This is a genomic window from Sphaerisporangium album (assembly GCF_003323745.1).
GTDB classification, from domain to species: domain Bacteria; phylum Actinomycetota; class Actinomycetes; order Streptosporangiales; family Streptosporangiaceae; genus Sphaerisporangium; species Sphaerisporangium album.
In genome coordinates this window covers 286,308-333,403 of record NZ_QOIL01000008.1, presented here as the reverse complement: position 1 = coordinate 333,403, position 47,096 = coordinate 286,308, and the positions used below count along the sequence as shown (strand labels likewise).

Genomic DNA, 47,096 nt, shown 5'->3' with positions numbered 1-47,096 from the left:
CACGGACAGGATCAGGAGATCAACCTGGCCATTGACCAGGACTTTTGATGGCCGCCGACCAGGAACCGCTGTCCGTCAGCCTCGACTTTTCTGTCCGCTGATCAAGAGTTCCACGTGACCGCTCTCAAGTTAGGGAGAGTGGAGGCGGAGCCCTGCCTTGGGGTTGGGGTGGGAGCCCTAATAGGCGCTGTCCGAGTGGAGCAAGGGCCTTTCCAGCGGAGCCCGCCTTTCAGAGCGAGTTCCAAGGATCATGCTCACCGTTCCGGGCGGAGCCCGCCGGGTGAGGCGGGCTCAGGGGTCAGGCCTCGCCGGTGGTGAGACCGATGGGGCAGGTCACGCCGGTGCCGCCGATGCCGCAATACCCATTTGGCACCTTAAAGAGGTACTGCTGGTGGTACTCCTCGGCGTGGTAGTAGTCGGGGGCGGGCTTGATCTCTGTGGTGATCTCGCCGTAGCCGGCCTCGTTCAGGACCTTCTGGTAGGCGTCGCGGGAGGTTTCGGCGGACTTCTGCTGCTGGGGGCCGTGGGTGAAGATGGCCGAGCGGTACTGGGTGCCGACGTCGTTGCCCTGGCGCATGCCCTGGGTCGGGTCGTGGGCCTCCCAGAAGACCTTGAGGAGCTCCTCGTATGAGACCCGGGCCGGGTCGTAGACGACGCGGACGACCTCGGTGTGACCGGTGCGGCCGGTGCACACCTCCTCGTAGGTGGGGTTCTGCGTGTAGCCGCCCTGGTAGCCCACCGAGGTGGAGACGACGCCGGGGGTCTGCCAGAACTTGCGCTCGGCGCCCCAGAAGCAGCCGAGGCCGAAGTCGGCGAGCTCGGTACCCTCGGGGTAGGGCGGGGCGAGGGGGGCGTCCAGGACGGCGTGGCGTGCGGGGACGGGCATCGTCACGCTGCGCCCGGGAAGCGCTTCCTCCGGGGAGACCATCGAGGTCTTGTTGTTACCGAAGAGCCAGCCCATCGTGCACCTCCGTCGAGTGTTCGTGCAGACACGGCAACCATGGCGGTGGCCGTCTTGTTCCCTCTGGTTAGCATCTCTTAAGAGACGGTAAAGGCCTACTTATTTGTGGTAAAGGCTGTCAGTAGCGAAGATGGGTTACATGCCTGATTCGCGCCGTGGGGTCCTGTACGGCATCGCCGCCTACACCATGTGGGGGCTCTTTCCCCTCTACTGGCCGCTGCTCAAGCCCTCCGGGGCGGTCGAGATTCTCGCCCACCGGATGGTCTGGTCGCTGGTGGCGGTGATCGCCGTCCTGGCCGTACGGCGGCACTGGTCCTGGTTCCGTGGACTCGTGCGGCAGCCGAGGAAGCTGGCCCTGCTGACGCTCGCCGCCGTGGTGGTCTCCGTGAACTGGGGCGTCTACATCTACGCGGTGAACGCCGGGCACGTGGTCGAGAGCGCGCTCGGGTACTTCATCAATCCCCTGGTCAGCGTGCTGTTCGGCGTGATGGTCTTCCGGGAGCGGCTGCGTCCCTGGCAGTGGGCGGCCGTGGGGCTCGGCGCGCTCGCCGTGATCGTGCTGACCGTCGACTACGGGCGCCCGCCGTGGATCGCCCTCGTGCTCGCGGTGAGCTTCGGCACGTACGGCCTGATCAAGAAGTCGGCGAACGTGGGCGCGGCTGAGAGCCTGACGATCGAGACGCTGGTCCTGTTGCTGCCCGCGCTCGCGTACCTCATCTTCCTGCAGGCGCAGGGGACGGCGACGTTCGCGCACGAGGGGCTCGGGCACGCCGCGCTGCTCGCGGGCGCGGGCCTGGTGACGGCGGTGCCGCTCATGGCGTTCACCGCCGCCGCGATCCGGGTGCCGCTCACGGTGATCGGACTGCTGCAGTACATCGCGCCCATCCTGCAGTTCCTGTGCGGAGTGCTGGTCGCCCACGAGACGATGCCGCCCAGCCGGTGGGTCGGATTCGTCATCATCTGGCTGGCACTGGCCGTGTTCAGCTGGGAGGGCCTGCGCAACGCCCACGCGACCCGGCGACGGGCCGCGAGCGGGAAGCCCGCCCTGGAGACCGTCTGAGCATCTGTTCGGGCACCGTTCAGGGCCCTGTTCAGAGCACCACCTGAGTGCCCTACACCGCCGGACGTACGCCGTCCGCCCCGGCTACCCCTTGGGCGGTACGGAGGGCGACCCCCGTCAGGGGACGACCCGGCCATGCCGGAGGCGAAAGCATCGACGGGAACCTAGGGGGTTTCCATGGCTGATCGTCTCTTTCGCTTCGGTGTGGTGGCCGCGGCCGCTGCGGACGCCGGGCAGTGGGCCGGGCTGGCGCGGCGTGCCGAAGAGCTGGGCTATTCGACGTTCCTCACACCGGACACGCTGAACACTCTTCCGCCGTTGCTGGCGCTGAGCGCCGCCGCGTCGGCGACGACCTCGATAGGGCTGGGCACGTTCGTGCTGGCGGTTCCGTACCGGCGTCCCGAGCAGGTGGCGTGGGAAGTCGCCGGGCTGGGGTTCCTGTCGGGCGGGCGTTTCGAGCTCGGCCTCGGGGTCGGACGTCCGGACGCCCGGGAGGACTCGGCGCGGCTCGGCGTGCCCTTCGGGACGCACGACCAGCGGATCCGGCAGTTGGAGGAGATGATCCGCCAGGTAAGGAAGTGGCCACCGATGACCGGTACGCCCGGCCAGGCGACCGGCGGCGGGCCGCGTCCGGCGATCGGCAGAACGGACGGTCGGGTAACGGACGGTCACGCAACGGACGCGCAGGCGGCCGGCGGGCAGGCACCCGAGGCGCACGCGACCCGCAGCCAGGCGACGGACGGGCAGGTCGCGGGGAGCGGGCCGCGGGTGCTGGTCGCCGCCTCCGGGGCGCGGACGCTGGGGTTCGCCGCGCGCAACGCCGACACCGTCGCCATCGCCCTGCCCGCCTCGACGCCCGAGGACGGGCTGGCCGAGCCCGTCAAGCTGCTCCGGCAGGCCGGCGACGACTTCGACCGGCTGGAGATCAGCGCCGGCCTGCACGCGGTAGGCGACGACATCCCTCCGTGGCTGGCCCGGCAGCTCGGCCCGGACGTGCCGGACGACTCGGTCGCCGTGCTGAGGGGCACGCCCCGGCAGATGGCCGACCGGCTGCTGCGCCGCAGGGACCTCCACGAGGTCTCCTACATCACGGTGAACGCGATGTACGCCGACCGGCTCGCCCCCGTGGTGGAACTGCTCGCCGGGACCTGAGCCGCGCTCCGGTCCGCACGGAACTCCTCGCCGGCACCTGAGCGGTAGGGGGAATCACACGCCGGGCTCGCGGAACAACGCGAGCCCGGCCCCGGAAAGCCGTCGAACGAAAACGCCCTGGACGGAACGAAGGCCCTCGAACGAACGCGAGGGCTGCCGAACGGACGAAGGTCCTCAAATAGAAGAAGGCCTTGAGGGGACGCGAAGGCCACCGAACGGCCGTCGAACGGACGCGAACCGATCAGCCCGAACGGTCCGCCACGTACGTGCACAGGGCCAGCAGGGCCTCGCGGGCGGGGATGTCCGGCAGGGCCGCCAGGTCGGTGCGGGCGCGTTCGACCCACGACATGAGCTCGGCCCGTGCCCGCACCATCGCCGGGTTGGCGCGCAGCAGCGCCACCGCCTCGTCGATGTCCTCCTCGGCCACCGGGCCGGAGAGCAGCTCGCGCAGCCGCGCGTCCTCGGGCGCCGTGGATTCCAGCACGTAGAGGACGGGAAGCGTGCGGATGCCTTCCTTGAGGTCGGTGCCCGGCGTCTTGCCGCTCTCACCGGCGGAGGAGGCGACGTCCAGCAGGTCGTCGCCGAGCTGCCAGGCCACGCCGATGGCCTCGCAGGCGCTGGTGAGGCGCGCCGCGACGTCCTCGGGGGCCCCGGACAGCATCGCGCCGAACCGCCCGGAGGTGGCGATCAGCGAGCCCGTCTTGTCGGCGAGCACCTCGATGTAGTGGGTGACGGCGTCGACGCCGGGACGCGGTCCGATGGTCTCGCGGATCTGCCCGCGCACCAGCCGCGAGAACGTCTGGGCCTGGATGCGGACCAGCTCGGGCCCGAGGTCGGCGAGGATCTCCGACGCCTGGGCGAACAGGTAGTCACCGGTGAGGATGGCCACCGTGTTGTCCCACCGGGCGTTGGCGGACGGCGAGCCCCGGCGCACCCGGGCCTCGTCCATGACGTCGTCGTGGTAGAGCGTCGCCAGGTGGGTGAGCTCGATGACGACGGCCCCCGGCACTACGCCGGGGGCGCTCGCGTCACCGAAATGGGACGCCAGGAGCACGATCATCGCGCGGAACCGCTTGCCTCCGGCCAGGATGAGATGCCTGGACGCCTCCGCGACGAAGGCGTCCTCGCTGTCGGCGGCCGAGCGGAGCAGTTTCTCGACGGAGTCGAGACCGCTCGCGATATCCGCGGCCAGTCCTTCGTCGATGAAAGGCAGGTCGACTACGGGCGGCGCGGCCATGAAGCATGTACTCCTAACGAACGAACAACGACTGCGCGGCCGAATGCGCGAGGTCGAGCACCGGCTGCGGGAACACCCCGAGGACTACGGTAGCCGCAGCCGCGAGCGTGACCACAGCCGCGGTCCCCATGCTGGGCAGGGCGATGGTCGGGCCCTCGGGCGCCGGGTCGCTGAAGAACATCAGGACGATGACGCGGACGTAGAAGAACGCCGCCATGGCGGAGGTCACGACACCGACGATGACCAGCCCGACGCCACCGGCGGCGACCGCCGGGGCGAACACGGCGTACTTGCCGAAGAAGCCGGAGGTCAGCGGGATGCCGGCGAAGGCGAGCAGGAACAGCGCGAAGATGCCCGCGAGGGCGGGCGACCGCTTGCCGAGCCCCGCCCAGCGGGACAGGTGGCCCGCCTCGCCCCCGGCGTCACGGATCATCGTGACGACCGCGAACGCGCCCACCGTGGCGAACCCGTAGGTCACCAGGTAGAACAGGATGCCGGACAGCGCGTTGACGTTCTGCGCCTCCTTGCCGGTGGCGACCACGGCGGTGAGCAGGAAGCCGGTGTGCGCGATCGACGAGTAGGCGAGCATGCGCTTGATGTCGGTCTGCGTGATCGCCAGCACCGCACCCACGATCATGGTGAGGATCGCCACCCCCCACAGCACCGGAGTCCACTGGGTGTCCAGGTTGCCGAGGGCGACCCAGAAGACGCGCAGCAGCGCGCCGAAGGCGGCGATCAGCGTGCCGGAGGCCATGAGCGCGGTGATGGGCGTCGGCGAGCCCTGGTACACGTCCGGCTTCCACGCCTGGAACGGAGCCGCGCCGATCTTGAAGAGCAGGCCGACGCCGAGCGTCGCGGCGCCCATGTACAGCAGCGTGTCCTGGCCGCCGACCGTGGCGAGGGCCTTGTCGATGGCCGACAGGTCCACCGAACCGGCGAAGCCGTACAGCAGGGCCGTGCCGTAGAGGAAGAACGCCGACGAGAAGGCGCCGAGCAGGAAGTACTTCATCGCCGCCTCCTGCGAGAGCAGGCGGCGACGGCGGGCCAGGCCGCACAGCAGGTACAGCGGCAGCGACATGACCTCGAGGGCCACGAACATGATCAGCAGGTCGTTCGAGGCGGGGAAGAGCATCATGCCGCCGACGGCGAACAGCACCAGCGGGTAGATCTCGGTGTGGGCACCGCCCTCGGAGATCGCCTGATCCTCCTCGGCGCTGCCGGGGACGGCGGCGGCCTGCGCGACGAACTGGTCGTCGTCGTTGATGAGCAGGACGCTGACGATCGCCAGCAGCAGGATGGCGCCCCAGATGAACAGCGAGGGACCGTCCACGGCCACGGCGCCCATGGCGGCCGCGTTGCGCACGCCCTGGGCGCCCTGCCAGATGGTGAGGGCCAGGGCGCCGACCATCGACAGGATCGTGATCGGCATCTGGATGGACTTGCGCAGGTAACGCGGCGTGAACGCCTCGACGAGCACGCCGATGATCGCCGCCCCGAAGACGAGGAGCATCGGCGCGAGCTCCCCGTACTCGATCTTCGGCGCCTCGATGGCGGCGGCGGTGAGCGTGCTCACTGGCCTGCCCCCTTCTTTTCCGCGGTGACTGGTATGGCGGGGGTGAACTGCGGCGCGTGCACGGTGGTCAGGGTCTGGTGCACCGCGGGGTTGACGACGTCCAGCAGCGGCTTGGGGAAGAACCCGAACACCACGAGCAGGGCGATCAGCGGGGCCACGACGAACTTCTCACGGAGGTTCAGGTCGGGCAGCGCCTTGACGCTCTCCTGGACGGGGCCGCCCATCATGCGCTGGTACATCCACAGGATGTACACCGCGGCGAGCACCATGCCGGACAGGGCGATGACGGCCGGCACGACGTAGTTCTCGAAGGTGCCGATCAGGACGAGGAACTCGCTGACGAAGGTCGAAAGGCCCGGCAGGGACAGCGAGGACAGGCCGGCGACCAGGAAGGTGCCCGCCAGCACGGGAGCGACCTTCTGGACGCCTCCGTAGTCGGCGATGTACTGCGAGCCTCTGCGGTTGATCAGGAACCCGGCGAGCAGGAACAGCGCGCCCGTCGAGAAGCCGTGGTTGACCATGTACAGCGTCGCGCCCGCGCCGGCGTCGGCGCTCATGGCGAACACGCCCATCGTGATGAAGCCGAAGTGCGAGATGGAGGTGTACGCGATGAGCCGCTTCATGTCGGTCTGGCCGATGGCGACGATCGCGCCGTACACGATGCCGATGACGCTGAGCGTGAGGATCAGCGGCGTGAAGAACTTGGCGGCGTCGGGGAACAGCTCCAGGCAGAAGCGGAGCATTCCGTACGTGCCGACCTTGTCCAGGACGCCGACGAGCAGGACGGCGGCCCCGGCGGGCGCCTGGGCGGCGGCGTCGGGCAGCCAGGTGTGGAACGGCCACACCGGCGCCTTGACCGCGAAGGCGATGAAGAAGCCGAGGAACAGCCACTTCTGCGTGGTCGGGTCCTTGATCGCGCCGAGCAGCTCGGGCTGCAGGAACGTGCCCTTGGCGGCGATGGCGTAGAGCGCGATCACGGCCACCAGCATGAGCAGGCCGCCGAACAGCGAGTACAGCAGGAACTTGACGGCCGCGTACGACCGCTGGGCTCCGCCGTAGGACCCGATCATGAAGTACATCGGGATCAGCATCGCCTCGAAGAAGACGTAGAAGAGGAAGACGTCGGTCGCCGCGAAGACGCCGATCATCATCGCTTCCAGCACCAGGATCAGCGCGAAGTACGTCTTAACCGACCGCTTGGCCTCGGGCCGGTCGGCGTCGTGCCAGGAGGCCAGGACCACGATCGGCACCAGCACCACCGCGAGCGCGATCAGCACCAGCGCGATGCCGTCGACCGCCACCGCGTAGTGGACGCCGAACGACGGGATCCAGTCGTGGACCTCGCTGAACTGGTAGCGCGCCCCGGACCGGTCGAACTGGGCGGCCATGGCCAGCGTGAGCACCAGCACGACGAGCGAGACACCGAGCGTGAGCTGCTTGGCGAGCTTGTCGCTGCCCTTGGGCACCGCCGCGACCGCCAGCGCGCCCACCACGGGCACGCCCATCAATATCGAGAGCCAGGGCATCACAGGTTCCCTACGACGAACCATGCGCCGACCAGGAGGGCGGCGCCGAAGAATATCGACAAGGCGTACGACCGGACGTAGCCGGTCTGGATGCGGCGCAGCCGGCCCGACGTGCCGCCCACCAGCGCCGCCAGGCCGTTGACCAGGCCGTCGACGCCGCGGTTGTCGAAGAAGACGGCGAGGCGGGTCAGCCACTGGCCGGGACGCATGAACAGCGCCTCGTTCAGCGCGTCGCCGTACAGGTCACGGCGGGCGAAGGTGGTGAGGAACGAGCCGCGCGGGGCGACCGCCGGAACCTCGGACCTGCCGTACCGCATCCAGGCGTAGGCGACGCCGACGGCGACCAGCGCCAGCGTCACCAGGCCGGTGAGGCTGAACGGGTGGAAGCTCGGCATCTCCTCGGGCCGCCCGACGGCGGGGGCGAGGAACTCCATGAACCGGTTGCCCACGATGAGGAACCCGCCGCCGAAGACCGACCCGATGGACAGGATGATCAGCGGCCAGGTCATCACGGCCGGCGACTCGTGCGGGTGGGCGTCGGCATCCCAGCGGCGCCGCCCGTGGAAGGTCATGAAGAACAGGCGCGACATGTAGAAGCCGGTGATGCCCGCGCCGATCACGGCCAGCCAGCCGAGGATCGGGTTGTGCTCCATCGCGGTCTCGATGATGCCGTCCTTGGTCCAGTACCCGGACAGCAGCGGGAAGCCGATGATCGCGAGGTAGCCGAGCCCGAACGTGATCCAGGTGATCTTCATCACGGACGCGAGGCCGCCGAACTTGCGCATGTCGACCTCGTCGTTCATGGCGTGCATGACCGACCCGGCGCCGAGGAACATCGAGGCCTTGAAGAAGCCGTGCGCGATGAGGTGGGCGATGGCGAACGCGTACCCGACCGGGCCGAGGCCCGCGGCGAGCATCATGTAGCCGATCTGCGACATCGTCGACCCGGCGAGGGCCTTCTTGATGTCGTCCTTGGCGGTACCGATGATCGCACCGGCGAGCAGCGTGGCGACGCCGACGATGGTGACGACGAGCTGCGCGGTCGGCGCGGCCTCGAAGATCGGGCCGGAGCGCACGACCAGGTAGACGCCGGCGGTGACCATCGTGGCCGCGTGGATGAGGGCGGAGACCGGGGTCGGGCCCTCCATCGCGTCCAGGAGCCAGGACTGCAGCGGGAGCTGGGCCGACTTGCCGCACGCGCCGAGCAGCAGCGCGAGGCCGATGAGCGTGAGCGTGCCCTCGGAGGCGCCGTGGGCGGCGGGCAGGACCTGGTTGAAGGCGATCGTGCCGAACGTCGTGAAGACGACGAAGATGCCGAGCGCGAGGCCCATGTCGCCGACGCGGTTGACGATGAACGCTTTCTTGGCCGCGGCGGCCGCCGACGGCTTGTGCTGCCAGAAGCCGATGAGCAGGTAGGACGCCAGGCCCACGCCCTCCCAGCCGATGTACAGGCCGAGGTAGTTGTCGGCCAGCACCAGCAGGAGCATCGCGGCGACGAAGAGGTTCAGGTAGGCGAAGAACCGCCGCCGGCCCGGGTCGTGCGCCATGTAGCCGATCGAGTAGATGTGGATCAGCGACCCGACACCGGTGATCAGCAGGACGAACGAGATCGACAGCGGGTCCAGCAGCAGGCCCATCTCCACGTGGAGCGAGCCGGACGGCAGGAAGTCGTACAGCTCCACCACGCGGCGGCGCTGGTCGGCCCCGAACCCGAGCAGCTCGAAGAAGACGAGCACGGCCACCACGAACGACGCCAGGGACATGGCGACGCCGAGGAGGTGGCCCCAGCGGTCGGTGCGCCGGCCGCCCAGCAGGAGGATCGCCGCGCCGAGCAGCGGCAAGGCGATCGTCAGCCAGGATGCACCGATCACTCCACCGGAGTGCTGGACGAAGTCAGCAGCGGTTTCCACGGCGCCCTCTTAGTACTTCAGCAGGTTGGCGTCGTCCACCGACGCGGACCTGCGGGTTCGGAAGATCGTCACGATGATCGCGAGACCCACGACGACCTCGGCGGCGGCCACGATCATCACGAAGAAGGCGATGATCTGGCCCTGGAGGTTGCCGTGCTGCCGGGCGAAGGTGACGAAAGCCAGGTTGCAGGCGTTGAGCATGAGCTCCACGCACATGAACACCACGATGGCGTTGCGGCGCACCAGCACGCCGACCGCTCCGATGGCGAACAGCAGCGCGGAGAGCACGAGGTAGTGGGTGGTCACTTGCCTTCCTCCTCGACGGGGCCCTCGGTGCGGCCCTCGGCGGGCAGGCCGGCGGCCTGCGAGACCGGCGGCCGGTCGTCGGCCGGGACGCGCGCCTCGGGCTCCTCGGCGACGGCCCGGACGACCTTCGGCTGCTCGGTGGCCGGGCCCTTGGCGACGTTCCTGAGGGCCTGGGCGAGCCGCGGGTTCTCCGGGAGCCGCCCCCGCTCGACGTCGTAGCGGGCGATGTACCGGTTGACCGACAGCTCCGAGACCGAGCCGTCGGGCAGCAGCGCGGGCATGTCGATCGCGTTGTGCCGGGCGTAGGTGCCGGGGCCGGGCAGCGGGGTCGGGTGGTCGCCGAGGAAGCGGGCGCGCGCCAGGTCCTTCTGCGTGGGCTTGGGCGCGGTGCGCTCGCGGTGCGCCAGCACCATCGCGCCGAGCGCGGCGGTGATGAGCAGCGCCGAGGTGACCTCGAACGCGAAGACGTACCGCGTGAAGATCAGCCTCGCCAGCGCGGGGACGTTGCCGCCGTCCGCCTTCACGGCCTCCGCCAGCCCGGCGGGCTCGCCGACGACCGCGTTGCCGATGCCCGCCGCGAGCAGGACGGCGAAGCCGAGGCCCGCGATGATCGCCCAGAACCGCTGGCCCTTGATCGTCTCGACCAGCGAGTCGGAGGAGTCGACGCCGACCAGCATGAGGACGAACAGGAAGAGCATCATGACCGCGCCGGTGTAGACGATGATCTGCACCACGGCGAGGAACGGCGCGTCCTGCACGGCGTAGAGCACCGCCAGCGAGAGCATCACCACGCCCAGCATCAGCGCGGAGTACACCGCCTTGCGGCTGAAGACGAGCCCGAACGCCGCGGCCACGGAGACGACCGCGAGCACCCAGAACGTGATCGTTTCACCCATTGCTACGGCCCAACCGGTAGTAGTCCTCTTCGGTGTCGCCGAGGCGCATCGGGTGGGGCGGCGTCTCCATGCCGGGCCCCAGCGGCGCGAGCAGCATCTCCTTGGTGTAGATGAGGCTCTCACGGCTGGAGTCGGCGAGCTCGTACTCGTTGGTCATCGTGAGCGCGCGTGTCGGGCACGCCTCGATGCACAGGCCGCACAGGATGCACCGCAGGTAGTTGATCTGGTACGTCCTGCCGTACCGCTCACCCGGGGAGTACCGCTCCTCGTCGGTGTTGTCGGCGCCTTCCACGTAGATCGCGTCCGCGGGGCAGGCCCAGGCGCACAGCTCGCACCCGACGCACTTCTCCAGCCCGTCCGGCCAGCGGTTCAGCTGGTGACGCCCGTGGAAGCGCGGCGCGGTCGGCCGCTTCTCCTCGGGGTAGTTCGTCGTCACCGGCTTCTTGAACATGTGGTGGAAGGTGACGCCGAACCCCTTCACGGGGTTCAGGAAATCAGTTAGTCCCACTGGGGACCTCCTTGCGTCCGTTGACGCCGTGGTAGTGCGGCAGGTCCAGCGCCGGAACCGGGAACCCGCCCGCGGTGGGCTCGGCACGGAGCCGCTCGAACTCCGCCTCGACCTCGGCGGCCCTGGCCTCTCTGCGGCGCTGGTTGACCGTGTCGAAGCGGAAGTAGATCGCGAGGCATCCGACGACGACCACCGCCGCGATCACCATCACGAGCGTCTTGTCGGCGCCCTCGACCCGGGTCGCGCGCACGGTCGCGACCACGAGGATCCACGCCAGGTTGAGCGGAATGAGGATCTTCCAGCCGAAGGCCATGAGCTGGTCGTACCGGATGCGCGGCAGCGAGGCGCGCACCCAGATGAAGAACGCGAAGACCAGCGCGAGCTTGACGAAGAACCAGAGCATCGGCCACCAGCCGACGTTGGCACCGTCCCACAGCGAGATCGGCCACGGGGCGCGCCATCCGCCGAGGAAGAGCGTGATGCACAGGCCCGACACGGTGAACACGTTGGCGTACTCGGCCAGCATGAACATCGCGAACTTCAGCGACGAGGAGTACTCGGTGTGGAACCCGCCGACCAGCTCGCCCTCGCCCTCGGGGAGGTCGAACGGCACGCGGTTGGTCTCGCCCAGCATCGTGATCACGTAGATCAGGAACGACGGGATCAGCAGGATCGCGTACCAGGACGGGAGGGGGATGCTGATCGAGCCGAGGTCCCACGTGCCGCCGGACGCCTGCTTGGCCACGATCTCGGACGTGGACAGCGTGCCGGCGAACAGGAACACCGCCACGAACGACAGGCCCATCGCGATCTCGTAGGAGATCACCTGCGCGGTGGAGCGCAGGCCGCCCAGCACGGCGTACGGCGAGCGCGAGCCCCAGCCCGCGAGCACGATGCCGTAGACGCCGATCGAGGCCATGGCCAGCACCACCAGCACCGCGACCGGCAGGTCGGTGAGCTGGAGCGGCGTGCGCACGCCGAACATGGACACCATCGGCCCGAACGGGATGATCGAGTACGACAGGAAGGCCGGCACCGCGATGATGATCGGGGCGAGGATGTAGACGACCTTGTCGACGGTGCGCGGGAGGATGTCCTCCTTCAGCCCCATCTTCAGGCCGTCGGCCACCGACTGCAGCAGGCCGAACTTGCCCGCGCGGTTGGGGCCGTAGCGGTGCTGCATGCGCGAGATGAGCTTGCGCTCGGTCCACACGCCGAACAGCACGCCCAGCATCAGGAAGACGAAGATGAACAACGCCTTGATGATGGAGATCCACAAGGGATCCTTGCCGAAGTCGGCGAGGGTTGGCGCCCCTGCCGGGTCGGCGAGAAGAGCTCTCATGACTCGCTCCCGATCTTGACGACGTCGCCGGCCACGGCCCGCAGGTCGCGGGTGACCGAGCAGCCCGCCGAGTGCGCCGGCACCCACACCACGCGGTCGGGAAGGTCGGCCACCCGGACGGGCAGCGTGACCGAGCCGCCCTCCGTGGTGATGGTGACCTTACCGCCGTCGAGGGCGCCGATCTCGGCCGCCGTGGACTCCGACACCAGCGCTTCCACCGCGCGTCCCGTACCGGCCAGGAACGGTTCGCCGTCCTGGAGCCGGCCGGAGTCCAGCAGCAGGTGCCAGGTCGCCAGCAGGGCCTCTCCGGCGCGCGGGACGCGGTGGGCGCCGCCCGTCACGCCGGGGCCGTTCGGACGGGCGCCGCGCCAGGCGCCGAGCGCGGCGAGCTCGCGCCGCGCGGCGGCCGGGTCGGGCAGGCCGAGGTGCACGTCCATGTGGTCGGCGATGGCGGCGATGGCGCGCAGGTCGCTCATCACGCCCGGCACCTCGATGGCCCGCTCGAAGGAGCGGCCGCGGCCCTCCCAGTTCACGAAGGTGCCGCTCTTCTCGGACACCGCCGCGATGGGCAGGACGACGTCGGCGCGGTCGGTGACGGCGCTCGCGCGCATCTCCAGCGAGACGATGAACGGGGTGTTCTCCAGGGCCGCGAGGGCGGCCTCCGGGTCGGGCAGGTCGTAGGGGTCGACGCCGCCGACCACCAGGGCCTCCACCTCGCCGTCCAGGGCGGCGGCGAGGATCGCGGAGGTGTCGCGTCCCTCGGCCTCCGGCAGGGCCGAGACGTCCCAGGCGCGGGCGACCTCGGCGCGGGCGGCCGCGTCGGTGACCGGGCGGCCGATCGGCAGCAGGTTCGGCAGGGCGCCGGCCTCGATCGCGCCGCGCTCGCCGGCCCGGCGGGGCACCCAGGCGAGCCGGGCGCCGGAGCTGGCGGCCAGCCGGACGACGGCCGACAGGGCGCCGCGCGAGGTGGCGAGCCGCTCGCCGACCAGGATGATCGCGCCCGGCTGCCGCAGCGCCTCTGCCGAGGCCGTGGAGCCGGAGACCAGCTCGCCGAGCGCCTCGGCCTCCTCGCCGGGGAGCGCGCGGATCAGCGTGCCGCCCATCTTGGCGAGGCTCGCCGTGGCGAACGGCGCGAGCGTGAAGACCTTCAGGCCGCGCTTGCGCCACGCCTTGCGCAGGCGCAGGAAGACGATCGGCGACTCCTCCTCGGGCTCGAACCCGGCCAGGAGCACGGCGGGCGCCTTCTCCAGGTCGGTGTAGGAGACCTCGATGCCCTTCCCGGCCACGGCGTGGGCCAGGAAGACGGCCTCCTCGCCCGACAGCGGGCGGGAGCGGAAGTCGATGTCGTTGGTGCCGAGGGCGATGCGGGCGAACTTGGAGTAGGCGTAGGCGTCCTCGACGGTCACGCGGCCGCCGACCAGCACGCCGGCCCTGCCGCGGGCCCGCGCGAGGCCCTCGGCCGCGGCCGTCAGGGCCTCCGGCCAGGAGGCGGGGCGCAGGTAGCCGTCCTCGTCGCGGATCAGCGGGGTCTGCAGGCGGTCCGGCTGGGTGGCGTAGGTGAAGGCCCAGCGGCCCTTGTCGCAGTTCCACTCCTCGTTGACCTGCGGGTCGTCCCCGGCGAGGCGGCGGGTGACCTTGCCGCGCCGGTGGTCGGTGCGCAGCTCGCAGCCGCTCGCGCAGTGCTCGCAGGCGCTCGGCGTGGACACCAGGTCGAACGGCCGGGCGCGGAAGCGGTAGGCGGCGCCGGTGAGCGCGCCCACCGGGCAGATCTGCACGGTGTTGCCCGAGTAGTACGACTCGAGCGGCTCGCCGTTCGCCACGCCGACCTGCTCGGCGGCGCCGCGCTCGAAGAAGTCGATCAGCGGGTCGCCGGCGATCTCATCGGAGAAGCGGATGCAGCGGGCGCACTGGACGCAGCGCTCGCGGTCGAGCAGCACCTCGCTGGACAGCGGGATGGGCTTCTCGAAGGTGCGCTTGGTCTCCTGGAACCGGGACTCGCCCTGCCCGTTGGACATGGCCTGGTTCTGCAGGGGGCATTCGCCGCCCTTGTCGCAGACCGGGCAGTCGAGCGGGTGGTTCAGCAGCAGCATCTCCATGACACCGCGCTGGGCCTTCTCGGCGACCGGCGAGGTGAGCTGCGTCTGCACGACCATGCCCTCGGCGACCTCGATGGCGCAGGACGGCTGCGGCTTCGGGAAGCCCCGGCCGTTGCCGGCGTCGGTGATGTCCACCAGGCACTGACGGCAGTTGGCCGCGGGCGCGAGCAGCGGGTGGTCGCAGAACCTCGGGATCTGGACGCCGAGCATCTCGGCCGCCCGGATGATCAGGGTCCCCTTCGGCACGCTGATCTGGAAGCCGTCAATGGTGAGGGTCACCAGGTCGACCGGCTGTTCGACCGATCCCGCCGAGGGTGTCTGTACTGTCATGCCTTACCCCACACAGTTGACGCGGCGTGATCGAACGGGCAGCCGCCGATCTCGAAGTGCTTGAGGTACTCGTCACGGAAGTGCTTCACCGACGAATGGATCGGGCTGGTGGCGCCGTCGCCGAGGGCGCAGAACGACCGGCCGAGGATGTTGTCCGCGATGTCGGTGATCGTGGTGAGGTCGTCCTCGGTGCCCTGGCCCTTCTCCAGCCGCCTGAGCACCTGCTTGAGCCAGTAGGTGCCCTCCCGGCAGGGGGTGCACTTGCCGCAGGACTCGTGGGCGTAGAACTCGGTCCAGCGCAGCACGGCCCGGACGACGCAGGTCGTCTCGTCGAAGATCTGCAGGGCGCGGGTGCCGAGCATCGAGCCCTTGGCGCCGACCGACTCGAAGTCGAGCGGCACGTCCAGGTGCTCGTCGGTGAAGATCGGCGTGGACGAGCCGCCGGGCGTCCAGAACTTGAGCCGGTGCCCGGCGCGGATGCCGCCCGCCATGTCGAGCAGCTCGCGCAGCGTGATGCCGAGCGGCGCCTCGTACTGGCCCGGACGGGTGACGTGGCCGCTCAGCGAGAAGATGCCGAAGCCCTTGGACTTCTCGGTGCCCATCGAGGCGAACCAGTCGGCGCCGTTGGCGATGATGCTGGGAACGCTGGCGATCGACTCGACGTTGTTCACCACAGTGGGACACGCGTACAGGCCCGCCACGGCCGGGAAGGGAGGCTTGAGCCGAGGTTGACCTCTGAAGCCTTCCAGCGAGTCCAGCAGCGCCGTCTCCTCGCCGCAGATGTACGCGCCGGCGCCGCTGTGCACGACGACCTCGAGGTCGAAGCCGGAGCCGAAGATGTCGGTGCCGAGGTAGCCCTTCTCGTAGGCCTCGCGCACGGCCGCCTGGACGCGGCGGATGACGTGCAGCACCTCGCCGCGCACGTAGATGAAGGCGTGGTTGGCGCGGATCGCGTAGGCCGTGATGATGACGCCCTCGACCAGCGCGTGGGGGTTGGCCATCATGAGCGGGATGTCCTTGCAGGTCCCCGGCTCGGACTCGTCGGCGTTGACGACCAGGTAGTGCGCCTTGCCGTCGCCCTGGGGGATGAACCCCCACTTCATGCCGGTCGGGAAGCCCGCGCCGCCGCGGCCGCGCAGACCGGAGTCCTTGACGGCCTTGATGATGGCGTCGGGGTCCATGCCGAGTGCCCTCTTGGCCGACTCGTACTCGCCGTAGCCGTCGAGGGTGAAGGCGTCCGCGCGGTCCCAGTTCGCGGTGAGGACCGGCGTCAGCGTGGTGGTCATTCCGAGGCCCCCTTCGAAGGCGCCGGGGCGGTCCAGCCGTTGGCCTTGGCTAGCTTGAGCCCTTCCAGCGAGGGGCCGGCCGCCGCCGGGCCGTCGCCCGCCTGCCCGTCAGGCAGGCCCGCGAGCACGCGCGAGGCCTCCTTGAACGTGCACAGCCGGCCGGGGCCGCGCGTGGGCTTGACGTCCTTGCCGGAGCGCAGGTCGTCGACGAGGCGCTTGGCCGAGTCGGGGGTCTGGTTGTCGAAGAACTCCCAGTTGACCATCATGACGGGCGCGAAGTCGCAGGCGGCGTTGCATTCGATCCGCTCCAGCGAGATCTTGCCGTCGCCCGTGGTCTCGCCGTTGCCGGCGCCGACGTGCTCGCTGAGCTCGTCCCAGATCTGGTCGCCGCCCATGATCGCGCACAGGGAGTTGATGCAGACGCCGACGTGGAACTCGCCCGCGGGGCTGCGCTTGTACATCGTGTAGAACGTCGACACGCCCACGACCTCGGCCTTGCTCAGGCCCAGCATCTCGGCGCAGAACTCGTGCCCCGCGTCGGAGACGTAGCCCTCCTCCGACTGCACGAGGTGCAGCAGCGGCAGCAGCGCCGAGCGGCTCTTCGGGTAACGGCCGATGATCTCTTTCGCGTCGCGTTCGAGACGCTCGCGGACTTCCGGCGAGTAGCTGGTCACCGGTCCACACCTCCCATGACCGGGTCGATCGATGCGACCGCGGCGATCACGTCGGCGACCATGCCGCCTTCGCAGGTGGCCGGCACCGCCTGCAGGTTCGTGAAGGACGGGTCGCGGAAGTGCACGCGGTAGGGGCGCGTGCCTCCGTCGCTCACGACGTGCGCGCCGAGCTCGCCGCGCGGCGACTCGACCGCGACGTACGCTTGCCCCGCCGGCACCCGGAAGCCCTCGGTCACCAGCTTGAAGTGGTGGATGAGCGCTTCCATCGAGGTGCTCATGATGTGGGCGATGTGGTCGGGCGAGTTGCCGAGCCCGTCGGGGCCGAGCGCGAGCTGCGACGGCCAGCCGATCTTCTTGTCCTCGATCATGACCGGCTTGCCCTTGAGCTCGGATCCGGAGAGCCGGTCCAGGCACTGGCCGATGATCTTGAGGGACTCCTCCATCTCGGCCACGCGCACGAGGTAGCGGCCGTAGACGTCACAGGTCGTCTGGATCGGCACGCCGAAGTCGTAGGTCTCGTAGCCGCAGTAGGGCTGCGACTTGCGCAGGTCCCACGGAAGGCCGGCGGCGCGGAGCATCGGCCCGGTGATGCCGAGGGCCATGCAGCCGGTCAGGTCGAGGTAGGCGACGTCCTTGGTGCGCCGGGTGTAGGCGGGGTTCTCGTCGAGCAGCTTGCGCATCTCCTGGATGCGGCCCGGCATGACCTTGAGGAACTCGCCGATCTTGTCGACCGCGCCGGCGGGCAGGTCCACCGAGACGCCGCCCGGGCGGACGTACGCCATGTTCATGCGCAGGCCGGTGATGTACTCGAACAGGTCGAGCACCATCTCGCGCTCGCGGAAGCCGAACAGCATCGGCGTGGTGGCGCCGAGCTCCAGGCCGAAGGTCGCGATGGCCACCAGGTGGGAGGAGATGCGGTTGAGCTCCATCATCATGACCCGGATGGCCTGCGCGCGGGCGGGCACCCGGTCGGTGATGCCGAGCAGTTTCTCGACCGCCAGGCAGTACGCCGTCTCGTTGAAGATCGGCGACAGGTAGTCCATGCGGGTGACGAACGTGACCCCCTGGGTCCACGTCCGGAACTCCATGTTCTTCTCGATGCCGGTGTGGAGGTAGCCGATCCCCACGCGCGCCTCGGTGACGGACTCGCCGTCGAGCGTCAGCACCAGCCGCAGCACGCCGTGCGTGGAGGGGTGCTGCGGGCCCATGTTGACGACCAGGCGCTCCTCGGCGGACTCGCTGATCGCGCCGACGACCTCGTCCCAGTCCTCGCCGTTGACGTTGTAGACCCGGCCCTCGGCGGCCTGCTCGGTGCCGGCGGTCTCGCCGTCGTGGATGGCGGTCATGCGTACGACCTCCTCTGGTCCGGCGCGGGGATGGTGGCGCCGCGGTACTCGACCGGGATGCCGCCGAGCGGGTAGTCCTTGCGCTGGGGGTGGCCTTCCCAGTCGTCCGGCATCTCGATGCGGGTCAGCGCGGGGTGGCCGTCGAAGACGATGCCGAAGAAGTCGTAGGTCTCGCGTTCGTGCCAGTCGTGGGTCGGGTAGACCGAGACCGTGGACGGAATGTGCGGATCCGCGTCGGGACAGGAGACCTCGACCCGTACACGCCGGTTGTGGGTGATCGAGCACAGGTGGTAGACCGCGTGCAGTTCCGCGCCCTCGTCCTCGGGGTAGTGCACGCCCGAGACGCCGAGCGAGAGCTCGAAGCGCAGGGCGGGGTCGTCGCGCAGGTGGCTCATCACCGCGGTGAGGTGCTCGCGGGCCACGTGCAGCGTCAGCTCGCCGCGGTCGACGACGACGCGCTCGACCATGCCGGCGTAGGAGTCACCGGCCGCGGCCTCCAGCCCGTCGGCGATCTCGTCGAAGTAGCCGCCGTACGGCCTGGCGCTGGACAACTTCGGCGCGCGGCGCACGACCAGGCGGCCGTAGCCGGAGGTGTCGCCGGAGTCGGTGACGCCGAACATGCCGTGGCGCGCCACGGGCTCCTCCGGGACCCCCGGAAGGTTGTCGGGGTGGTTTTCAGTGCTCATTTCGGGGTCCCCTGATCGATGAGCGGCAGCGACCGCAGAGCCTGAAGCTCCAGCTCGTCGATCTGCTTGGCCCGGTGGGCGCCGAACTTCATGTTCTGGATCTTGTCGTGGAGCTTGACGATCGCGTCGATGAGCATCTCGGGCCGCGGCGGGCAGCCGGGGAGGTAGATGTCCACGGGCACGACGTGGTCGACGCCCTGCACGATCGCGTAGTTGTTGAACATGCCACCGCTGGAGGCGCAGACGCCCATGGCGATGACCCACTTGGGCTCCGCCATCTGGTCGTAGATCTGGCGCAGCACGGGTGCCATCTTCTGCGAGAGCCGGCCGGCCACGATCATCAGGTCGGCCTGGCGGGGAGACGCCGACGCGCGCTCCATGCCGAACCTGGCCAGGTCGTGGTTGGGACCGCCGGTCGCCATCAACTCGATGGCGCAGCAGGCCAGGCCGAACGTCGCCGGCCAGACGGAGTTCTTGCGCGCCCACCCCGCCGCCTGCTCCACGGTCGACAGGATGAACCCGCTGGGCAATTTCTCTTCGAGACCCATCTCAGTGCTTCCTCTCGCGCGCCTCCGGCACGCTGCCTCTCAGTCCCAGTCCAGGCCGCGGCGACGCCACACGTAGGCGTAGGCGACCAGCACGGTGACGATGAACAGCACCATCTCGACCAGCCCGAACACCCCGAGCTGATCGAAAGCGACCGCCCACGGATAAAGGAAGATGATCTCGATGTCGAACACGATGAAGAGCATCGCGGTGATCATGTACTTCAGAGGGAACCGGCCGCCGCCGACGGGCTGCGGGGTCGGCTCGATGCCGCATTCGTAGGCGTCGAGCTTCGCGCGGTTCCAACGCTTCGGTCCGGTGAACGGGGCGATGCCCACGGAGAAGACGGCGAAACCGGCCGCGATGACCGCGAGCACCACAATCGGTACATACAGTTCCATCGCTATGCGTCCCCTCTGAGCGCTGGCGCGTCGGTCAATCGGTTGCTGAGTCTAGGCAGGGCGATCATCGTTCTTCGTTCCGGGTGCTGTTGTCATGCCGGCGGCGTGACCTTGGACAGGGCGTTGATGATCCGGTCTGACGCATCGCCCTGCCGGTCCGTGAGATTACCAAGCAGTTTCAGAGCGAACCGCATCAGAGTGGGATGTGGCAGACCGTGCCGTGTGAGAAAGCCCATCACGCCGGGCCTGCCGATGGCCTCGACGAACAGCCGCCCGAGCGTGAAGTAACCGCCGTAGGCGTCCTTGAGCGTCTTCGGATAGGCGCGCAGCACGCGCTCGCGCCGCGCGGGGGTGCCGGCGGACAGGGCCGTGACGATGGCGTCGGCCGCGATCCGGCCGGTCTCCATGGCATAGGCGATGCCCTCGCCGTTGAAGGGGTTGATCATGCCACCCGCGTCGCCGACGAGCACCAGGCCGCGGGTGTAGTGGGGCTGCCGGTTGAACGCCATCGGCAGCGCCGCGCCGCGCACGGGCCCGGTCATGTTCTCTTCGGCGAAGCCCCATTCGGAGGGCATGTTCTTGACCCAACGGCGCAGCAGGTCGCGGTAGTCCAGCTTCTGGAACGCCTCGCTGGTGTTGAGCAGGCCGAGGCCGACGTTGCTCGTGCCGTCGCCGACGCCGAAGACCCAGCCGTACCCGGGCAGCAGGCGCGGGGAGCCGTCCGGGTCGGTGTCCCACAATTCGAGCCAGGTCTCCAGCCAGTCGTCGTCGTGCCGGGGGCTGGTGAAGTACGTGCGCACGGCCACGCCCATCGGACGGTCGTCGCGCTTGTGCAGGCCCATCGACAGCGACAGGCGGGTGGAGTTGCCGTCGGCGGCCACGACCAGGCGGGAGCGGTAGGTGACCGGCTCGCCGTCGCTCTTGGCGGTGACGCCGACGACGTGGCCGCTGCGCTCGTCCAGCACCGGGCCGATGACGTTGACGCCCTGGAGGAGACGGACGCCGGCGCGCTCGGCGTTGTCCGCGACGATCTGGTCGAAGTCCAGACGCGTGCGCACCAGGCCGAAGTCGGGGAAGCTGGACAGCTCGGGCCAGGCCAGCTCCAGGCGCAGGCCGCCGCCGACGACGCGCAGGCCCTTGTTGCGGATCCAGCCGGGGGCGTCGATGTCGACGCCCATGGCGATCAGTTCCTTGACGGCGCGAGGCGTCAACCCGTCCCCGCACACTTTCTCACGCGGAAATCGGGTCTTCTCCAGCAGCAGGACGTCATAGCCGGCCTGCGCGAGGTAGAAGGCCGTGGTCGAACCCGCGGGTCCGGCGCCGACGACGATGATGTCGGCGTCCGCCGCTGGGGCTGACTCGCTCACGGGACCTGTCCTGTCCTAGGTGTCGAGGGCCTCGGGGGCTGGGGCCTTCGTTCCTTTGTGAACCACTTCACAAACTTGTCGGCGGAAGTCTAACCCTTTTTCCCTGCCCGCTGTCAGATGGAGCTTACCTAGTGCCCCACGGTTGGCTTAACAGCCCGGTGCAGGGCCACGATGCCCAGGGAAAGATTGCGCCAAGCGATGCCTTCCCAGCCCGCCTCCCGCAAAAGCCGGGAGAGTCCGGCCTGATCAGGCCAGGCGCGGATCGACTCGGCGAGATACTCGTAGGACTCGGGATTGGAGCTCACGACCCGGGCCACCGGGGGCAGCAGCCTCATCAGGTATTGGGTGTAAACGAGATCGAACGACTTCAGCGTGGGCCGGGAGAACTCGCAGACCACCAGCCGCCCGCCGGGCCTGGTGACCCGCAGCATCTCGCGCAGGGCCTTTACCGTGTCGTTGACGTTTCGCAATCCGAAGGAGATGGTCGTGACGTCGAACGTGTCGTCGGCGAAGGGCAGTCGCAGCGCGTCGCCGCCGATGAACGTCACCCCGGACGGCCCCGCGCCGTCCAGCCCGGAGCCGCCGCGCCTGGAGGCGCCCGTGCGGAGCATGCCGAGCGAGAAGTCGCAGGCGATGGCCCGCGCCCCGAGGGCGGTGAAAGTTTCACTGGAGGTGCCGGTTCCGGCGGCCAGGTCGAGGACGAGCTCACCCGGACCCGCGTCGACGGCGGCGGCCGTGGCCTTGCGCCACAGGCGGTCCTGGCCGAGGGAGAGGACATCGTTGACCAGGTCGTAGCGCCGGGCCGTGCGGTCGAACATCGCCGCCACCTCATGCGGCTGCTTGTCCAGGGATGCACGCGTCATGCGGACAAGCTTAGTGGGCATGCGCTCTTCCACCCAAAGTAGCCGCTCCGTTACCCAGTGTCTGCTAGGACTTGGTGAATGCCAGCCCGAACGTCGGCCCTGAAGCCGACCGCCACAGCCGTGTGCCTGATCTCGGGGCTCGCCGGAGCGCTCGTGGCGCTCCCCTGCGCCCCCGCCTCCGCCGGCGCCGTCGCCCACCCCCGCGTGGTCTCCGCCCGCCCCGTCGCCACCACCCCCCACGTTATGGACGGCATCGTCAACGCCTTCGCCCTCGTCGGCAGGACCGTCGTGGTCGGCGGCGAGTTCGGCGAGGTCCGCGAGGCCCGGGGCGCCACGACCCTGCGCAGGAGGAACCTGTTCGCCTACGACCTGATCACCGGCCGCGTCGACCCGCGGTTCGCGCCCGAGGTGGACGGGCCGGTCCGCGCGCTGGCGGCCGGGCAGCGCGGGTCGGTCTACGTCGGGGGCGGTTTCACCTCGGCCGGCGGGTCCGGCTCGGAGGCCACCGAGACCCAGAGCCTGGCCCGGCTGTCGGTGGCCGACGGATCGCCGGTGCCTGGCTTCGCCGGGCGGATCCGTGGCGGCGAGGTGACGAGCCTCGTCCTCCACGGCTCCAGGCTCTACGTCGGCGGGGACTTCGACGGCGTCGGCCAGGCCTCCCGCCCGGCGCTCGCCCGCCTGGACGCCGCCACCGGCGAGCTCGACCCGGCCTTCACCGTCACGCCCGGCGGGCCGCGCGGCGGAGCGCTGAAGGTCTACGCGATGGCCGCCACCCGGGACCGCCTCGCCGTGGACGGCTCGTTCACCACCCTGGACGGGCGGCGCCGCCCGCAGGTGGGGCTCATCGACATCGGCGCCGCGCGCCCGGCGGTCGCCCCCTGGCACACCGAGGCGTACGCGGCCGCGTGTAAGGACGCCTTTCCGTCTTACGTTCGGGGCCTTGATTTCTCACCTGACGGGGAGTATTTCGTCATTGTGACGACAGGGGGCGCCAAGGGGACCGGCAAGCTCTGCGATTCCGCGGCGCGCTTCGAGACCTATTCACGCGGCGTGGCGATCCGCCCGACTTGGATCAACTTCACCGGCGGCGACTCGCTGTACTCCGTGGCCGTGACGGGGGCCGCGGTCTACGTCGGGGGCCATCAGCGCTGGCTCGACAACCCGCGGGGGTCGGACTCGGCCGGGCCGGGCGCGGTGCCGAGGCCGGGGATTGGCGCGATTCACCCCGCCACCGGCAAAGCGCTCACATGGAACCCGACTCGCGACCGCGGCATCGGTGTCAAAGCGTTCCTGGCTCACAAACGCGGCCTTCTCGTCGGAAGCGACACCACGCACCTCGGACACGAGTACCATGCCCGGGTCGGCATGTTCCCGCTGCCTTAACCCCTGTGGCCCTTGCTGATCTGCTCACTCACCGCGTCTCGCTGCCTGGACAGGAGCACGTAGCTGGCCATGCCGCTGATCACGAAGCTGATCACGATGAGCCAGAAGACGTTGTGGATGCCGATCAGGAAGAGCACACCGAGGGTGACGGCGAACAGGCCGAGCCGTGACGCGGTGTAGACGAGAAACGGTCGCACAACGTCGAGGTTACGCCACCGGCCCGATGGAGCGGTCTAGGGCACCCCTGGACGGCCGCCCATTAAGACCCCGGAGCTTTACCGGCTCACTTCGCATCGGGCGCGAGCACTGCTAGTGTTCCCAACACGGCGCTTTTGTAAAGAAACACCCACGAGCGCCCCAAAGAGGCTCTATCATATAACAAACGGGCAGTCAGCTGATAACAACCCGTGATCTTTCGATGTAAATCACGGATATATCAGATTTGGCTCGGCAAACTGGATACCTGTCCGCCCGCTTCAGGGATGCGGGATGCGAGGGGGAGAGATTGTGGAGAGTAGCAGCGAACGTCTGCTGACCCCCGGAGAGGTTGCCGCCCTCTTCCGGGTCGATCCAAAAACGGTGACGCGCTGGGCAGCGGCAGGCCGTATCAGCAGCATCCGTACCCCCGGAGGGCACCGGCGTTTCCGCGAGTCGGAGGTGCACGCCCTCCTGCGTGGCGAGGAAGTTCTCACGGGCGATCGGCCGGGCGGCGACTCGCCGCGCGTCTGATGTGCAGGTGAGAGCCCGCCGGGCCTGGCGTTCGTCGCGAGGCGCGGTGAACTCGAAGCCGCGATGCGCCACCCGGTGATCCTGCGTGCCCCCCGGAAGCCGCAGGGTCACTGTTATTTTTAGGCACGCCATAAATGCAATTACGGATCTGAATGTACGTCGGCCGGAGCGTCGTGCACATGATCGGCACGACCCGGCACCGCGGGAGCCACGACCCGCGGCCCGGCGAGCACCCGATCGCCTTTAGGGGTGCGGCCGGGGACTTAGGGGTCGGTTCAGGGACCGGCTCAGCGGTCATAGCCCGGCTGCGACTCCTTGAACGCCAGGAACTCGCGCTCCAGCTCGTCGTTGCCCTCCTGCCAGCGCAGGCGCCGCTCGGCCTCCTGCTCCTCGGTGATGGACTCGGGCAGCCACCGTTCGTAGTCGGGGTCGCCCGGCTCGATCTCGACGTAGGCGTTGCCGATCAGGCGTCCGTCGTCGCTGGTCAGGGACTGCGGTATGCGCAACCTCCCGTCCGCGAGCCGGATGACGTACATGACGGATCACCTAGATTCCGTAGCGCCGGTTGAAGAACAGCATGACATCCAGCGCGGCACGCGTGTCTCCGTTCAGCATGTCCACCAGCGCGGGCCGCTGCCGCGAGGCGATCGCGGCGAAGGCGTCGGCGAAGAACTCCTTGCGGCCGAGACCGCCCGGCTGCCGGTGGAACGTCGAGGCGAGCAGCGGCGCGCACTGGTCGTAGAGGGCAAGGAACTCGGGGGAATCGGACACCCACTCGCCCGGCGCCGCGTCGATGTCGTCCAGGGCGTGGCCGGTCTCGTGCATCATCACGTCGGGCGTCGGCGACGGCCGGTCCCCCACCACGATCTTGCGGTCGCCGTACGCGCCGGCGCAGACGTCCCAGGTCGCCTTGCCCGAGGGCAGCGGCGCGCCCCGCAGGTAGCCCATGTCGTCCAGATCGGGGACCCCTCCGGGGCCGACGTAGATGCCGTCGAGCCCGACCGCCAGGAGGGCCTTCAGGCGCTCGGGCAGGCGGGACAGGCTGTCGACGGCGCGGACCGCGTCCGCCGAGGGCGGGCCCTCGGCCGCGTCCCACTGCCGGTAGAGGATCTGCTCCAGGGGCCCGCAGTGCTTCAGCCCGTCCCCGCGGTCAGGGGTGTCCGGCGAGTTCGGCTGGGCCAGCGGCGGCTCGTCGTCCAGCTCGAAGTCGCGCCAGATGTACTGCGGCCGGTCCACGACGGGCGCGGTGACCGCCCCGGGGGTGTCCACGCGCGGCTGGTCGCCCTCCCAGAAGGAGTCGGCCCGGCTCTCGCGGCGGTTGGCCCTGCGCCCGCTGTCGCGGTACTCGGCGCGGCTCTCGCGCGGCTGCCGGCGCGTGTCGCCCCGGCCCTCGCGCGAGGTCTCCGTACGGCGCTCGGCGGCGCCGTCGGGACGCCGGGGGTCCGTGGGCTCCTGCGCCCCCTCGCGCGGGGTCTCGCCGCGGTAGGGGAAGGCGTACGGCCCGCGCTGCCGCCAGCGCGAGGCGCGACGGTGGCGACCCCTGTCGCCGGGCTGGCCCGTCACCGCGATGGCCAGAAGGCCCGAGCGAGCGCGAAGATCAGCACGCAACCTCTCCCGTCCGCGAGCGTGGTCACGGTCCACCGTACGACGAGGCCGCGCGGGAAGCCATCTGTAATGTGCTACGGAGATGGCTCGCGAAAATCTACGGAGCCCGCGGAGCAGGGCGGGGAGGCCCGTCGCGGCGCGGGGCGCCATCCCCGGAAACACGATCTACCGTCGGATGGCTTACGCTGCGGACATGCCTAGCGTGCTTCTTGGCCTGGCGTTGTTGGCCTTCTGGCTGTATTGCCTGTTCGATGTGATCACCACACCCGAGGGGGACGTAAGGAACCTGCCGAAGCTGCTGTGGGTCCTCATCGTCGTGCTCCTGGCCGACATCGGCGGCCTGCTGTGGCTGCTTCTCGGCCGTCCTCTGAGCGACGAGGCGGTGCGGCGCCGGCGTGCGGGCCGCCCGGGAGGCCACCGGCCGCCCGTGGCCCGCGGCCCCGACGACGACCCCGACTTCCTCCGCGACCTGGACCGCCGCCTCCGCCGCGAGGACGACTGACCCGTTCGGCGGAGGAGTCCGAGGCGCCCAGAACCGCCGTGCCGGAGGCGCGGCAATGGGCACAGGCGGCGGTGGTGTGGAGGAGGCCATAGGCGCCGTCTCCCCCGGCCGGGTGCCTCCCGGCCGGTGACGGGGACCGCGACTAGGGGACCTGCGCGTACGAGTGCAGGCCCGACAGGAAGATGTTCACTCCCACCAGGTTGAAGATCAGGCAGCCGAACGCGACCAGCTGGACGATGGTCGCCGCCCTGCCCTTCCACCCCGCGGTCGCCTTGGCGTGCAGGTACGCCGCGTAGGCGATCCAGGTGATGAACGACCAGACCTCCTTGGGGTCCCAGCCCCAGTAACGGCCCCACGCCTTGTCGGCCCACAGCGCGCCCGCGATGACCGCGAACGTCCAGATGGGGAACGCGATCACGATGGCCTGGTGGGCGACGCGCTCCAGGTCGGCGCGCGAGGGCAGCCGCGAGGGGCCGTCCTTGCGGACCAGAAAGAGGATTCCGGACACCCCGGCGAGGATGAACAGCCCCGCCGCGAGGATCGCCGCCGTCACGTGGATGGCGATCCAGTACGAGTTCAGCGCGGGCACGACCGGCCCGGCCTGCACGTGCAGGTAGCGGACGGCGAACCCGAGCCCGAGCGCCGCGGCGAGCGACACGAACGCGCCGAGGAAGCGGACCGGCTGGCGGATCTGCATCACCAGGAACGCCGAGACGGCGGCGAAGCAGATGGCCACCACGAACTCGTACATGTTGCCCCACGGCCAGCGCCCGACCGCGAGGCCGCGCGTGACGATGGCCCCGAGGTTGGCGGCCCAGCCGAGCCAGCTCAGCGCCACGGCCGCGACCGCGGCGCGCGCGGCCCAGGCGGGCGGCTCCGGGCCCTGGGCGGGTGCGACGGAGCCGCCGGCGGGCGCGGGCGGTCCGTCGGCGGGGGCCGCGGCTCCGGCGCCCACGGAGACCAGCTCACGGGCCGGGGCCGCCGCCGCGCGGACGCGGCCGAACCCGAGGTCCAGCGCGTAGCCGATCATGGCGAACACGTAGAGCAGGACGGTGGCCAGGATGAGCTGGTCGCTGAGCGTGGCGAGCCCGGACATCTCAGTGGGCATGGTTCGCTCCTTCACGCGAATCGGCCTCGCCGGCCTCGCGTCCTCGAAGGGTCGTGACGATCGTGGAGAACTCGTCGGCGAAGGCGGCGCCGCCGTCGGTGCGCGTCAGGCCGCCGACCTCGGCGTCCTCGCCGTTCTCTCCCTGGCCGACCCGCACCCAGACCCGGCGGCGGCGGACGGTGAGCGAGAGCACCAGACCCAGGACGGCCAGGGCGGCGGCGACCAGCGCGGGTCCCCGGCCGGGGTCGTGGGCGATCTGGAGGCTGATCCACTCGCGGACGCCGGTGAGCTGGATCGACCCCGCGCCGCCCGGCAGCGGCAGGGTGTCGCCGACGGCGAGCGGCTTGGTCTTGTTCCCCATGACGAGGGGCTTCAGGTTCGTGGTGTCGAGCTGGTACACCGACTGCGGCTGCCCGGACTTCAGCCCGAGGTCCCCGGAGAACGCGAACACCTGCGCCGTGGGGTTGGCGGCGCCGGGGAAGACCGACACCCAGGAGCCGTCGGCGGCGGGCACCGTGGTCGGCAGGAAGCGCACCAGGAACCCCAGCTGGGACGGCTGCGCGTCCGGCACCTTGATCACGCACTCGGAGGTGTAGGTCATCTGGTCGGCGGTCAGGCACGGCACCGCGCCCTCGAAGGCGACCTGGCCCTTGCCGTCCAGCACCTTGAACGCCGGGGCGTACCCGTGGCCGAGCAGGTAGGTCTGCGTGCCGTTGACGTCCAGGGGCTCGTTCACCCGCAGGTCGTACGGACGCTCGGCCGCACCGGGGCGGTCGGCGACCCTCAGCCGGGCGGAGAAGTCCAGCGGCTGGCCACGCCGGTCGCCCGTGGCGACGTAGGTGGCCTGGAAGTCGTCCAGAGTGAAGGAGAACGGCTCCAGCGACTCGCCCGAGACCCGCTGGCCGGGGATGTACCGGTCGTAGGCGGCGACGGTGTTGGCGAAGCCGTTGCCCTCGACCAGCAGCACGTTGCCCCGGTAGCCGTACAGGGAGCCGGCGCCGACCGCGACCAGCAGCGCGAGCAGGGCGGTGTGGAAGAGCAGGTTGCCGGTCTCGCGCAGATAGCCCTTCTCGGCGGCCACCCAGCCGGGGCCGGTGACCGTGCGGAACCGCTTCGCGCGGAGCAGAGCGGCGAAGTCGTCGACCGTCCTGCCGGGCGCGGCGAAGGACGCGTGCTGGGGCAGCCGGGACAGGTTGCGCGGGGCGGCCGGGGGCTTGCGCCGCAGCTCGCGCCAGTGGGCCGCCGCCCGGGGGACGACGCACCCGGCCAGCGAGAGGAACAGCAGCAGGTACGTCGCCGCGAACCACGGCGAGGTGAACACGTCGAACAGCCAGAGCCGGTCGAGCCAGGCGGCCATTCCCGGGCTGTCCTTGAAGTACTGCGCCACCTTGTCGGGGCTGATCGACCGCTGCGGGTATATCGACCCGGGTATCGAGGCCAGCGCGAACAGGAACAGCAGGATCAGCGCGGTGCGCATCGAGGTCAGCAGGCGCCAGGCCCAGCGCAGCCACCCCACGGGGCCGAGGCCGGCCGGGCGGACCGGGTCGGCGCGGACGTCTTCGGTCAGCGTCATCAGATCACCGGCTCGAATCCGCCCACCCAGCCCTGCATGCTCGCGATGATCTGCCCCCAGAGGCCGGTCACGAGCAGCACGCCGACCAGGACCAGCATGGCCCCGCCGGCCCGGGTGATGAGCCGGGAGTGGCGGCGCACCGCCGCGAACGTCCTGAGCGCCTTGCGGTAGGCGAGGGCCGCGACCACGAAGGGCAGACCGAGGCCGAGCGCGTACGCGAACGCCAGCACGGCCCCCCTGACCGCGCTGCCCTGGTCCAGCGACAGCGTGAGGACGGCCGACAACGTGGGGCCGATGCAGGGCGTCCAGCCGAGGCCGAAGACGACGCCGAGCAGGGGCGCGCCCGCGATGCCGGCGGCCGGGAAGCGGTGGATGCGCACGTCGCGCTGCAGGCCCGGCACCAGGCCGAGGAACGCCAGGCCGAGCACGATCGTCAGGCCGCCGAGCACGCGGGTGATCACGTCGGCGTTGCCGAGCAGCAGCGCGCCGAGGCCGCCGAACAGGGCGCCCCCGAGCACGAACACCAGCGAGAAGCCCAGCACGAACAGGGCGCTGCCCGCGATCATGCGGCCGCGCCGCGGGTCGCCGCTCATGCCGGTGACGTAAGACAGGTAGCCGGGCACCAGCGGCAGCACGCACGGGGACAGGAACGACACCAGCCCGGCGGCCACCGCGACGGGCAGCGCCACGAGCAGCGACCCGGCCGCGATCGTGGTCGTGAGGTCGCTCACGGCCCACCCGGCCCGGTGGGGACACGGGCGCCGCGGGCGCGGGCCTCACTTCTCATCGCTGACCTTGGTGACCACGTCGAGCAGGTCGGAGTACTTGACCTCGCCGAGGGCGCGCGCCGCGACGCGCCCCTGGCGGTCGAGCACCAGAGTGGACGGGATCGCCGCCGGGTTGACCATGCCGTGGAAGGCGAGCGCCACCTTGCCAGGCTGGTCGAACAGGCTCGGGTACCCCGGCTGCTGGGTGCGCTGGAAGGCCATGGCCTGCGCCTTGTCGTCCTTGAAGTCGACGCCGAGGAAGCTGACGCCGCGGTCCCTGGTCTTGGCGGCGACGTCCTTGAGCACGGGCGCCTCGCTGCGGCAGGGCGCGCACCACGAGGCCCAGAAGTTGAGCACCAGCACTTTGCCCTTGTGGTCGGCCAGGGCGGCGGCGGTGCCTTCCAGGGTCTCGCCCCGGACCTCCGGGGCCGCCTGGCGCTGCGCGGCGGGGACGACCAGCATGGTGCCGTCCCCGGCGACGTACCGCGTGTCACCGGACTGCGGCTGGGTTCCCTGGGTTCCGGCGCAGCCCGCCAGAGCCGTCATGGCGAGCACGACGGCGACGAGGGCACGTGGCTTCGCGGACACCGAGAGGGGTCTCCTTGTACTACGACCGGTAGAGCTTCAAACCCTACCCAGCACGCCGCGCGCCCTCGAAATCGGGGCGGTACCCGTGCGGGTATCGGGTTGCTACCGCCGTTTGGCCGGTTTGAGCATTTTAGGCGGTTTGATGAGTGCGCCCGCCGGCTCGCTGTACCCCACGCTCGCCAGCCGGTCTCCCTCGAAGGTGAGGCTGGTCAGGCTCGCCAGCGCGCACTGGCGGCGGCGCGGGTCGTGCCAGAGCCTGCGGCCCTCGGCGGCCAGGCGGATGATCCAGATCGGAAGCTGGTGGCTGACCAGCACGACCTCGTGCCCCCGCGCCCCGGCCCGCGCCTCGTTGATGATCGACCGCATGCGTTCGACGATCTCGGTGTACGGCTCGCCCCACGAGGGACGCGCGGGGTTCCACAGGTGGCGGTAGTTGCCCGGCGCGCGGAACATGCCGCCGATGACCAGGCCCTGGAAGACATTGTCGGCCTCGGTCAGCCGGTCGTCGGTCTGGACGGGCAGCCCGAAGGTCTGCGCGACCGGCGCGGCGGTCTCCTGGGCGCGCTCCAGCGGCGAGCAGTACAACGCGGCGACGTCGCGGCCGGCGAGGGCCTTGGCCACCATCTCGGCCATCGAACGGCCGTTCTCTGAGAGGTGGTACCCGGGCAGCCGTCCGTACAGGAGGCCCTGGGGATTGTGCACCTCTCCATGACGGAGCAGGTGAACAACGGTGCTTTCAGTCATGACGGACACCAGCCTACTGGCCCGGCCGCGCGGCGGTCGTGAGGCCCGGCGGGGGTGTCATCCTGCGCAGCACCTCGACGGCCGCGCGGATGGCCGGGCGGCGCGCCGCGTCCGTCCGCCACACCGCGAAGATGTGCCTGATGGGCCTGGGCTTCAACGGCACGGCCCGGACGTCCGGCGGCAGCCCGCCCCGGCCCAGGCGCGGGATGAGCGCGCAGCCGTGACCGGCCCCGACCAGCGCGACCTGGGTGGGGTACTCGTCGGCGATGCAGGAGAAGTCGGGCTCCAGCGACGCCTGGCGCAGGGTCAGCACGAGCCAGTCGTGGCACACCATGCCGGGGGACGAGCCGATCCACCGCTCGCCGGTCAGCTCCGCCAGGTCGATCTCGGACCTCCCCGCCAGCGGGTGGCCGGCGGCGAGGACGACGTCGGCCGGGTCCTCGAACAGCGGCGCCCGCGACAGCCCCTCGGGGATGGCCATCGGCCGGTTCTGCCAGTCCTGGACGATGGCCAGGTCCAGCTCGCCGCGCGCGACCTCGCGCACCTGCCGCTCGGGCTCGCGCTCGTACATCATCAGGTCCAGCTCGGGGTGGCGCCGCTTGAGCTCGCCGAGCGCCAGCGGCATGACCCCCCGGGCCGCCGTCGGGAACGCGCCGATCAGCAGGCGCCCGACGACCGTGCCCCGCAGGGCCTCGAAGTCGGCCTCGGCGGTCTCCACCAGGGCGAGGATGCGCTCGGCGTGCTCGGCCAGCAGCCCCGCGGCGTCGGTGAGCTTGACGCCGCGCCCGTTGCGCTCCAGCAGCGTGGACCCGGTCTCGCGCTCCAGCTTGGCGAGCTGCTGGGAGATCGCGGAGGGGGTGACCATGAGGGCCTCGGCCGCGGCGCCGACCGAGCCGTACACGGAGACCGCGTGCAGGGCCTTGAGCCGGTGGAGATCCAACATATAGCGATGCTAAACGATTGACCGTCGGAAGTCGCCGGTGAACTGAATCTCAGGACCCCTGGGACGCGGCGGCCGCGGCCTTGGCGGCGGCGGGCAGCGCCTCGGCGACGCGGGTCAGCGCCTCCTCGTCGTGCGCCGCCGACAGGAACCATGCCTCGTACGCCGACGGCGGCAGGTAGACGCCCTGGTCGAGCATCGAGTGGAAGAACGCCCGGAACGCCCCGGTGTCCTGCGTGCGGGCCCCTTCGAAATCGGTGACGGGGCCGGCCGTGAAGAAGATCGAGAATAGGTTGCCCGCGCGCTGGAGGCGGTGGGGCACCCCGGCGGCGGCCAGCGCGTCCGAGGCGGCGCGGCCGACGATCAGCGCGGCGGCGTCCACCCGGTCGTACACGTCGTCGTCGCAGGCGCGCAGCGTGGCCAGGCCGGCCGCGCACGCCAGCGGGTTCCCCGAGAGCGTGCCCGCCTGGTACACCGGCCCCTCGGGGGCGAGCCTGTCCATGATCTCGGCCCGGCCGCCGAACGCCGCCGCGGGCAGCCCTCCGCCCATGACCTTGCCGAACGTCATCAGATCGGCCTCGACTGGCTCCAGGCCGTACCAGCCGGACGCCGAGACGCGGAAGCCGGTCAGCACCTCGTCCAGGATGAGCAGGGCGCCCGAGGCCGTGCACAGCTCGCGCAGCAGCGCGTTGAAGCCGGGCGCCGGGGGCACCACCCCCATGTTGGCCGGGCACGCCTCAGTGATCACGCAGGCGATCTCGCCGCCGTACGCCGCGAACGCCTCGGTGACCGCCTCGGGCGAGTTGTACGGAAGGACGATCGTGTCGGCGGCCGACGCGCCGGTGACGCCCGGGGTGTCGGGCAGCCCGAAGGTCACGACGCCCGACCCGGCGGAGGCCAGCAGCGCGTCCACGTGCCCGTGGTAGCACCCGGCGAACTTGACCACGCGCGAGCGGCCGGTGAAGCCGCGCGCCAGCCGCACCGCCGACATGGTGGCCTCGGTGCCGGAGCTGACCAGGCGGACCTTCTCGACCGGGCCCACGCGCGCGACCAGCTCCTCGGCCAGCTCGACCTCGCCCGGGGTCGCCGTGCCGAACGAGGTGCCCCGCGCCAGCGCGGCGGTCAGGGCCTCGACCACGGCGGGGTGGCGGTGGCCGAGGATCATCGGCCCCCACGAGCACACCAGGTCGACGTAGCGGTTGCCGTCGGCGTCGACGACGTACGGCCCCTCGCCGGACTCCATGAACCTCGGGGTGCCGCCGACGGCGCCGAACGCGCGCACCGGGGAGTTCACCCCGCCCGGCACGACGGCGCGGGAACGGTCGAACAGGGCCTCTGAGATCTTCGTACGGCTCACGGATCCAGGCTAGTGCCCGGGGCGACGCGGCCGGACGGCCGCCTCCGGCGCGCTCGCGCGCCGGGGCGGGTCACTCGATGGCGTCGGCCAGGCGGTCCAGGACGTGCAGCGGGTCGGGCAGGGGACGGCCGTCGGGCGGGCGCAGCCAGCGGGCCTGGCTGCCGTCGACCAGCGACGACGGCGGCGCGAGCACGTAGCTGTCGCGGCAGTGCCAGCGCAGGCCCGGCGTCTCGTCGATGGTCTCGGGGCCGTAGTCCAGGTGGCAGGACCACCACTCGTCCTCGTCCTCGGGCGCGCCCCGCGTGGCGACGTAAAAAAGGACCCGGTCGCCGTTGGCGGCCACCGGGCCCGTCGCGAAGCCGGATTCCTCCATCGCGAGCAGCGTCGTGTGCCCGGCGGAGGCCGGCACGTCGAATACGTCGAACACCCTTCCCGTGGGAAGGATCACGTTCGCCTCGGGATTCTGCTCCCACCATCGGGTGAGCAGCGCGGTGTCCGTGGTCGCCATCATCTGCCAGGCCGGCGACAACGGATGCGCCCCAGGATCGGGACAGCCGACCCGGTCGCACGAACAGGCACGCCTTCCCTCGCGCAGCGGATGCGCGCCCAGGCAGCTCGCCCAGCCCAGTTCGGCGTATTCGAGCACCGAGGTGATCGTCTGCGCTCTTCCATGGGCCCGGCCTCGCTTTTTGGCCCTGCGGGCCGCCAGCGGCACCCCCACCATCGTGTTCCTCCCCCACCCTCGCCTTTCCCCGATGATGCCCGATGGCGGGCGGACGAGGTGACCCGACCCCCGGAAACCCCGGAAAATGGCCCGTCAGGGTAGTCTTCTGGCCACCTCCGTAGCCCAGTAGGTGAGGATCAGATCAGCCCCCGCGCGCTTGATCGCGGTGAGCGACTCCATGATGACGCGATCGCGGTCGATCCAGCCGTTGGCCGCCGCCGCCTCCACCATCGCGTACTCGCCGCTCACCTGGTAGGCCGCGACCGGCACGTCCACCGCGTCGCGCACCTGGCGCAGGATGTCCAGGTAGGCCAGTGCGGGCTTGACCATGACGGCGTCCGCGCCTTCGTCCAGGTCCAGGCGGACCTCGCGCAGCGCCTCTCCGACCGGCCCTGCCGGGTCCTGCTGGTAGGCGCTGCGATCGCCGAACTGCGGCGCGCACTCGGCGGCGTCGCGGAACGGTCCGTAGAACGCCGAGGCGTACTTGACGGAGTAGGCCAGGATCGGGAGGTGCGAGAAGCCGGCGGAGTCCAGGGCCGCGCGGATCGCGCCGACCTGGCCGTCCATCATGCCGCTGGGCGCGATCACCTGTGACCCGGCGCGCGCCTGCGCCACGGCGATCGAGGCGTAGCGCTCCAGCGTCGCGTCGTTGTCGACCTCGCCCTCGGGGGTGAGGATGCCGCAGTGCCCGTGGTCGGTGTACTCGTCCAGGCAGGTGTCGCTCATGATCACGATGGCGTCGCCCAGGTCGGCGCTCAGCTCGGCCAGCGCCTTCTGCAGGATGCCGTCCGGGTCGTCGGCCGCCGAACCCACGGCGTCCTTCGCCGCCGGGACGCCGAACAGGATCAGCCCGCCGACGCCCGCCTCCGCCGCCTCCCCGGCGGCCTTGCGCAGCGAGTCGAGCGTGTGCTGCGCCACTCCGGGCATGGACGCGACCGGTTGCGGGTCGCTGATGCCCTCCTTGACGAACATCGGCAGCACCAGCTCGGCCGGGTGCGGCCGCGTGCCCGCCACCATGCGGCGGATAGCCGCGTTTCTGCGCAGCCGCCGGGGCCGCGCGACCGGAAAGCCCGCGTTCATCGTGTCTCCCCTCCCTGACCTCGCGCCGGCCGCGCGCGGCCGGTCACGATGGGGATCTCTGCTGGTTGTGGTGGGTCACCTGGCCCGGCGCCGTGCTCCCCTGCGGGTCTGCGAGGGCCGGCGGGGGACGTCTCCGGCGGCGAGGGCCGCCTGACGCTGCTTGGCGCCGTACTCGGCGAGGGCGGCGGCCAGGGCTCCGGCCGAGGGGTTGTCGGCCATGATGTCCACCCGCAGACCGAACTCCTCCGCCGTCTTGGCGGTCTGCGGCCCGATGACCGCGATGACCGTCACGTTGTGCGGCTTGCCGGCGATGCCGACGAGGTTCCTGACCGTGCTGGACGAGGTGAACAGCACCGCGTCGAACCCGCCGCTCTTGATCGCCACGCGGATCGCCTCGGGCGGCGGGGCCGCGCGGACCGTCCGGTAGGCCGTGACGTCGTCGCACTCCCAGCCGAGCTCGGTCAGCCCGGCGATCAGCGTCTCGGTGGCGATGTCGGCGCGGGGCAGCAGCACCCGGTTGATCGGGTCGAGCATCGAGTCGTACGGCGGCCACTCGGCGAGCAGCCCCTCCGAGGAGTGCTCGCCCACGGGAACCAGGTCGGGCTTGACGCCGAACGCGATCAGCGCCTTCGCGGTGGCCTCGCCCACGGCCGCGACCTTCAGCCCCGCGAACGCCCGCGCGTCCAGGCCGTACTCTTCGAACTTCTCGCGGATCGCCTTGACCGCGTTGGCCGAGGTGAACGCCACCCACTCGTAGCGGCCGGTCACCAGGCCCTTGATCGCGCGGTCCATCTGCTGCGGGGTGCGCGGCGGCTCCACGGAGATCGTCGGCACCTCCTCGGGCACCGCGCCGTACGACCTGAGCTGCTCCGACAGCCCGGCCGACTGCTCCTTGGTGCGGGGCACCAGCACGCGCCAGCCGAACAGCGGCTTGTTCTCGAACCACGACAGCCGGTCGCGGGTGGTCACGGCGTCGCCGACGACGATCACCGCGGGCTCGGCGATGTCCGCGTGCTTCAGGTCGGCGGCGAGCCTGCCGAGCGAGGAGACCACGGTGTACTGCTCGGTCGTGGTGCCGCTCTGCGTCACCGCCACGGGCGTGGTGTCCGGGCTGCCGCCCGCGATCAGGGCCTTGCCGATCGCCACCGCGTCCTGGACGCCGTTGTAGATCACCAGGGTGCCCTCGCAGGCGGCGTGCGGCGACCAGTCGTCCACGCGCGTGGCGTCCACGATGCGGAACTCGGGGACCGACGCCGCCGGGGCGATGCCCGCGTAGGTGAGCACGGCCGTCGCCGGCGTCACACCCGGCACGATCTCGAAGTCGACCTCCGCCTTGGCGCAGGCCGCGACCTCCTCGCTCACCGAGGAGAAGAAGCCAGGGTCGCCCGCGCACAGGCGCACGACGCGGCACCCGGCCTTGGCGTGCTGCACCGCCTTCAGCGACACCGCGCCCGACTCGGCGGCGACGTCCACGACGATGACGTCCTCGGGGCAGTGGCGCAACAGCGCGCCGTACGCCTCCTGGTCGAGGACGACGACGTCGGCGCGGGCGAGAAGGTCGGCGCCACGCAGGGTCAGAAGGTTCTCGTCCCCGGGGCCCGCCCCCACGAACGCGACGAAACCGGCGCGCCGCCGCCCGGCGTCGTGGCCGGTCTGCTCGGCTGCGCCGCTCGTCATGCCGAGCGCGCCCGTCTCAGGCTTGCCCATCTCGGCGATCTTGCTGGTCTGGCTTCCGGAGCTCAATGGGTCCGCTCCCCCATCAACGTGCCGGCCCCCTCGGCGATCATGGCGGTCGCGAGTTCGCGGCCGAGCTCCATGGCGGCCGAGGGATCCCCGGCGGTGGACTTGCGCACCGACCGCGTGCCATCGAAGGCCACCACGGCGGCGGTCAGGTTGAGAATGTGCCCGTCATCGGAGGCGTACGCACCTACGGGCGCGCTGCACCCGGCCTCCAGCGCGGCGAGCACCTCGCGCTCGGCGGTCACCGCCGCGCGCGTGCGCGTGTCGTCGAGGACGGACAGCAGGTCGATCAGGGCCTCGTCGCCCGCGCGGCACTCTACGGCGAGGGCTCCCTGGCCCGGCGCCGGCAGCATGTCCGCGACCTCGAACAGCTCGGAGATCTCGGCGGCGCGGCCGAGGCGGCCGAGCCCGGCGGCGGCCAGCACGACGGCCCGCAGCTCGCCCGAGGTCACCTTGCCGATGCGGGTGTCGGCGTTGCCGCGGATCGCGACGTACTCCAGGTCCGGGCGAAGGGCGCGGAGCTGGGCGACGCGGCGCGGCGAGCCCGTGCCCACCTTGTCGCCGGGGCGCAGGCCGGCGAGCCCGACCGGGCCGACCAGGGCGTCCCTGGGGTCGTCGCGGGTGGGGATCGCCGCGATCACGACGCGGGGGTCCGGCTTGGTGGGAAGGTCCTTGAGGGAGTGGACCGCGAAGTCGATCTCCCCCTCGATGAGCTTGTCGCGCAGGGCGCTCACGAAGACGCCGGTGCCGCCGAGCTGGGCGAGGTGCGCCTTGGTGACGTCGCCGAAGGTCGTGACGCCGACGAGCTCGACGGGACGGCCGGTGAGCGCGGTCAGCCGGTCGGCCACCTGCTGGGACTGGGTGGTCGCCATCAGGCTGCGGCGCGTGCCCAGCCGAAGGACGCGCGGGCTCGCCATCAACAGGCTCTCGCTCATGCGTCCTCCTCGCCGGATCGACCGGTCGCGTCCGTCTCCACCTCGGCCACCTCGGCTCTCGTCACTGCCTCGGGCACCTTCGGGTTCAGGTCGAACAGCTCGCGCAGCGCCTCAGCATAATGATCGCCCGCCGGAGACGCCGCCAACCGCTTGACACGCACGGTCGGCTCGTGGAGCAGCTTGTCCACCACCCGGCGGATGGTCTGGGAGATCTCTCCGCGCAACCGCCCGTCGATCTCGGGAACCCGGGTGACCAGGCGCCCGATCTCGGTCTCGACGACGTCGGCCGCCTTGGCCCGCAAGGCGATCACCGTCGGCGTCACCTTGGCCGCGCGCTCGGCCCGGAGATATTCGCACACCTCGGCGGACACGATCGAGCGGACCGCGGCGACCTCGTCGGAGGCGCCGCCGTCGTGACCGTCGCCGCCGAACCCGGCCTCCTGCATCGACTCCAGGTCGACGAGGGTGACGCCGGGAAGCATGCGGACGCCCGGGTCGACGTCGTGCGGCAACGCGAGGTCGAGCAGGAAGAGCGGCTTGCCCCGCGCCGCCCGCGCCACCATCTCGGTGCCGATGACAACGGTACCCGCTCCGGTGCAGGAGATGACGACATCGGCCGAGGCCAGCTCCCTCTCGACGTCCGCCAGCTCGACCGCCCGGCCGCCCACGCTCTGCGCCAGGCGGGCGGCCCGCTCGAAGGTGCGGTTGGCGACGACGATGTCCGTGACCCCGGCCCTGCCGAGCGTCACGGCCGACAGCGCGCTCATCGACCCGGCGCCCACGACCAGCGCCCGCTTGCCCTGGATCGGGCCGAGCACCCGCTCGGCCAGCGTCAGGCCGAGCCCGACGAGGGAGGCCCCCACGCGGTCGATGCCGGTCTCGGTGTGGGCGCGCTTGCCGACCCGCAGCGCCTGCTGGGCCAGCTCGTTCAACGTGGAGCCCGCGGTGCCCTGTTCCTGGGCGAGCCGCAGCGACTGGCGCACCTGGCCGAGGATCTGGCCTTCGCCCACCGCCATCGAGTCGAGCCCGCACACGACGGTGAAAAGGTGCTCGACCACGCGGTCCTCGTAGTGCACGTACAAATGGCGCGTCAGCTGGTCCTGGGGGACGTCCGAATGCGCGCTCAGCATCTCGGTGACCGCCGTCACACCGCCGTGGAACCGGTCGACCTCGGCGTAGACCTCGACCCTGTTGCACGTGGAGACGATCATCACCTCGGCCACGTGCTCATCGCTTCTGATGTCGTGCAGCAGCTTCACGAGGGCGTCGCCGGTGACCGCGACGCGTTCGAGCAAGGCCACGGGTGCCGTCCTGTGGCTGAGACCCACGGTCAGAAGACTCATGCGTCCATCGCCTCCGCCAAGTTCTCCGCCATGATGGGGCTCCCTGATTCACGATCCGCCTTGCGCTGCTCATGGAACGCGAGGATCTGAAGTTCGGTCGATAGGTCAACTTTGCGGACATCGACTCCGTCAGGCACATTGAGCACAACGGGGGCGAAGTTCAAGATACTGGTGATGCCCGAGGCGATGACCCGGTCCGCCACGGGCTGCGCGGCCGCGGCGGGCGTCGCGATCACCACGATCGAGATGTCCCGCGTGCGGATCACGTCCTCGAGTTCGTCGATGTGCTCGACGGGCATGCCGACCAGGCGCTCCCCCACGACGGACGTGTCCGCGTCGAACAGCGCGGCCACCCGGAAGCCCCGCGACACGAACCCGCCGTAGTTGGCGAGGGCGCGGCCGAGGTTGCCGACGCCGACGATCGCCACGGCCCAGTCCTGGGTGAGACCGAGCTCACGGGAGATCTGATAGATGAGGTACTGGACGTCGTAGCCGACGCCGCGGGTGCCGTACGACCCGAGGTGCGACAGGTCTTTGCGGAGCTTCGCGGAGTTCACCCCGGCCGCGACGGCCAGGTCCTCCGAGCTGACGGTCGCGGTACCCCGCTCCGCGAGCCCGTTGAGGGCCCGCAGGTAAAGGGGCAGCCGGGCGACCGTCGCATCGGGGATGCCACGTTCACGCGCTTGAGACATGCGGCGGATCACTTCGGCCGGGACTCCAGGGGACGGGCGGCCGGTGCGCCCCGGCCGCGCTCGCGGTTGCGACGGATGTCGAGGAGGGCGCAGGCTTCCAGGTTAATCCCTTTGTGAAGACATGCACAAAGTGCGGAAGCCCACTCTCGGGTGTTCACTCTCCCAGTTAAGGGTGGCGGTCCGGGATCCGGCCCCGACCTCGGCGAGCGCGTACCGGACCCCTGCCGGCGACCGTTCCGGGACCGTGCCGGGCCGGGCGGGGCCGTTAGGCTGGGCGCATGGCGCCGCGAGATCACACGATCACTCTGCTGGGCAAACCAGGATGCCATCTCTGCGACGACGCCAGGGCCGTGATCCGGCGCGTGGCGGCGGACCTGGGCGTCACCTGGGAGGAGCGCGACATCACCGCCTCCGAGGCCGACCAGAAGGCGTACTGGGACATGATCCCCGTCACTCTGATCGACGGCGTGCAGCACGACTTCTGGCGAGTCGACGAGACCCGCCTGCGCACCGCCCTCGGCGGCTGACCTCCTCGGGCCTCCCTCAGACCCGGTACGCCGTGGGGAGCGGGACGACCTTGGCGGCGTTGACGTTCAGCTCGATCACGTTGGCGGCCAGCACGTGCGCCACCCGCTCGCGGGCGAAGCGCTCCATGTGCGGCTGGCGCTGGTGCTCGGTGAACGCCACCTCGTCGCGGTAGATCTCGTACACGATGCGCTGGAGCGGCGCCGACTTGACCGCGTGGCAGATGAAGATCAAGGTGTCGGGCTCGCTGCGCCGGACGGCCTCGACGGTCTCCTCGGCCAGGCGGTCGAACGCCTCGCCGGCCCCGTCCATGAGGGTGAAGACGGTCAGCAGCCCGTAGATGCTGGAGGACGGCTTCACCGAGCCGCCGGACGGTGAGGACGCCAGGCCCCGCGCCCCGCGTCCCCCAAGACCCTCAGGAGCCGCCGGCGGGTCGGGGCGGCCGAAGGCCTGTTGCGCCTCGGCGCCGGAGAAGAGCACGCCCGTGGCGGGCATCGAGTAGTCCGGCTGACCGGGCGCCCGGTGCGACCCGTTCTGCCCGGGGAGGCCGGCCTCGACCGTTGCGTCGTAGCCGCCGGGCCTGCCGTGCTGCCCGAACTGCCCCGGCTGCCCCGGCTGATCCGGTTGCCCGAACCGCCCCGGCGGGCCGTACGGGGACTGCTCCCCGAACGGCGGCTGCTCGCCCGGCGGGCCCTGGTGAAGTCCCTGCTGGTTGAGCTGGTTGAGCGGATTGGACGCGCCCGGCTGCCCCGGGCCCATGAACTCGCCGGTCATCGGGCCGCCGCGACCCTCGAACCCGCCGGACGGCTGCATGCGCGCGGCGAAGTCCACCTCGCCCGGATCGCCCGCCCGGTACTCCGCCACGAGGTCGCCGAGGCCCGAGCGGCGGGGTGGCGGCATGGGGGGAGCGGAGACCGGCATGGGACCGGACTCGGGGGACCTTTCGGACGGCTCGGGGGCGCGGCGCCTGCTGGGCGTGCGCGCCTCGTCCCACACGTCGTCGGTGTCGTCGCGCTCCTCGTCGTAGGGCGCGAGCGGTCGCGCGACGGCGTACCACACGGCCCCCACCATGAGGGTGATCACCAGCGCGGCGAACACCCCGGGGATTGCGAACCGCACCACGCCGACGATCGCGAGCCCGGTCGGCGTGAGCACCACCCCGGCGTGCATGTTGTCGGCGTCGGAGTCGCCGCCTCCGCGCCAGCGCAGGACCGCGACGATCAGGCAGCCGATCAGGATCAGGTACGTGGCGCCGTGCGCGACGGTCAGCAGCGAGGTCGGGATGATCGTCCAGTGGGTGTCCCCGATGGGGAGCGCCTTGCCGAGCCTGCCGGCCTCGCTGATCGGGTCCACGGTGAGGATGACCACGGTGATCAGCGTGAGGGCGATCCCGAAGAGCCAGGCGGCGAAGCGGGCGGCCGAGCCGCGCGCGAGCAGTTGCACCATGCCGATGGCGAGCCAGAACGGCGCCAGGAACGCCCCGGTGATCTGGTACACGCGGAAGGTCGCGGGGCCGAACCCGATGAGGTGCCCGATCGCGACGGCGCCGAGGGCCAGGCAGAGGGACGCGGTGGTGATGGTCCAGGCGATGAGCCAGCCGGTCCGCTCGTCACGGAGACGTCCGACGAGGATGCCGGTCGTGATGGCGGCGAACAGTGCACCGGCGAAGGCGGTGACGGCAACGAGGACTTCCATGATGGCTCAACTCTGCCGGACATTACCTCCAAACCGGTAGCCGGTGCCCGGAGTGCCGCATCACTCCTGTTACGCGAGCTACTTACTGAGGCAAAGTGGATTGTGCAATTTCCCGATGATTTCTAGAGTGTTGCCGCACGCACGCGCCCTTCCCTTTCCTCCCCAGGGATACCGGATGTCGAACTCATGGTCGGTCGCCGGGCTTTCCCCACCAGGATCGGCCGACACAGTGAACCCCACGCGCGCCGCCGCTGACCAGCGAGAGCGTCCCTCCCCGGAGAGCGATGAGCTCCGGAGAGTGGTGCTCCGCGCCAAGACCGGCGACGCCGACGCCTTCGCGGCGCTCTACGACCGTTATGTCGATCTTGTCTATCGCTATGTCTACTTCCGGGTCGGCTGCCACATGCTGGCGGAGGATCTCACCAGTGAAACGTTCCTGCGCGCCCTCGGGCGCATCGGCCACTTCACCTGGCAGGGCAGGGACGTCGGCGCGTGGCTGGTGACGATCGCCAGGAATCTCGTCACCGACCACTACAAGTCCGGCAGGTACCGCATGGAGGTGTCCACGGCCGAGGTGCTGGACACCCCCCTGGACGGCGCGCACATTCCGGAGAACGCCGTGGTCGCCACCATGATCACCGAGCGCGTGCTGCGGGCCGTGCGAGACCTCGGGCCCGAGCAGCAGGAATGCGTGGTCCTGCGCTTCCTGCACGGCATGTCCCTGGCCGAGACCGCGCTGATCATGGGCAAGAAGAGCGGCGCGATCAAGGCTCTGCAGTTCCGCGCGATCCGTGCCCTGGCCAGGGCGCTTCCGGACGACCTCAATTGATCACGGCCGGCGGCCGGCGCGGGGCCGCCGCGGGCGCGGGCGGCCGTAACCTGAGGACTCTCCGCGTCGTTGGGCAGGTAGCACCTATGGATCATCGTAGTGCGTCCGGCAGGGAGCTTTCATGGGCAAGTGGGGGCCTACGCGGTGGCTGCTCAGGCGATGGGCCGCCGTCACGCGGCGGGATCCCCAGCCCCACTTCATCGCACGGCTGAACGAGATCGGCTCGGAGTCCGGCACCGGCCCGCGCCCCGACTTCCGGGCGCGCCTGCGCGAGGAGGTGCTGGCCGCCTACCGGGCCAGGTCCGCCCCCGCCCCCGAGACGCCCCCGCGGCGACCGTCCCTGCTCCGGAGGGTGCGTCCGGCGGCGATGATCGTGGCCATGGTGGGCGTGATGTTCTTCACAGGCGTGCGGACCTACGACGCCGTCCCCGGCGACCACCTCTACCCGATCAAGCGCGCGGCCGAGGCCACCCTGCTGAGCCTGACGACCGACGACACCGAACGCGCCAGGCGGGAGCTGAACGCGGCCCACTCCCGCGCCACGGAGGCCGCCGCCCTGCTCGGCTACCCCGACTCGGCACGCGAGAAGCTGATCGGGCGGACGCTGGACGAGATGTCCCGCACCACCCGCTCCGCGCTGACCGAGCTCGGCCACGTGAAGCGGCGCGGCAAGCAGACGCCGGCGCTCAAGCGGTTCACCGAGCAGCAGCGCGACGTCGTCGAGCCCATGATCCCGCAGCTCGGCGAGGGTGACCGCATGAAGGCCAGCGCGTACCTCGACATGATCGACGACCTCACCCCCTGACGTCCCCTCGCGTGCGCCAGACCGTCACGCCACGCTAACGCCACGTACACCGATTTCATCCCCTCCACATGGTTAAGCTGAAGTGCTATGAGGCGGTTACTACGACGGCGTACCGAGGCGGAGATCGCCGGCGAAGTAGCGGCGGCGGCCGCCGTAACGGCCCCCGTCGCCGAGCCCGACCCGACCGCGGCGGCGTTCTTCGACGTCGACAACACGATGATGCGCGGCGCCTCGATCTACCACTTCGCCCGCGGGCTCGCCTCCCGCGGGCTTTTCACCACCAGCGACCTGCTGAAGTTCGCCATCGGCCAGGCCCTGTTCCGCGTCCGCGGCAACGAGAACCCCGAGCACATCGCCCGCGCCAAGGAGACGGCCCTGGCGTTCGTGGTCGGGCTCAAGGTCGAGGACGTCGTGCGCCTCGGCGAGGAGATCTACGACGAGGTGATGGCCGACCGCATCTGGGCCGGCACCCGCGCGCTCGCGCAGAGCCACCTGGACCGGGGCCAGCGCGTGTGGCTGGTGACCGCCACGCCCGTCGAGCTGTCCCGCGTGATCGCCCAGCGCCTCGGGCTGACCGGCGCGCTCGGCACCGTCGCCGAGACCGAGAACGGCGTCTACACCGGGCGCCTGGTGGGCGACCTGCTGCACGGTCCCGCCAAGGCCGAGGCCGTCAAGGCGCTGGCGCGGCGCGAGGGCCTGGACCTGTCCCGCTGCACCGCCTACAGCGACTCGGCCAACGACCTGCCCCTGCTGCGCCTCGTCGGCCACCCCTGCGCGATCAACCCCGACAGCGAGCTGCTCGAACACGCCCGCAAGAACGACTGGACGGTGCGCGACTTCCGCACCGGGCGCAAGGCGACGATGATCGGCCTGCCCATCGCGGCGGGCGCGGGGGCCCTGGCGGGAGGCGTGGCCGCCGCGATCGCCCTCAGGAAGCACTACCGCTCGATCTGACGTTCCTCCGCACGCCGCCGATCCTCACCTCTTCCGGACGTGTCCGCTGACCTGGTATAAGATCGACCACGCGACAGGGGCAGTCGAGCGGCCACCGTACCCAGGTGCCGGGCGCCAAGGAGTCACGTGTTCGATCTGGTGACCTTCTCGCTGAGTGACATGGTCCGCTGCGGCGCACGGTTACGACGCCTCGGTGACGAGGCCGCCTCACTGGACGAGGCGGCGCGGTCGATGGTGGACTACCTCCGCGACAACCTGGTCGACCCCGTCACCGGCGAGCCCGAGTGCGTCCTCGCCCGGCTGTTCGTCAGCCGCAGGTACGCCGACCTCACCCCGGAGGCCCAGCGCGTCGCCGACGAGCAACTGCCCGCCGGCCCCACCGACGGGGACCTGCGCTGCCTCAACCTCATCGCCACCCGCGGCGACACCCCCGAATGGGACGACCTCACCCTCTCCCGCCACCACCTCGCGATCCCTATGACCAGTGCCGAGGCGGTGACCCGCGCCCCCATGCTCCGCGCGTTGATCAGCCACCTCGGGCTCGACGTCGAGGCCACCGTCCGCGGCGACGAGCGGGCCCACGGCGACCGGTTCGACGTCTTCCACGTCCCCGACGCCACCGGCAGCCCCCTTTCCGGGCTCCCGCGGGGCAGCTCCCCGGCCGACCACGGCGCCCGGTCCGTGCTCGGTTTCGGCGGGACGCTCCCCGGCGGGGAGATCTTCGCGCTCGTCCTGTTCTCCCGCGTCCCCGTCTCCACCGAGACGGCCAGGATGTTCCGCAGCGTCGCGGTGAGCGTCCGGCTGGGGCTGCTCGGGCACCTGGACGACGCGTCCACCGGCGCGGGCTCGGCCCGCGAGCAGGCGCTCACCGAGCTGCTGGAGGTCCTGGAGACCTCCGCGCAGCAGCAGGCGGCGCACCTGGAGAACCTGGTCACCGACCTCAGCGAGACGCAGCGCGTCCTGCGCGACCAGGAACACCGCCTGCGCGAGGAGACCAGCGTCGTCGAGACGCTCCACGAGGTCGGCCGCACGCTCGCCGCCGAGCTCGACCTCCAGGTGATCGTCCAGCGCGCCTGCGACGCCGCCACCACGCTGACCGGCGCGGCGTTCGGCTCGTTCTTCTACAACGTCGAGGACATGAGCGGCGAGTCGTACCTGCTCTACGTGCTGTCCGGGGTGCCGCGCGAGACCTTCGCCAGGTTCCCCATGCCGCGCAACACCCAGGTGTTCGACCACACCTTCCGCGGGCTCGGCATCCTGCGCCTGGACGACGTCAAGCAGGACGCGCGCTATGGGAGGAACGCCCCCTACCACGGCATGCCGCAGGGCCACCTGGACGTCCGCAGCTACCTCGCCGTGCCCGTGATCTCCCCGTCCGGGAAGGTGCTCGGCGGGTTCTTCTTCGGCCACCCGCAGACCGGCATGTTCACCGCCCGGCACGAGCGGCTCGCCGCGGGCGTCGCGGCCCAGGCCGCCGTCGCCATGGACAACGCCCGCCTCTACCAGCAGCAGCGCGATGCCGCGGTGGAGCTCCAGCGGACGCTGCTGCCGCCGCTCCAGGAGGCCGATGGGCTCACCACCGCCTGGCGCTACCTGCCCGCCGCCCAGGGAACCGAGGTCGGCGGCGACTGGGTCGACCTCGTCCCGCTGGGGGACGGCCGCACCGCGTTCGTCGTGGGCGACGTCATGGGCAAGGGCATCCAGGCCGCCGCCGTCATGGGCCAGATGCGCACCGCCGTCCGGGCCTACGCCATCATGGGGCTGCCGCCCGGTCAGATGCTGCGCCGGCTGGACGCGCTGCTCGGCGACGTCGACACCAAACGCCTGGTGACCTGCACCTTCGCCGTCCACGACCCCGTGGCGCGGACGCTGACCATCGCCAACGCCGGCCACCTGCCCCCGCTCCTGCGCGGGCCGGACGGCGAGACCCGCCACGCCGACGGCAAGATCGGGCCGCCGCTCGGCGTGGTGTGCTTCGACTACGAAGAGGAGACCGTCCCGTTTCCGGCCGGTTCGCAGCTTCTGCTGTACACCGACGGGCTGGTGGAACGGCGGAACGAACTCATCGACAACGGGATGGCGACGCTCGCCCGCGCCTGGGGATCGGTGGAAGACCCGTCCGCGGCCGAGGCGCTGTGCGAACATTTGCTCAGTGAGTGCATCGGCGCGCGGGGCCACGACGACGACATCGCGTTGCTCTACGTCCGCAGCGAACCAGGGCGCGGCGCATGCTGACCGCCGCCAAGGACTTCCCTCCGGTCTCGGCGTCGGTCACCGCCGCCCGGCTGCTCGTCGAGGCCACCCTCCGGCTGTGGCACCTGCCGGACCACGCGCTGGACATGGCGATCATCACGGACGAGCTGGTGGCCAACGCCGTCCAGCACGCCCGCGCCGCGACCACACTGCTGACCG

The 47,096-nt window shown here is 70.7% G+C and carries 46 protein-coding genes (1 of these 46 only partly in view); 11 read left to right on the top strand and 35 right to left on the bottom strand.

The window, feature by feature from the left end; genetic code table 11:
- Positions 1–298 precede the first annotated feature (298 nt).
- Complete coding sequence (gene msrA / locus DQ384_RS16910) at positions 299–961, bottom strand: peptide-methionine (S)-S-oxide reductase MsrA (RefSeq protein WP_114029763.1); 663 nt, start codon at positions 959–961, stop codon at positions 299–301.
- A 139-nt stretch (positions 962–1,100) separates the two neighbouring features.
- Here msrA and rarD point away from each other — a divergent pair, with 139 nt between their 5' ends.
- Both rarD and DQ384_RS16900 read left to right on the top strand, forming a co-directional pair.
- Entirely contained in the window at positions 1,101–2,021 is a 921-nt protein-coding gene (rarD, locus tag DQ384_RS16905; protein ID WP_114029762.1) for an EamA family transporter RarD, read from the top strand.
- Between the two features lie 177 nt (positions 2,022–2,198).
- A complete protein-coding gene (locus DQ384_RS16900; protein WP_114029761.1) occupies positions 2,199–3,173 on the top strand; it encodes an LLM class flavin-dependent oxidoreductase in 975 nt (324 codons plus the stop codon).
- A 241-nt stretch (positions 3,174–3,414) separates the two neighbouring features.
- Here DQ384_RS16900 and DQ384_RS16895 read toward each other — a convergent pair whose 3' ends face one another.
- The 17 genes from DQ384_RS16895 to DQ384_RS16815 all read right to left on the bottom strand — a co-directional run bounded on the left by DQ384_RS16895 (position 3,415) and on the right by DQ384_RS16815 (position 22,066).
- Entirely contained in the window at positions 3,415–4,410 is a 996-nt protein-coding gene (locus DQ384_RS16895; protein ID WP_114029760.1) for a polyprenyl synthetase family protein, read from the bottom strand.
- Between the two features lie 13 nt (positions 4,411–4,423).
- On the bottom strand, positions 4,424–5,983 hold the full coding sequence (gene nuoN, locus DQ384_RS16890) for an NADH-quinone oxidoreductase subunit NuoN (RefSeq protein WP_114029759.1): 1,560 nt from the start codon (positions 5,981–5,983) through the stop codon (positions 4,424–4,426).
- Entirely contained in the window at positions 5,980–7,509 is a 1,530-nt protein-coding gene (locus DQ384_RS16885) for an NADH-quinone oxidoreductase subunit M (protein ID WP_114029758.1), read from the bottom strand. The genes nuoN and DQ384_RS16885 overlap by 4 nt, the downstream gene beginning before the upstream one ends.
- Positions 7,509–9,419, bottom strand: a complete 1,911-nt coding sequence (nuoL, locus tag DQ384_RS16880; protein ID WP_245966541.1) for an NADH-quinone oxidoreductase subunit L — start codon at positions 9,417–9,419, stop codon at positions 7,509–7,511. Before nuoL ends, DQ384_RS16885 begins: the two co-directional genes overlap by 1 nt.
- 9 nt (positions 9,420–9,428) lie before the next feature.
- Positions 9,429–9,725: an NADH-quinone oxidoreductase subunit NuoK gene (nuoK, locus tag DQ384_RS16875; RefSeq protein WP_114029756.1), complete on the bottom strand. Its 297-nt coding sequence runs from the start codon at positions 9,723–9,725 to the stop codon at positions 9,429–9,431.
- Entirely contained in the window at positions 9,722–10,621 is a 900-nt protein-coding gene (locus DQ384_RS16870; protein ID WP_114029755.1) for an NADH-quinone oxidoreductase subunit J, read from the bottom strand. Before DQ384_RS16870 ends, nuoK begins: the two co-directional genes overlap by 4 nt.
- The gene (gene nuoI / locus DQ384_RS16865) at positions 10,614–11,129 is read right to left on the bottom strand and encodes an NADH-quinone oxidoreductase subunit NuoI (protein ID WP_114029800.1); all 516 of its coding nucleotides are present in this window, start codon (positions 11,127–11,129) and stop codon (positions 10,614–10,616) included. Before nuoI ends, DQ384_RS16870 begins: the two co-directional genes overlap by 8 nt.
- Positions 11,116–12,471, bottom strand: coding sequence for an NADH-quinone oxidoreductase subunit NuoH (gene nuoH / locus DQ384_RS16860; protein ID WP_114029754.1), 1,356 nt, complete (start codon positions 12,469–12,471; stop codon positions 11,116–11,118). The genes nuoI and nuoH overlap by 14 nt, the downstream gene beginning before the upstream one ends.
- Positions 12,468–14,897: an NADH-quinone oxidoreductase subunit G gene (locus DQ384_RS16855; RefSeq protein WP_114029753.1), complete on the bottom strand. Its 2,430-nt coding sequence runs from the start codon at positions 14,895–14,897 to the stop codon at positions 12,468–12,470. The genes nuoH and DQ384_RS16855 overlap by 4 nt, the downstream gene beginning before the upstream one ends.
- A complete protein-coding gene (nuoF, locus tag DQ384_RS16850) occupies positions 14,894–16,183 on the bottom strand; it encodes an NADH-quinone oxidoreductase subunit NuoF (RefSeq protein WP_114029752.1) in 1,290 nt (429 codons plus the stop codon). Before nuoF ends, DQ384_RS16855 begins: the two co-directional genes overlap by 4 nt.
- A complete protein-coding gene (gene nuoE, locus DQ384_RS16845) occupies positions 16,180–16,857 on the bottom strand; it encodes an NADH-quinone oxidoreductase subunit NuoE (RefSeq protein ID WP_114029751.1) in 678 nt (225 codons plus the stop codon). The genes nuoF and nuoE overlap by 4 nt, the downstream gene beginning before the upstream one ends.
- Positions 16,854–18,203 carry an NADH-quinone oxidoreductase subunit D gene (locus DQ384_RS16840; RefSeq protein WP_114029750.1) on the bottom strand — a complete coding sequence of 450 codons (1,350 nt, stop codon included), beginning with the start codon at positions 18,201–18,203 and terminating at the stop codon, positions 16,854–16,856. Before DQ384_RS16840 ends, nuoE begins: the two co-directional genes overlap by 4 nt.
- The gene (locus DQ384_RS16835) at positions 18,200–18,889 is read right to left on the bottom strand and encodes an NADH-quinone oxidoreductase subunit C (protein WP_114029749.1); all 690 of its coding nucleotides are present in this window, start codon (positions 18,887–18,889) and stop codon (positions 18,200–18,202) included. The genes DQ384_RS16840 and DQ384_RS16835 overlap by 4 nt, the downstream gene beginning before the upstream one ends.
- On the bottom strand, positions 18,886–19,437 hold the full coding sequence (locus DQ384_RS16830; protein WP_114029748.1) for a NuoB/complex I 20 kDa subunit family protein: 552 nt from the start codon (positions 19,435–19,437) through the stop codon (positions 18,886–18,888). The genes DQ384_RS16835 and DQ384_RS16830 overlap by 4 nt, the downstream gene beginning before the upstream one ends.
- Positions 19,438–19,476: 39 nt before the next feature.
- Positions 19,477–19,836 (bottom strand): NADH-quinone oxidoreductase subunit A, encoded by a 360-nt coding sequence (locus tag DQ384_RS16825; RefSeq protein WP_114029747.1) that lies wholly within the window; start codon positions 19,834–19,836, stop codon positions 19,477–19,479.
- 92 nt (positions 19,837–19,928) lie between these two features.
- Entirely contained in the window at positions 19,929–21,203 is a 1,275-nt protein-coding gene (locus DQ384_RS16820; RefSeq protein WP_114029746.1) for a geranylgeranyl reductase family protein, read from the bottom strand.
- 128 nt (positions 21,204–21,331) lie between these two features.
- On the bottom strand, positions 21,332–22,066 hold the full coding sequence (locus tag DQ384_RS16815) for a demethylmenaquinone methyltransferase (protein WP_114029745.1): 735 nt from the start codon (positions 22,064–22,066) through the stop codon (positions 21,332–21,334).
- Between the two features lie 78 nt (positions 22,067–22,144).
- Here DQ384_RS16815 and DQ384_RS16810 point away from each other — a divergent pair, with 78 nt between their 5' ends.
- Positions 22,145–23,449: a delta-60 repeat domain-containing protein gene (locus DQ384_RS16810; protein WP_114029744.1), complete on the top strand. Its 1,305-nt coding sequence runs from the start codon at positions 22,145–22,147 to the stop codon at positions 23,447–23,449.
- On the opposite strand, the gene DQ384_RS16805 is transcribed toward DQ384_RS16810, so the two are convergent.
- Positions 23,446–23,646: a DUF4229 domain-containing protein gene (locus DQ384_RS16805; RefSeq protein WP_114029743.1), complete on the bottom strand. Its 201-nt coding sequence runs from the start codon at positions 23,644–23,646 to the stop codon at positions 23,446–23,448. The genes DQ384_RS16810 and DQ384_RS16805 overlap by 4 nt on opposite strands.
- A gap of 292 nt (positions 23,647–23,938) precedes the next feature.
- On the opposite strand from DQ384_RS16805, the gene DQ384_RS16800 reads away from it, so the two are divergent.
- Positions 23,939–24,178, top strand: coding sequence for a BldC family transcriptional regulator (locus DQ384_RS16800; RefSeq protein ID WP_114029742.1), 240 nt, complete (start codon positions 23,939–23,941; stop codon positions 24,176–24,178).
- Between the two features lie 287 nt (positions 24,179–24,465).
- On the opposite strand, the gene DQ384_RS16795 is transcribed toward DQ384_RS16800, so the two are convergent.
- Both DQ384_RS16795 and DQ384_RS16790 read right to left on the bottom strand, forming a co-directional pair.
- On the bottom strand, positions 24,466–24,714 hold the full coding sequence (locus DQ384_RS16795) for a hypothetical protein (protein ID WP_114029741.1): 249 nt from the start codon (positions 24,712–24,714) through the stop codon (positions 24,466–24,468).
- A 10-nt stretch (positions 24,715–24,724) separates the two neighbouring features.
- Positions 24,725–25,741 (bottom strand): hypothetical protein, encoded by a 1,017-nt coding sequence (locus DQ384_RS16790; RefSeq protein WP_245966540.1) that lies wholly within the window; start codon positions 25,739–25,741, stop codon positions 24,725–24,727.
- 235 nt (positions 25,742–25,976) lie between these two features.
- Between DQ384_RS16790 and DQ384_RS16785 the strand changes: the two genes are divergently transcribed.
- Positions 25,977–26,285 carry a PLDc N-terminal domain-containing protein gene (locus DQ384_RS16785; RefSeq protein ID WP_245966539.1) on the top strand — a complete coding sequence of 103 codons (309 nt, stop codon included), beginning with the start codon at positions 25,977–25,979 and terminating at the stop codon, positions 26,283–26,285.
- Between the two features lie 142 nt (positions 26,286–26,427).
- On the opposite strand, the gene ccsB is transcribed toward DQ384_RS16785, so the two are convergent.
- The 13 genes from ccsB to DQ384_RS16720 all read right to left on the bottom strand — a co-directional run bounded on the left by ccsB (position 26,428) and on the right by DQ384_RS16720 (position 39,876).
- On the bottom strand, positions 26,428–27,393 hold the full coding sequence (ccsB, locus tag DQ384_RS16780) for a c-type cytochrome biogenesis protein CcsB (RefSeq protein WP_114029739.1): 966 nt from the start codon (positions 27,391–27,393) through the stop codon (positions 26,428–26,430).
- Complete coding sequence (resB, locus tag DQ384_RS16775; RefSeq protein ID WP_114029738.1) at positions 27,383–28,966, bottom strand: cytochrome c biogenesis protein ResB; 1,584 nt, start codon at positions 28,964–28,966, stop codon at positions 27,383–27,385. Before resB ends, ccsB begins: the two co-directional genes overlap by 11 nt.
- Positions 28,966–29,697 carry a cytochrome c biogenesis CcdA family protein gene (locus DQ384_RS16770; protein ID WP_114029737.1) on the bottom strand — a complete coding sequence of 244 codons (732 nt, stop codon included), beginning with the start codon at positions 29,695–29,697 and terminating at the stop codon, positions 28,966–28,968. The genes resB and DQ384_RS16770 overlap by 1 nt, the downstream gene beginning before the upstream one ends.
- A 45-nt stretch (positions 29,698–29,742) precedes the next feature.
- Positions 29,743–30,321, bottom strand: a complete 579-nt coding sequence (locus DQ384_RS16765; RefSeq protein WP_245966538.1) for a TlpA family protein disulfide reductase — start codon at positions 30,319–30,321, stop codon at positions 29,743–29,745.
- Between the two features lie 102 nt (positions 30,322–30,423).
- Positions 30,424–31,065 carry a histidine phosphatase family protein gene (locus DQ384_RS16760; RefSeq protein WP_114029797.1) on the bottom strand — a complete coding sequence of 214 codons (642 nt, stop codon included), beginning with the start codon at positions 31,063–31,065 and terminating at the stop codon, positions 30,424–30,426.
- A 13-nt stretch (positions 31,066–31,078) separates the two neighbouring features.
- The gene (locus DQ384_RS16755) at positions 31,079–32,008 is read right to left on the bottom strand and encodes a LysR family transcriptional regulator (RefSeq protein ID WP_114029736.1); all 930 of its coding nucleotides are present in this window, start codon (positions 32,006–32,008) and stop codon (positions 31,079–31,081) included.
- 49 nt (positions 32,009–32,057) lie between these two features.
- A complete protein-coding gene (gene hemL / locus DQ384_RS16750; protein ID WP_114029735.1) occupies positions 32,058–33,362 on the bottom strand; it encodes a glutamate-1-semialdehyde 2,1-aminomutase in 1,305 nt (434 codons plus the stop codon).
- Positions 33,363–33,432: 70 nt separating this feature from the next.
- Positions 33,433–34,086: a bifunctional DNA primase/polymerase gene (locus DQ384_RS16745; protein WP_114029734.1), complete on the bottom strand. Its 654-nt coding sequence runs from the start codon at positions 34,084–34,086 to the stop codon at positions 33,433–33,435.
- 93 nt (positions 34,087–34,179) lie between these two features.
- Positions 34,180–35,166, bottom strand: coding sequence for a porphobilinogen synthase (gene hemB / locus DQ384_RS16740; RefSeq protein WP_114029733.1), 987 nt, complete (start codon positions 35,164–35,166; stop codon positions 34,180–34,182).
- Positions 35,167–35,241: 75 nt separating this feature from the next.
- Positions 35,242–36,843 (bottom strand): bifunctional uroporphyrinogen-III C-methyltransferase/uroporphyrinogen-III synthase, encoded by a 1,602-nt coding sequence (locus DQ384_RS16735; RefSeq protein WP_114029796.1) that lies wholly within the window; start codon positions 36,841–36,843, stop codon positions 35,242–35,244.
- A gap of 62 nt (positions 36,844–36,905) precedes the next feature.
- Positions 36,906–37,841 carry a hydroxymethylbilane synthase gene (gene hemC, locus DQ384_RS16730; RefSeq protein WP_114029732.1) on the bottom strand — a complete coding sequence of 312 codons (936 nt, stop codon included), beginning with the start codon at positions 37,839–37,841 and terminating at the stop codon, positions 36,906–36,908.
- A complete protein-coding gene (locus DQ384_RS16725) occupies positions 37,838–39,184 on the bottom strand; it encodes a glutamyl-tRNA reductase (RefSeq protein ID WP_114029731.1) in 1,347 nt (448 codons plus the stop codon). The genes hemC and DQ384_RS16725 overlap by 4 nt, the downstream gene beginning before the upstream one ends.
- Positions 39,181–39,876, bottom strand: a complete 696-nt coding sequence (locus tag DQ384_RS16720; RefSeq protein WP_114029795.1) for a redox-sensing transcriptional repressor Rex — start codon at positions 39,874–39,876, stop codon at positions 39,181–39,183. Before DQ384_RS16720 ends, DQ384_RS16725 begins: the two co-directional genes overlap by 4 nt.
- Before the next feature lie 278 nt (positions 39,877–40,154).
- Here DQ384_RS16720 and DQ384_RS16715 point away from each other — a divergent pair, with 278 nt between their 5' ends.
- Positions 40,155–40,403 carry a glutaredoxin family protein gene (locus tag DQ384_RS16715; protein WP_114029730.1) on the top strand — a complete coding sequence of 83 codons (249 nt, stop codon included), beginning with the start codon at positions 40,155–40,157 and terminating at the stop codon, positions 40,401–40,403.
- A gap of 16 nt (positions 40,404–40,419) precedes the next feature.
- Here the strand turns inward: DQ384_RS16715 and DQ384_RS16710 are convergent, their stop codons facing one another.
- Positions 40,420–42,096, bottom strand: coding sequence for an antibiotic biosynthesis monooxygenase (locus tag DQ384_RS16710; protein WP_114029729.1), 1,677 nt, complete (start codon positions 42,094–42,096; stop codon positions 40,420–40,422).
- A 301-nt stretch (positions 42,097–42,397) separates the two neighbouring features.
- On the opposite strand from DQ384_RS16710, the gene DQ384_RS16705 reads away from it, so the two are divergent.
- The 5 genes from DQ384_RS16705 to DQ384_RS16685 form a co-directional block, all read left to right on the top strand.
- Positions 42,398–42,925, top strand: a complete 528-nt coding sequence (locus DQ384_RS16705; protein ID WP_245966536.1) for a sigma-70 family RNA polymerase sigma factor — start codon at positions 42,398–42,400, stop codon at positions 42,923–42,925.
- Positions 42,926–43,046: 121 nt separating this feature from the next.
- Positions 43,047–43,730 (top strand): DUF5667 domain-containing protein, encoded by a 684-nt coding sequence (locus DQ384_RS16700; RefSeq protein WP_114029727.1) that lies wholly within the window; start codon positions 43,047–43,049, stop codon positions 43,728–43,730.
- 87 nt (positions 43,731–43,817) lie between these two features.
- Positions 43,818–44,684, top strand: coding sequence for an HAD family hydrolase (locus DQ384_RS16695; RefSeq protein ID WP_114029726.1), 867 nt, complete (start codon positions 43,818–43,820; stop codon positions 44,682–44,684).
- Between the two features lie 126 nt (positions 44,685–44,810).
- Positions 44,811–46,919, top strand: coding sequence for a PP2C family protein-serine/threonine phosphatase (locus DQ384_RS16690; RefSeq protein WP_114029725.1), 2,109 nt, complete (start codon positions 44,811–44,813; stop codon positions 46,917–46,919).
- Positions 46,913–47,096, top strand: the 5' portion of a protein-coding gene (locus tag DQ384_RS16685) for an ATP-binding protein (RefSeq protein WP_114029724.1). Its footprint extends 227 nt past the window's final position; 184 of the gene's 411 nt are visible here — the first part of the coding sequence; the start codon lies at positions 46,913–46,915; its stop codon lies off the right edge, out of view. Before DQ384_RS16690 ends, DQ384_RS16685 begins: the two co-directional genes overlap by 7 nt.

Bases quoted from the DNA above. Each gene is read 5' to 3' on its own strand.
- msrA (WP_114029763.1), bottom strand. From the start codon at position 961: ATGGGCTGGCTCTTCGGTAACAACAAGACCTCGATGGTCTCCCCGGAG.
- rarD (WP_114029762.1), top strand. From the start codon at position 1,101: ATGCCTGATTCGCGCCGTGGGGTCCTGTACGGCATCGCCGCCTACACC.
- DQ384_RS16900 (WP_114029761.1), top strand. From the start codon at position 2,199: ATGGCTGATCGTCTCTTTCGCTTCGGTGTGGTGGCCGCGGCCGCTGCG.
- DQ384_RS16895 (WP_114029760.1), bottom strand. From the start codon at position 4,410: ATGGCCGCGCCGCCCGTAGTCGACCTGCCTTTCATCGACGAAGGACTG.
- DQ384_RS16885 (WP_114029758.1), bottom strand. From the start codon at position 7,509: ATGCCCTGGCTCTCGATATTGATGGGCGTGCCCGTGGTGGGCGCGCTG.
- DQ384_RS16870 (WP_114029755.1), bottom strand. From the start codon at position 10,621: ATGGGTGAAACGATCACGTTCTGGGTGCTCGCGGTCGTCTCCGTGGCC.
- nuoH (WP_114029754.1), bottom strand. From the start codon at position 12,471: ATGAGAGCTCTTCTCGCCGACCCGGCAGGGGCGCCAACCCTCGCCGAC.
- DQ384_RS16855 (WP_114029753.1), bottom strand. From the start codon at position 14,897: ATGACAGTACAGACACCCTCGGCGGGATCGGTCGAACAGCCGGTCGAC.
- nuoF (WP_114029752.1), bottom strand. From the start codon at position 16,183: ATGACCACCACGCTGACGCCGGTCCTCACCGCGAACTGGGACCGCGCG.
- DQ384_RS16840 (WP_114029750.1), bottom strand. From the start codon at position 18,203: ATGACCGCCATCCACGACGGCGAGACCGCCGGCACCGAGCAGGCCGCC.
- DQ384_RS16835 (WP_114029749.1), bottom strand. From the start codon at position 18,889: ATGAGCACTGAAAACCACCCCGACAACCTTCCGGGGGTCCCGGAGGAG.
- DQ384_RS16830 (WP_114029748.1), bottom strand. From the start codon at position 19,437: ATGGGTCTCGAAGAGAAATTGCCCAGCGGGTTCATCCTGTCGACCGTG.
- DQ384_RS16825 (WP_114029747.1), bottom strand. From the start codon at position 19,836: ATGGAACTGTATGTACCGATTGTGGTGCTCGCGGTCATCGCGGCCGGT.
- DQ384_RS16815 (WP_114029745.1), bottom strand. From the start codon at position 22,066: ATGACGCGTGCATCCCTGGACAAGCAGCCGCATGAGGTGGCGGCGATG.
- DQ384_RS16810 (WP_114029744.1), top strand. From the start codon at position 22,145: ATGCCAGCCCGAACGTCGGCCCTGAAGCCGACCGCCACAGCCGTGTGC.
- DQ384_RS16800 (WP_114029742.1), top strand. From the start codon at position 23,939: ATGCGAGGGGGAGAGATTGTGGAGAGTAGCAGCGAACGTCTGCTGACC.
- DQ384_RS16795 (WP_114029741.1), bottom strand. From the start codon at position 24,714: ATGTACGTCATCCGGCTCGCGGACGGGAGGTTGCGCATACCGCAGTCC.
- DQ384_RS16785 (WP_245966539.1), top strand. From the start codon at position 25,977: ATGCCTAGCGTGCTTCTTGGCCTGGCGTTGTTGGCCTTCTGGCTGTAT.
- ccsB (WP_114029739.1), bottom strand. From the start codon at position 27,393: ATGCCCACTGAGATGTCCGGGCTCGCCACGCTCAGCGACCAGCTCATC.
- resB (WP_114029738.1), bottom strand. From the start codon at position 28,966: ATGACGCTGACCGAAGACGTCCGCGCCGACCCGGTCCGCCCGGCCGGC.
- DQ384_RS16760 (WP_114029797.1), bottom strand. From the start codon at position 31,065: ATGACTGAAAGCACCGTTGTTCACCTGCTCCGTCATGGAGAGGTGCAC.
- DQ384_RS16755 (WP_114029736.1), bottom strand. From the start codon at position 32,008: ATGTTGGATCTCCACCGGCTCAAGGCCCTGCACGCGGTCTCCGTGTAC.
- DQ384_RS16745 (WP_114029734.1), bottom strand. From the start codon at position 34,086: ATGGTGGGGGTGCCGCTGGCGGCCCGCAGGGCCAAAAAGCGAGGCCGG.
- hemB (WP_114029733.1), bottom strand. From the start codon at position 35,166: ATGAACGCGGGCTTTCCGGTCGCGCGGCCCCGGCGGCTGCGCAGAAAC.
- DQ384_RS16735 (WP_114029796.1), bottom strand. From the start codon at position 36,843: ATGACGAGCGGCGCAGCCGAGCAGACCGGCCACGACGCCGGGCGGCGG.
- hemC (WP_114029732.1), bottom strand. From the start codon at position 37,841: ATGAGCGAGAGCCTGTTGATGGCGAGCCCGCGCGTCCTTCGGCTGGGC.
- DQ384_RS16725 (WP_114029731.1), bottom strand. From the start codon at position 39,184: ATGAGTCTTCTGACCGTGGGTCTCAGCCACAGGACGGCACCCGTGGCC.
- DQ384_RS16720 (WP_114029795.1), bottom strand. From the start codon at position 39,876: ATGTCTCAAGCGCGTGAACGTGGCATCCCCGATGCGACGGTCGCCCGG.
- DQ384_RS16715 (WP_114029730.1), top strand. From the start codon at position 40,155: ATGGCGCCGCGAGATCACACGATCACTCTGCTGGGCAAACCAGGATGC.
- DQ384_RS16710 (WP_114029729.1), bottom strand. From the start codon at position 42,096: ATGGAAGTCCTCGTTGCCGTCACCGCCTTCGCCGGTGCACTGTTCGCC.
- DQ384_RS16700 (WP_114029727.1), top strand. From the start codon at position 43,047: ATGGGCAAGTGGGGGCCTACGCGGTGGCTGCTCAGGCGATGGGCCGCC.
- DQ384_RS16695 (WP_114029726.1), top strand. From the start codon at position 43,818: ATGAGGCGGTTACTACGACGGCGTACCGAGGCGGAGATCGCCGGCGAA.